The sequence below is a fragment of the Butyrivibrio sp. VCD2006 genome (assembly GCF_000423925.1).
In the GTDB taxonomy this organism is placed as follows: domain Bacteria; phylum Bacillota; class Clostridia; order Lachnospirales; family Lachnospiraceae; genus Butyrivibrio.
Genome location: NZ_AUIX01000035.1, coordinates 1 through 56,266, shown reverse-complemented (window position 1 = coordinate 56,266; position 56,266 = coordinate 1). Strand labels below are relative to the sequence as shown.

General features: G+C 39.4%; 67 protein-coding genes and 2 pseudogenes (1 of these 69 cut by a window edge). 23 read left to right on the top strand and 46 right to left on the bottom strand.

Annotated features, from left to right (window positions below):
* Nucleotides 1–399, top strand: the 3' portion of a protein-coding gene (locus G586_RS0112445; protein WP_026528019.1) for an SGNH/GDSL hydrolase family protein. It extends 255 nt beyond the left edge of the window; 399 of the gene's 654 nt are visible here — the last part of the coding sequence; its start codon lies off the left edge, out of view; it ends in the stop codon at nt 397–399.
* A 157-nt stretch (nt 400–556) separates the two neighbouring features.
* On the opposite strand, the gene G586_RS0112440 is transcribed toward G586_RS0112445, so the two are convergent.
* From G586_RS0112440 to G586_RS0112420, 5 genes are all read right to left on the bottom strand, one after another.
* A complete protein-coding gene (locus G586_RS0112440) occupies nt 557–1,153 on the bottom strand; it encodes a fibronectin type III domain-containing protein (protein WP_026528018.1) in 597 nt (198 codons plus the stop codon).
* Between the two features lie 512 nt (nt 1,154–1,665).
* Entirely contained in the window at nt 1,666–2,592 is a 927-nt protein-coding gene (locus G586_RS22945; protein WP_051204774.1) for a hypothetical protein, read from the bottom strand.
* Between the two features lie 42 nt (nt 2,593–2,634).
* Nucleotides 2,635–3,429 (bottom strand): hypothetical protein, encoded by a 795-nt coding sequence (locus G586_RS0112430; RefSeq protein WP_026528017.1) that lies wholly within the window; start codon nt 3,427–3,429, stop codon nt 2,635–2,637.
* Between the two features lie 77 nt (nt 3,430–3,506).
* Nucleotides 3,507–3,986 (bottom strand): hypothetical protein, encoded by a 480-nt coding sequence (locus tag G586_RS22940; protein WP_051204773.1) that lies wholly within the window; start codon nt 3,984–3,986, stop codon nt 3,507–3,509.
* The gene (locus G586_RS0112420) at nt 3,973–4,833 is read right to left on the bottom strand and encodes a DUF3990 domain-containing protein (RefSeq protein ID WP_026528016.1); all 861 of its coding nucleotides are present in this window, start codon (nt 4,831–4,833) and stop codon (nt 3,973–3,975) included. The genes G586_RS22940 and G586_RS0112420 overlap by 14 nt, the downstream gene beginning before the upstream one ends.
* 435 nt (nt 4,834–5,268) lie before the next feature.
* Between G586_RS0112420 and G586_RS0112415 the strand changes: the two genes are divergently transcribed.
* Nucleotides 5,269–5,739 (top strand): LytTR family DNA-binding domain-containing protein, encoded by a 471-nt coding sequence (locus G586_RS0112415; RefSeq protein WP_242832015.1) that lies wholly within the window; start codon nt 5,269–5,271, stop codon nt 5,737–5,739.
* A 12-nt stretch (nt 5,740–5,751) separates the two neighbouring features.
* Nucleotides 5,752–6,171, top strand: coding sequence for a DUF3021 domain-containing protein (locus G586_RS0112410; protein WP_029318880.1), 420 nt, complete (start codon nt 5,752–5,754; stop codon nt 6,169–6,171).
* A gap of 183 nt (nt 6,172–6,354) precedes the next feature.
* Here the strand turns inward: G586_RS0112410 and G586_RS26155 are convergent.
* Both G586_RS26155 and G586_RS25030 read right to left on the bottom strand, forming a co-directional pair.
* Nucleotides 6,355–6,480, bottom strand: a pseudogene (locus G586_RS26155) (transposase); the annotation flags it as partial.
* A 20-nt stretch (nt 6,481–6,500) separates the two neighbouring features.
* Entirely contained in the window at nt 6,501–7,079 is a 579-nt protein-coding gene (locus tag G586_RS25030) for a MarR family winged helix-turn-helix transcriptional regulator (RefSeq protein ID WP_051204772.1), read from the bottom strand.
* A gap of 269 nt (nt 7,080–7,348) precedes the next feature.
* Between G586_RS25030 and G586_RS0112395 the strand changes: the two genes are divergently transcribed.
* The 3 genes from G586_RS0112395 to G586_RS0112385 all read left to right on the top strand — a co-directional run bounded on the left by G586_RS0112395 (nt 7,349) and on the right by G586_RS0112385 (nt 10,385).
* Nucleotides 7,349–8,656 (top strand): ATP-binding protein, encoded by a 1,308-nt coding sequence (locus G586_RS0112395; RefSeq protein ID WP_026528013.1) that lies wholly within the window; start codon nt 7,349–7,351, stop codon nt 8,654–8,656.
* A 152-nt stretch (nt 8,657–8,808) separates the two neighbouring features.
* Nucleotides 8,809–9,207, top strand: a complete 399-nt coding sequence (locus G586_RS0112390; protein WP_026528012.1) for a helix-turn-helix domain-containing protein — start codon at nt 8,809–8,811, stop codon at nt 9,205–9,207.
* A gap of 11 nt (nt 9,208–9,218) precedes the next feature.
* Nucleotides 9,219–10,385 carry a HipA domain-containing protein gene (locus tag G586_RS0112385; protein ID WP_155834142.1) on the top strand — a complete coding sequence of 389 codons (1,167 nt, stop codon included), beginning with the start codon at nt 9,219–9,221 and terminating at the stop codon, nt 10,383–10,385.
* Nucleotides 10,386–10,516: 131 nt separating this feature from the next.
* Here the strand turns inward: G586_RS0112385 and G586_RS26610 are convergent, their stop codons facing one another.
* Nucleotides 10,517–10,741 (bottom strand): hypothetical protein, encoded by a 225-nt coding sequence (locus tag G586_RS26610; protein WP_196811599.1) that lies wholly within the window; start codon nt 10,739–10,741, stop codon nt 10,517–10,519.
* A 142-nt stretch (nt 10,742–10,883) separates the two neighbouring features.
* Complete coding sequence (locus tag G586_RS27230; RefSeq protein ID WP_255346256.1) at nt 10,884–11,018, bottom strand: hypothetical protein; 135 nt, start codon at nt 11,016–11,018, stop codon at nt 10,884–10,886.
* Between the two features lie 110 nt (nt 11,019–11,128).
* On the opposite strand from G586_RS27230, the gene G586_RS26150 reads away from it, so the two are divergent.
* Nucleotides 11,129–11,293 (top strand): antA/AntB antirepressor family protein, encoded by a 165-nt coding sequence (locus G586_RS26150; protein ID WP_155834141.1) that lies wholly within the window; start codon nt 11,129–11,131, stop codon nt 11,291–11,293.
* A 103-nt stretch (nt 11,294–11,396) separates the two neighbouring features.
* Here the strand turns inward: G586_RS26150 and G586_RS0112365 are convergent, their stop codons facing one another.
* The 4 genes from G586_RS0112365 to G586_RS0112350 form a co-directional block, all read right to left on the bottom strand.
* Nucleotides 11,397–12,110 carry an acetolactate decarboxylase gene (locus G586_RS0112365; protein ID WP_026528009.1) on the bottom strand — a complete coding sequence of 238 codons (714 nt, stop codon included), beginning with the start codon at nt 12,108–12,110 and terminating at the stop codon, nt 11,397–11,399.
* Nucleotides 12,111–12,182: 72 nt separating this feature from the next.
* Nucleotides 12,183–12,716: a DUF308 domain-containing protein gene (locus G586_RS0112360; RefSeq protein WP_026528008.1), complete on the bottom strand. Its 534-nt coding sequence runs from the start codon at nt 12,714–12,716 to the stop codon at nt 12,183–12,185.
* Entirely contained in the window at nt 12,709–13,881 is a 1,173-nt protein-coding gene (locus G586_RS0112355) for a DUF6765 family protein (RefSeq protein ID WP_026528007.1), read from the bottom strand. The genes G586_RS0112360 and G586_RS0112355 overlap by 8 nt, the downstream gene beginning before the upstream one ends.
* Nucleotides 13,871–14,434 carry a hypothetical protein gene (locus tag G586_RS0112350; protein WP_026528006.1) on the bottom strand — a complete coding sequence of 188 codons (564 nt, stop codon included), beginning with the start codon at nt 14,432–14,434 and terminating at the stop codon, nt 13,871–13,873. The genes G586_RS0112355 and G586_RS0112350 overlap by 11 nt, the downstream gene beginning before the upstream one ends.
* A gap of 253 nt (nt 14,435–14,687) precedes the next feature.
* Here G586_RS0112350 and G586_RS0112345 point away from each other — a divergent pair, with 253 nt between their 5' ends.
* From G586_RS0112345 to G586_RS0112330, 4 genes are read left to right on the top strand one after another with little or no spacing between them, the layout of a single operon-like run.
* The gene (locus G586_RS0112345) at nt 14,688–15,002 is read left to right on the top strand and encodes a hypothetical protein (protein ID WP_026528005.1); all 315 of its coding nucleotides are present in this window, start codon (nt 14,688–14,690) and stop codon (nt 15,000–15,002) included.
* On the top strand, nt 14,968–15,303 hold the full coding sequence (locus tag G586_RS0112340) for a hypothetical protein (RefSeq protein WP_155834137.1): 336 nt from the start codon (nt 14,968–14,970) through the stop codon (nt 15,301–15,303). Before G586_RS0112345 ends, G586_RS0112340 begins: the two co-directional genes overlap by 35 nt.
* Complete coding sequence (locus G586_RS0112335; RefSeq protein WP_026528003.1) at nt 15,263–15,556, top strand: hypothetical protein; 294 nt, start codon at nt 15,263–15,265, stop codon at nt 15,554–15,556. The genes G586_RS0112340 and G586_RS0112335 overlap by 41 nt, the downstream gene beginning before the upstream one ends.
* A 50-nt stretch (nt 15,557–15,606) precedes the next feature.
* Entirely contained in the window at nt 15,607–16,455 is an 849-nt protein-coding gene (locus G586_RS0112330) for a CPBP family intramembrane glutamic endopeptidase (RefSeq protein ID WP_026528002.1), read from the top strand.
* 46 nt (nt 16,456–16,501) lie between these two features.
* Here G586_RS0112330 and G586_RS26605 read toward each other — a convergent pair whose 3' ends face one another.
* Entirely contained in the window at nt 16,502–17,428 is a 927-nt protein-coding gene (locus tag G586_RS26605; protein WP_026528001.1) for a CPBP family intramembrane glutamic endopeptidase, read from the bottom strand.
* A gap of 131 nt (nt 17,429–17,559) precedes the next feature.
* Between G586_RS26605 and G586_RS22920 the strand changes: the two genes are divergently transcribed.
* A complete protein-coding gene (locus G586_RS22920) occupies nt 17,560–18,180 on the top strand; it encodes an ATP-binding protein (RefSeq protein WP_051204771.1) in 621 nt (206 codons plus the stop codon).
* A gap of 236 nt (nt 18,181–18,416) precedes the next feature.
* On the opposite strand, the gene G586_RS27645 is transcribed toward G586_RS22920, so the two are convergent.
* Complete coding sequence (locus G586_RS27645; protein ID WP_242832014.1) at nt 18,417–18,581, bottom strand: BspA family leucine-rich repeat surface protein; 165 nt, start codon at nt 18,579–18,581, stop codon at nt 18,417–18,419.
* A gap of 7 nt (nt 18,582–18,588) precedes the next feature.
* Between G586_RS27645 and G586_RS22915 the strand changes: the two genes are divergently transcribed.
* Nucleotides 18,589–19,131, top strand: a complete 543-nt coding sequence (locus tag G586_RS22915; RefSeq protein ID WP_081674349.1) for a tyrosine-type recombinase/integrase — start codon at nt 18,589–18,591, stop codon at nt 19,129–19,131.
* Nucleotides 19,132–19,200: 69 nt separating this feature from the next.
* Nucleotides 19,201–19,359: a hypothetical protein gene (locus G586_RS26600; protein ID WP_196811598.1), complete on the top strand. Its 159-nt coding sequence runs from the start codon at nt 19,201–19,203 to the stop codon at nt 19,357–19,359.
* 257 nt (nt 19,360–19,616) lie between these two features.
* Here the strand turns inward: G586_RS26600 and G586_RS0112300 are convergent, their stop codons facing one another.
* The 10 genes from G586_RS0112300 to G586_RS0112250 all read right to left on the bottom strand — a co-directional run bounded on the left by G586_RS0112300 (nt 19,617) and on the right by G586_RS0112250 (nt 32,165).
* On the bottom strand, nt 19,617–20,666 hold the full coding sequence (locus tag G586_RS0112300; RefSeq protein ID WP_026528000.1) for an endonuclease NucS domain-containing protein: 1,050 nt from the start codon (nt 20,664–20,666) through the stop codon (nt 19,617–19,619).
* Nucleotides 20,667–20,780: 114 nt separating this feature from the next.
* Nucleotides 20,781–21,767, bottom strand: coding sequence for a helix-turn-helix transcriptional regulator (locus G586_RS0112295; protein ID WP_026527999.1), 987 nt, complete (start codon nt 21,765–21,767; stop codon nt 20,781–20,783).
* 177 nt (nt 21,768–21,944) lie between these two features.
* Entirely contained in the window at nt 21,945–23,228 is a 1,284-nt protein-coding gene (locus G586_RS0112290) for an AAA family ATPase (protein WP_026527998.1), read from the bottom strand.
* Between the two features lie 429 nt (nt 23,229–23,657).
* A complete protein-coding gene (locus tag G586_RS0112285) occupies nt 23,658–24,152 on the bottom strand; it encodes a hypothetical protein (RefSeq protein WP_026527997.1) in 495 nt (164 codons plus the stop codon).
* A 637-nt stretch (nt 24,153–24,789) separates the two neighbouring features.
* Complete coding sequence (locus tag G586_RS0112280) at nt 24,790–25,116, bottom strand: hypothetical protein (RefSeq protein WP_242832012.1); 327 nt, start codon at nt 25,114–25,116, stop codon at nt 24,790–24,792.
* A gap of 72 nt (nt 25,117–25,188) precedes the next feature.
* The gene (locus G586_RS0112275; protein ID WP_026527995.1) at nt 25,189–25,869 is read right to left on the bottom strand and encodes a dihydrofolate reductase family protein; all 681 of its coding nucleotides are present in this window, start codon (nt 25,867–25,869) and stop codon (nt 25,189–25,191) included.
* A gap of 99 nt (nt 25,870–25,968) precedes the next feature.
* Entirely contained in the window at nt 25,969–27,624 is a 1,656-nt protein-coding gene (locus G586_RS0112270; RefSeq protein ID WP_026527994.1) for an ABC transporter substrate-binding protein, read from the bottom strand.
* Between the two features lie 24 nt (nt 27,625–27,648).
* Complete coding sequence (locus tag G586_RS25025) at nt 27,649–30,369, bottom strand: hybrid sensor histidine kinase/response regulator (protein ID WP_081674346.1); 2,721 nt, start codon at nt 30,367–30,369, stop codon at nt 27,649–27,651.
* A 363-nt stretch (nt 30,370–30,732) separates the two neighbouring features.
* Entirely contained in the window at nt 30,733–31,470 is a 738-nt protein-coding gene (locus tag G586_RS0112255; protein WP_026527993.1) for a CPBP family intramembrane glutamic endopeptidase, read from the bottom strand.
* A 158-nt stretch (nt 31,471–31,628) separates the two neighbouring features.
* Nucleotides 31,629–32,165: a hypothetical protein gene (locus tag G586_RS0112250; RefSeq protein WP_026527992.1), complete on the bottom strand. Its 537-nt coding sequence runs from the start codon at nt 32,163–32,165 to the stop codon at nt 31,629–31,631.
* 314 nt (nt 32,166–32,479) lie between these two features.
* On the opposite strand from G586_RS0112250, the gene G586_RS0112245 reads away from it, so the two are divergent.
* Together G586_RS0112245 and G586_RS0112240 are read left to right on the top strand one after the other, a co-directional pair.
* Complete coding sequence (locus G586_RS0112245) at nt 32,480–33,076, top strand: helix-turn-helix domain-containing protein (RefSeq protein ID WP_026527991.1); 597 nt, start codon at nt 32,480–32,482, stop codon at nt 33,074–33,076.
* Between the two features lie 46 nt (nt 33,077–33,122).
* The gene (locus G586_RS0112240) at nt 33,123–33,317 is read left to right on the top strand and encodes a hypothetical protein (RefSeq protein WP_026527990.1); all 195 of its coding nucleotides are present in this window, start codon (nt 33,123–33,125) and stop codon (nt 33,315–33,317) included.
* A 50-nt stretch (nt 33,318–33,367) separates the two neighbouring features.
* On the opposite strand, the gene G586_RS0112235 is transcribed toward G586_RS0112240, so the two are convergent.
* The 6 genes from G586_RS0112235 to G586_RS0112205 all read right to left on the bottom strand — a co-directional run bounded on the left by G586_RS0112235 (nt 33,368) and on the right by G586_RS0112205 (nt 40,397).
* Nucleotides 33,368–35,230: a vWA domain-containing protein gene (locus G586_RS0112235; RefSeq protein WP_026527989.1), complete on the bottom strand. Its 1,863-nt coding sequence runs from the start codon at nt 35,228–35,230 to the stop codon at nt 33,368–33,370.
* Nucleotides 35,214–36,299 carry an AAA family ATPase gene (locus G586_RS0112230; protein ID WP_026527988.1) on the bottom strand — a complete coding sequence of 362 codons (1,086 nt, stop codon included), beginning with the start codon at nt 36,297–36,299 and terminating at the stop codon, nt 35,214–35,216. Before G586_RS0112230 ends, G586_RS0112235 begins: the two co-directional genes overlap by 17 nt.
* Nucleotides 36,300–36,415: 116 nt before the next feature.
* The gene (locus tag G586_RS0112220) at nt 36,416–37,510 is read right to left on the bottom strand and encodes an RNA-splicing ligase RtcB (protein ID WP_035773221.1); all 1,095 of its coding nucleotides are present in this window, start codon (nt 37,508–37,510) and stop codon (nt 36,416–36,418) included.
* A 469-nt stretch (nt 37,511–37,979) separates the two neighbouring features.
* Nucleotides 37,980–38,120: a hypothetical protein gene (locus G586_RS26140; protein WP_155834133.1), complete on the bottom strand. Its 141-nt coding sequence runs from the start codon at nt 38,118–38,120 to the stop codon at nt 37,980–37,982.
* A gap of 205 nt (nt 38,121–38,325) precedes the next feature.
* Nucleotides 38,326–39,426, bottom strand: a complete 1,101-nt coding sequence (locus G586_RS0112210) for a hypothetical protein (RefSeq protein ID WP_026527986.1) — start codon at nt 39,424–39,426, stop codon at nt 38,326–38,328.
* 20 nt (nt 39,427–39,446) lie between these two features.
* Nucleotides 39,447–40,397 (bottom strand): hypothetical protein, encoded by a 951-nt coding sequence (locus tag G586_RS0112205; protein WP_155834131.1) that lies wholly within the window; start codon nt 40,395–40,397, stop codon nt 39,447–39,449.
* 24 nt (nt 40,398–40,421) lie between these two features.
* On the opposite strand from G586_RS0112205, the gene G586_RS27005 reads away from it, so the two are divergent.
* Together G586_RS27005 and G586_RS27000 are read left to right on the top strand one after the other, a co-directional pair.
* On the top strand, nt 40,422–40,676 hold the full coding sequence (locus tag G586_RS27005; protein ID WP_242832011.1) for a hypothetical protein: 255 nt from the start codon (nt 40,422–40,424) through the stop codon (nt 40,674–40,676).
* 32 nt (nt 40,677–40,708) lie between these two features.
* A complete protein-coding gene (locus G586_RS27000; protein ID WP_051204768.1) occupies nt 40,709–41,038 on the top strand; it encodes a dihydrofolate reductase family protein in 330 nt (109 codons plus the stop codon).
* A gap of 196 nt (nt 41,039–41,234) precedes the next feature.
* Here the strand turns inward: G586_RS27000 and G586_RS0112195 are convergent, their stop codons facing one another.
* The 3 genes and pseudogenes from G586_RS0112195 to G586_RS25645 all read right to left on the bottom strand — a co-directional run.
* The gene (locus G586_RS0112195; RefSeq protein ID WP_026527984.1) at nt 41,235–41,609 is read right to left on the bottom strand and encodes a hypothetical protein; all 375 of its coding nucleotides are present in this window, start codon (nt 41,607–41,609) and stop codon (nt 41,235–41,237) included.
* A 20-nt stretch (nt 41,610–41,629) separates the two neighbouring features.
* Complete coding sequence (locus G586_RS0112190; RefSeq protein WP_026527983.1) at nt 41,630–41,827, bottom strand: hypothetical protein; 198 nt, start codon at nt 41,825–41,827, stop codon at nt 41,630–41,632.
* A 375-nt stretch (nt 41,828–42,202) separates the two neighbouring features.
* Nucleotides 42,203–42,565, bottom strand: a pseudogene (locus tag G586_RS25645) (transposase); the annotation flags it as partial.
* 287 nt (nt 42,566–42,852) lie between these two features.
* Between G586_RS25645 and G586_RS0112175 the strand changes: the two are divergent.
* The gene (locus tag G586_RS0112175; protein WP_026527981.1) at nt 42,853–43,038 is read left to right on the top strand and encodes a hypothetical protein; all 186 of its coding nucleotides are present in this window, start codon (nt 42,853–42,855) and stop codon (nt 43,036–43,038) included.
* On the opposite strand, the gene G586_RS0112170 is transcribed toward G586_RS0112175, so the two are convergent.
* From G586_RS0112170 to G586_RS0112155, 4 genes are all read right to left on the bottom strand, one after another.
* Complete coding sequence (locus tag G586_RS0112170; protein ID WP_026527980.1) at nt 43,019–43,261, bottom strand: hypothetical protein; 243 nt, start codon at nt 43,259–43,261, stop codon at nt 43,019–43,021. The two genes, G586_RS0112175 and G586_RS0112170, sit on opposite strands and share 20 nt — an antisense overlap.
* A gap of 174 nt (nt 43,262–43,435) precedes the next feature.
* Nucleotides 43,436–43,882, bottom strand: coding sequence for an Hsp20/alpha crystallin family protein (locus G586_RS0112165; protein WP_022762324.1), 447 nt, complete (start codon nt 43,880–43,882; stop codon nt 43,436–43,438).
* 174 nt (nt 43,883–44,056) lie between these two features.
* A complete protein-coding gene (locus tag G586_RS0112160) occupies nt 44,057–44,293 on the bottom strand; it encodes a hypothetical protein (RefSeq protein WP_155834128.1) in 237 nt (78 codons plus the stop codon).
* A 171-nt stretch (nt 44,294–44,464) separates the two neighbouring features.
* Entirely contained in the window at nt 44,465–45,274 is an 810-nt protein-coding gene (locus G586_RS0112155; protein WP_026527978.1) for a hypothetical protein, read from the bottom strand.
* Between the two features lie 162 nt (nt 45,275–45,436).
* Between G586_RS0112155 and G586_RS0112150 the strand changes: the two genes are divergently transcribed.
* On the top strand, nt 45,437–46,366 hold the full coding sequence (locus G586_RS0112150; RefSeq protein ID WP_026527977.1) for a DMT family transporter: 930 nt from the start codon (nt 45,437–45,439) through the stop codon (nt 46,364–46,366).
* A 56-nt stretch (nt 46,367–46,422) separates the two neighbouring features.
* Here G586_RS0112150 and G586_RS0112145 read toward each other — a convergent pair whose 3' ends face one another.
* The 7 genes from G586_RS0112145 to trxA all read right to left on the bottom strand — a co-directional run bounded on the left by G586_RS0112145 (nt 46,423) and on the right by trxA (nt 51,718).
* Nucleotides 46,423–47,043, bottom strand: coding sequence for a flavodoxin family protein (locus G586_RS0112145; RefSeq protein ID WP_026527976.1), 621 nt, complete (start codon nt 47,041–47,043; stop codon nt 46,423–46,425).
* Nucleotides 47,044–47,064: 21 nt separating this feature from the next.
* Entirely contained in the window at nt 47,065–47,616 is a 552-nt protein-coding gene (locus G586_RS0112140) for a flavin reductase family protein (protein ID WP_026527975.1), read from the bottom strand.
* 26 nt (nt 47,617–47,642) lie between these two features.
* The gene (locus G586_RS0112135; protein WP_026527974.1) at nt 47,643–48,734 is read right to left on the bottom strand and encodes an aldo/keto reductase; all 1,092 of its coding nucleotides are present in this window, start codon (nt 48,732–48,734) and stop codon (nt 47,643–47,645) included.
* A 19-nt stretch (nt 48,735–48,753) separates the two neighbouring features.
* Nucleotides 48,754–49,896: an aldo/keto reductase gene (locus G586_RS0112130; RefSeq protein WP_026527973.1), complete on the bottom strand. Its 1,143-nt coding sequence runs from the start codon at nt 49,894–49,896 to the stop codon at nt 48,754–48,756.
* A gap of 43 nt (nt 49,897–49,939) precedes the next feature.
* On the bottom strand, nt 49,940–50,314 hold the full coding sequence (locus G586_RS0112125; RefSeq protein ID WP_026527972.1) for a MerR family transcriptional regulator: 375 nt from the start codon (nt 50,312–50,314) through the stop codon (nt 49,940–49,942).
* Between the two features lie 34 nt (nt 50,315–50,348).
* A complete protein-coding gene (locus G586_RS0112120; RefSeq protein WP_026527971.1) occupies nt 50,349–51,206 on the bottom strand; it encodes a DUF3737 family protein in 858 nt (285 codons plus the stop codon).
* A gap of 194 nt (nt 51,207–51,400) precedes the next feature.
* Entirely contained in the window at nt 51,401–51,718 is a 318-nt protein-coding gene (trxA, locus tag G586_RS0112115; protein WP_026527970.1) for a thioredoxin, read from the bottom strand.
* Nucleotides 51,719–51,903: 185 nt separating this feature from the next.
* Between trxA and G586_RS0112110 the strand changes: the two genes are divergently transcribed.
* Nucleotides 51,904–52,209, top strand: coding sequence for a winged helix-turn-helix transcriptional regulator (locus tag G586_RS0112110; protein WP_026527969.1), 306 nt, complete (start codon nt 51,904–51,906; stop codon nt 52,207–52,209).
* An 86-nt stretch (nt 52,210–52,295) separates the two neighbouring features.
* Here G586_RS0112110 and G586_RS0112105 read toward each other — a convergent pair whose 3' ends face one another.
* Nucleotides 52,296–53,555 carry a S41 family peptidase gene (locus tag G586_RS0112105; RefSeq protein WP_026527968.1) on the bottom strand — a complete coding sequence of 420 codons (1,260 nt, stop codon included), beginning with the start codon at nt 53,553–53,555 and terminating at the stop codon, nt 52,296–52,298.
* A 415-nt stretch (nt 53,556–53,970) separates the two neighbouring features.
* Between G586_RS0112105 and G586_RS22890 the strand changes: the two genes are divergently transcribed.
* Together G586_RS22890 and G586_RS0112095 are read left to right on the top strand one after the other, a co-directional pair.
* Entirely contained in the window at nt 53,971–54,840 is an 870-nt protein-coding gene (locus tag G586_RS22890) for a tyrosine-type recombinase/integrase (RefSeq protein WP_022757610.1), read from the top strand.
* 1 nt (nt 54,841) lies between these two features.
* Nucleotides 54,842–55,993, top strand: coding sequence for an IS91 family transposase (locus tag G586_RS0112095; RefSeq protein WP_022757609.1), 1,152 nt, complete (start codon nt 54,842–54,844; stop codon nt 55,991–55,993).
* The last annotated feature ends 273 nt before the right edge of the window (nt 55,994–56,266 follow it).

Below are 56,266 nucleotides of genomic sequence, written 5' to 3'. Positions count from 1 at the left end.
ATTATGCTCGGAAGTAACGATCTTAAGAGGAAGTTTTCCTACTGTTCCATGGACATAGCCGGGGAGATGCAGATATTCCTCGAAAAAGTCCAGGCTCATAACAGATTCCGCATGAATGATAAGATGAAGATCCTTCTTATAGCTCCCCCGCTTGTCGGAACCACAGGTAAGGGTTCATGGCTTGAGGACTGCTTTGACTTCATAAATGCAGCGAAGGTCTCAGCAGAACTTGCCACATGGTACAAGCAGCTTGCAGACATGTACGGGTGTGAGTTTCTCGATGCATCCAAAATTGTATCACCAAGTCCTGCAGACGGTGTCCACATTGATGCCACAGCCCATGGAAAACTTGGAAGAGCCATTTACGATAAGCTTCATGAATCCAATATCATTGATTAACTTAAGTTTATTTAGAAGGGAATAATCCTTAAAAGCACCATCTGGCAGTGACCAAGTGATCAATGTCAGGCGGTGCTTTTAAAATGATGAATAAACAGCTTTCCATTATGGGTAAGCTCGTCTATCTCAGTATTGTCGTTTTTAAATAAAATCTGAGTTACTTAACTTTGATATTCTTAGTCTTACTCCATTTTGAATAAATCTTATCAGCACCCTTTTTCTTAAATGTACGGATTCTGAAGTAGTATTTCCTACCGGCTTTCAGTTTTTTAATTGTCTTTGAAGTGTTTTTGGCTTTGCTGATGTTTACAGACTTTACATCCTTCTGGAAGTTCTTATCCGTGCAGTACTGAATCTCATAGCCATTTATGCCCTTTGATTGTTTTTTCCAGGAAATGGTTACTCGTTTCTTTCCTACTGTCAGTTTTACGAATTTGGTGCTTTTCTGAGCTGGATCAATATTCTCAATTTTTTCTGTATTTGCAGGTACTGCAGGAGCTGATTCGTTTACAGTAGGTAAAGCACCCTCCTGCTGTGTTGGATCAGCCGTATCATCTGGCACAGACGGGTCATCAGGTGTTGCTGGGGTGTCTGGCTCTGCCGGATCATCAGGCTCTGATGGCGCAGGAGTTCTATCCTTCCATATTGGTCTGATTATTATGTTTTTAGTTATTTTGATGGTGGTTCCAGGGGTTCCTTTGTCCCAACGGTCAAATTCTTTTCCTTCTGGAGGAATATATTTAAATTCACGCAAAACATGATCAGAACCAGTAGCGACGTAAACATAGGATATGATGTGACCATCGCTGCCTTCGCCAGGACTATAGTATATTGTGCATCGGGGATTAGCAAAAATGTACCTACTGCTCTTTGACGCTACTGGTAATTCTGTTATTGTGTTCGTATTATCTGGGAGCCCGTCTTCGTCATCATCAAGTGCATAAATGTATGAATCAGCACTAATACTTGCGGACTGGCTCTTCCCTTGCCCATTTGAGTTATCTGTGTGTTGAAATTCAAATAGGGACTTAGCTTATTTTTTTGTTATCATCAGATTTTTGCTGATGGTTTCTGGCATTGCGTTCAATGTGGGAGCAAATTAAGGGGTAATATTATCGGCATAAGCTTCCACATCACCATATCCTATAGCCTGATCACTAGCATCAAGCTGTCTGAGCCCCTACAAGGCCATCGACTACCTGATCAAATATTCCGTCAAAGTCAAATTCACCCATCACCAGCCTCAAGTAACTAACGTAAACTGTTCTATCGAACAGGCATTATATCATATACAAACACTTCATGTATTTCTTCGTTATAGCCATCATAGAATCCTTTAGGAATACCAAGGACTATCCTTGCGCCCCGGTTATACAGCAAAAGAAACTTGTTGTTGACTTTATCAAAGGTAAGCCCCTCTATCTCGCCTTGCCTTGTAACTTCTACAAAGGAATGCTCAGGACTCACTAAATATGTGCTGCCCGCCGTTCCCAGGTCTATTCGGTACATATTATCAGGTTCATCTTTGTCTGCATCACCATCGTCAGCTGTTATATAAAGGCTGCCATCAAAATATGCTACTCCTTGTATCCACTTGGGAGCTGCATTCATTTGAAGCCTGCCTTTATAGCCTCCGTTATCCAGGTCATACATATACAGATAACTACTTGATGGATCATCTACCCATGATGACATATATACTATTCTGTCATCCTCGTTTACTGCTATTCCGGAGCATTCAATCTGTCCGGTGTCAGACTTAAAAGGAAAGACCCTTTTAAGCTCAAGTGTGTCTCCGTCATAAACAGCCACATGAATATTGCGACCGACACCATCCATGAAATATTCGACGCCAAGATAAAGTTCACCCTGATACACGTCGATATCGCCGATATGGTTGACCTCGATATCATAACCCTTAAAAGGATCTGTGTTCTCAGCTATTACATTCCAGTCTTCGTCGTATTTTGTAAGCGACGTAGATCCGCTAACCCAGTAATATCCGCCCTCTGTACATACTCCCTGGCGGCCATTAACTTTATGGATTGACTCAAGCGTATATTGAAAAGAAGCCATAACATCATCTCTTGTTCCACATGCTGTCAGTATCAATATAGATATGATAGCCAATGAAAACACCTTTCTAAGCATTCTGATTTCTCCATTTGATGAAATTCCTCTGTTTAATGACATGTATATGACATGGCTGCAGAGTTTCGAACTTCGCCACCTGTTTTACGGCGAAGGAAAATGCGCATTGTCTGCAGGGATATGTTTGTGTACTTTGTAGGAGATACCATTTCTTTTAAGCTCATCAAGCAGACTCTGAATTATGATATCTTCCTCAAATCTTTGATGTACAGTTAGGAAAATCCTTCCTCCGACTGCTGCAACTTCAGTAAGCAAGGCATTGGCGCTTGGTACGTGAGTCCAGAATTCGGAGATATACTCTTCAACAGCTTTATACTTCCATTTTCCAACATAGCTTACCATATATGTGAAAAGCAAACGTCCTCCTGAGAGAGACCTTGCAAATACATCATATTTTTCAGCAAGAGTTGGAGCTGAATCAAGCATTAGACGGTTTCGGTTAGCAGAAAAAGTCATAGCTCCGGCTACCCGTTCAGAATCGCTCTGAATAAACGTCTTTCCACGGTAAACTGTGCATTGCCTGTCGAATGGCATGTTTCTTATTTTGTCGCTGTAATCAAGAAAAACCGTACTAACACAGTTGTGATGTGTGATTGAAGCTCCAAGCATAGGTCGTGCATTTATTATATATGAGCCCATGATTTTCTTATCCCGGTCCGGGTAAAGCGAATCTATCACTCTGGCATTTAAAAGGGCTATCATCGTTCCTGGGCTCGCATCGTTTGCGGATGTATACTTGAGAAAATCAGCTTCTGAGATCTCAATATCCATAAGGTTAAGATCTGCTGTATGAAACCCTGCATCTTTCTCCAGGGAGAATGCGGGCGTATATGAAGGTGTGGCAACATTTGACAGATCTATCTCGGGAAGGTAATCCATATATAAATCCCTTTTTTTAATTTTACAAGGGAAGATTTTTTATAAAACTTGTTTGTACATTTAATACATATAAGTTTCTAGTATGTGCCCTTTTCTTTTATTGCCTCTTTGAGGCGGAAATTGTTGTCAAAAATATTTTCATCTAACCCACTGATATCCAGCAAACTTGCAATACACCATTCAGGGTCTTGAGTATGAAATGTATAATAAACATCATTCATTTGTTTATATGCAAATAAATCCATGACAAATCTTGTTGAGACTTCTCTGGTATATGAAATATACCTGTATATATATCCCATCCAGAACAACGCGCTTTTAGAATATTTCTTTTTACCATAATCTGTATCACCAAATTGCTCAATAATACTCGAAATACCTTCATTTACATCCAATGACAAGAGTGCAGGATTGTTGCTATCTAAAGTATTCAGCAAATTTGAATGTATAAATCTTCTAATAAAAATCCCGGTAGAACATTTTAAATCATAAGATTTTTCAAACAATTTTCCTTGATATTCTGCAAGTAGAAGCCCATTATGGTCAAATTTTCTCATTGAAAATCTCCTCTATATACAGTCCTGTTTTAAATTCTCTTTTTGCGAGCTTTAATTTTGTGTCAATCTCAAATCCACGCTCAATGAGCAATTTTTTACATTCATCTCTTTCAGGTATGCATAAGTAATATTTTTCAATTGGAATCAATTTGCTTAAAGCTTTATCCGTTTTAAAAATATATTGAAAGCCAAGTTTTGATGCTGACAATGAGTGAAGAGCAACATCAACATTTATTTCACCCTCGGTGAACTGAGCCATTACATAAAACATTTTATTATCTGCAATAGGGGCAATGATTACATCAGCATTATTTATCTTTTCTATGATATTTTGTACTTGCTTATCATTCGAGAAAGTTCCAAGTGTACCACGATGATAACAAATAGCAAGCATCCATTCCATGGAACAGTCAAATCTGCAAATTTTCAAATTATCGAGGGAGTATCTGAAAGAATATACAGAAGATTTGTCGTTTTCACAGACAAATGACAAAGCCTGATTATAGGTTTCTCCTAAATAGAATCCATTCCCAAAATCACAATTGTTTCTGGAGCCATTGACAGTGATTGTAGACAGACCATTTTTTGACCCATGAAAAAGCACATCTTGATATTTTTCTTTTATCAATTCTTCTTTTACCGAATTTATTCTGTAATTACTATTGTATACATATGAATAAAACTTCTCATAAACGCTATCAGTAGTCATACCATTCTTAGAAATTTCATCAAGTGTCACTCTGGAAATTCCGGTCTTTTTTGATAATTCAAGTTTTGTCGTTTTCTCTGACTCGATGATAAACTCGATGTCTTCTTTGATTTTGTATTCACAATCAACGTTAATCATGTCAAGCTCCTTTAGATAGAAAATCTATTATTATTATAGCTCAACAAACATATATGTTCAATCTGTACAAACAAGTTGTACCCTATCTAAATCTCAGGCCTAAGACTATGGGTATATATCTGATGCTTACTACTTTCGTTTATCCCTTCAGTTATCATAAAATCCCTCCATTCAAAACAAAAACAGTAACAAAAAACCAGACCTGGCGGTTTTATCCATTACCGCCAATGCCTGGCAATCCTTTGCTATTTTGTTTATCGGAAAAAATCCATTAGAGCTTTACTCCAGATTCTTTGAATTAAGATGAATCTCTTCTCAAAATCCGTCACAGGGCAGAGTATATTTTGTCCATCTGTCATATCCTAATTCTTGCATTTCACCTTTAAAATTTCGCCACTTACCTAAGATGTAAGGACAGGTCCATGGGAATATTGTATGATTGCATCATCAAAGAAAGGAGCACACTTCATGAAGGTTAACGTAGATATATCTCCACAATACAAGGATCCATATGCTGTGATATACGCAGAAAGGGTAACCCCGGACATTCAGCGTATGATCGATATGCTCGGCTCATATGACAGCCCGATTACTGCTTTGCAAAGCAACGGAGACATAGTGATCCTGCAGCCTGCAGAAATCTATATGGTCAGGGTGGAAAACACAGAAACCATAATCTATACGGAAAGGAAGCAGTACAGGTCACGAAAAAGACTCTACGAGATCGGCGAACAGCTTGGTAACCAGTTCATGCAGATATCAAAATCCACCCTCATAAATCTCTCATGCATGGACAGCATAGAGCCCGGCTTTAGCGGAACGCTCCTATTAAAGCTAAAAAATGGCTGTAAAGATTATGTTTCAAGAAAGTATCTGTCAGAATTTAAAAAATATCTAGGACTATAAAGGAGAAAAATAATGAAAGAAGTTGTAAAAAGAGCAGTTCTTGGAATAGGTATCGCAATGTTATTCTTTTGTATCTCAGGAATTATTTTCGACATAAACGGCGGCGGAACATTTACGCTTACCAACTACCAGTTCACCAAAATGGTGCTTGGATGCATAATCGTAGGCATAGGATTTGGTGTCCCGACAATAGTTTATGATGCTGAAAACATCCCCATGCCCTTAAGGGTACTGATCCATATGGGCATTGGCTGCATAATCTATACCATAGTGGCATTCAATGTTGGCTGGGTAAACGCATCAACACCCGCCCAGGGCATAATTGTGATCGGAGCACAGCTCCTTGTTGCTTTTATCACCTGGTTCCTCTTCATGAGACATTACAGCGCTGAGGCAAAAAAGATGAATGACAGAATTCAGGCATTAAAATAATTTCTTAGAACAAACATTAAAAACACCTGTTATTATTCAAAAAACGTTTGGGAGGTTTCTGACTTCTCAAACGTTTTTTATGTTCCTTATGGCAGCTGTTTCAGACGGTAAACAAAGTGATTTTGAGAACACAGTTCTCAAAGCCATTTTCTATTTCAACAGGCTTTTTTTGTAATGAAGGAGCTTGATTTTCGCAAGCTTTTTAAGATTCATACACGCAAATGTAAATGCCGCTTTCATCTCCATCCGCGCTTTACCATACATCTGTGTATACCTGAATCCATAGTTTTCCTTGATTATTGAAAAAACACCATGATGCTTATTAGCACTCACTCACTAAGAAGTTTATCCATGATATCAGACAATACCTGCTTCTCCTCGTCACTAAGCTTAGAGAAGATGGCAGCAAAGAATTCCTTCCTCTCATCTTCTACTTCAAAGGCGCGTGCTGAGCCTTTTTCTGTAAGGAATAAAAGTGTAGCCCTCTTATCTGTAGGATCAATCTTTCTCTCCACATATCCGTCATCCTCAAGCTTGTTTATAAGCTCAGAAACTGAAGACTGTCCTATACCTGCCTTCTCCATAAGAGCCTTCTGTCTTATTCCTTCAGGACACTCACTAATAAGTACAAGAAGATGCTCCCTTGAAAGCGGAGGCTTCCTCATGGGGTGAGGACCTGGATGTCCCGGAGGTTGGCCAAACGGTGGCATTTCATCGTGAGGACCGGGCCCTTCAAAACCTGGCTTCGGCGGCCTTTCAAAATGAGGTTCTCCCATAGGCGGTATATTAGGAGGAAGCTTATCAAATCCTTCAGGAGGAAAATCATGCTTTCCAGGTCCCATGGGACGGTTTTTTCTGGTAAACTTCAGGATCTTTCTCATGAGTTCCATATCATCTATCTTATTCATATTTATTTGTCACCTCCCTTATGTCAGTTTGTATTACATCGGTACCGTTATAAAAATAATATATCGGCACCGATGTATTGTCAATATATAACGGTACCGATGTATTATAAAAAAAGAATAAACTCCTCTCCTGAAAGAATTAAAATATTGTTCGTCTGAGTTGCACATGCTAAAATATTCTTAAATGTTGATGCAATCAACAATTTTGTATTCCAAAATGTTGATTTGAATGCATTTTAAATATTCCAAAATGTTGATGAGGTGTCGCAATGCTAAAAAGAAAAGTCACAGAGCAGCTGAAAAACTGGATTTCCACCAAAGATAAGAAATGCCTTATCGTCAAAGGCGCTCGCCAGACTGGAAAAACATATATAATTGAGCAATTCGCCAGTGATAACTACGAAGAAACTGTTGAAATCAATTTTAAAGAGACTCCCTCGGCAGCTGAGGTTTTCTCAGGTGATCTGACCGTAGATAACATGGTCATGGCATTAAGATTCAGATTTCCGGAAAAGAAAATTGTTCCTGATAAAACGCTTATCTTTTTAGACGAGATCCAGGAATGTCCGGAAGCCATAACTTCACTTAAGTTCTGGGCTACAGATAACAGATATGACGTAATAGCTTCAGGCTCTCTTCTGGGTATAGATTACAAAAGATCATCATCCTACCCCGTAGGGTATGTTGATTACATCACAATGCATGGACTTGATTTCGAAGAATACCTCTGGGGACTTGGCATTTCTGATGACATGATAAGATCACTTCAATCCTTTTTTTCCGAGAAGAAGGCTGTTCCGGAAGGCATCCACAATCAGATGATGTCATATTACAGACAGTATATCGCGACCGGTGGTATGCCTGAAGCTGTTCAAAAATATATAGATACCAAAGATTACAGGGAAGTAGATAAGGTACAGCGGAGCCTCCTGCAGGGTTATTTGTATGATATAGCTCATTACGCAACTGCTGAAGAAAAGGTAAAGGCAGAAAAATGCTATCTTTCCCTTTCAAAGCAGCTCCTTGATAAGGAAAACCATAAATTTCAGTATAAAGAGATTGAACATGGCGGAAGGGCTCAGAAGTATTACTCAAGCATAGACTGGCTCCTAAGAGCTGATATCATCCAGCTCTGCCGGCTTGTTTCTGATATGCGCTATGATCTTGATGATTATGCAAGAGATGACTTTTTCCGGGCGTATACCACTGATCTATCTCTGCTTATTGCCATGAAAGATTTTTCACTAAAGCAACATATCGTTGAAAACACGCTTTCCGGAAGCACAAAAGGTGGATTGTTTGAGTGCGCCATTGCAGATGCTCTGATCAAAAAGGATTACCCTATTTTCTTCTACAAAAATGAAACAAATAAAAAGGAAATAGATTTTCTGATTCAAAAAGATGGAAAGGTCATTCCAATAGAAGTAAAGAGCGGTAATACGCGTGCTACATCGCTTAATTCTGTGATAAAAAATAAATCCGATATAGATTTTGGATATAAGTTCATAGATGGCAACATAGGCGTAGGAGACGCAGGAATAATCACCCTTCCGTTATACATGGCATTATTCATTTAAAAACATAAGCATAATCCCAGAGCTTAGCTTTATGATGTCCTGGGATTTACATTTCTTCTACAAAAAGCCCCAAAAGTGTACAATTAAGCTGTTGACGAGTTCTCGGTGTACCGATATTATTATATATATAACGCTGTACCGAGGTATCGCTCATGAACATAAAAAAATATATTAAGGAAAATGGAATAAAGCTCTCAGATATCTGTAAAGCAACTGGCATCCCCTACACTACAATAGGGGACATTGTGAATGGCAAAACCGATATAGACAATGCCGGAGTAAGGGTTTTCATGAAACTGGCAGAAGCCTTTTCACTATCCATGGATGAATTCTACAGGCTTGCAAAGGAAACAGCACCAACTCCGGAATTGCCTGATGGGTACAGCCTGAAGATAAAAAATGGGAAATACTATATCTCTGGTACAAATGGCACATCGTACTTATGTAAAAATAATGAGCTGAATGCTCAATATATTAAGGATATAGCTGAAACGTATATTAGTAACATAGCTAGGAAAGCGAGGATGGATGCATGGGAGACGATGCTTTAGGATATTTTATCATGCGTAAAGATTCCCCTATTACATATGCAGAATTTACCACGGAAGGGGATATGATAAGTTATTCAAGAAATATCAAGAATAAAGAGCTTGCTCCCATTCAGGACATGTATCAGGGGAACTGGCTTAAGCTTTGGTGGAATGAACGCTCAATTCCTGTTGATCAGGATAATATTGCACATTTCCTCTCTGAAAACGGCTATTCAATGCCAAGTGACTATCTGATAAAAAACCTGGGGCTAAGCCTTACAGACTATTACTGGTTAAAACCTGTCGATAGCGAACTCACCTGGAAAGACGTTAACCTTTTTGATAATGATTTTAAGAGTAATCTGCTGAACTGGGAAAGGGAACCGTCAGAGCGCGAGACAGACAGAAACACGCCTCATTACTCTCCCAATGGCTCTCTACAAGGAACTATTGAAAAAACATGGACAATCAACAACGGCGAGCGATATCTTATCAAAGGAAATCACTCATCCTTATCCACTGAGAGTATAAATGAGGTAATTGCGTCAGAAATCCATAAAAGGCAGGGTTTTGCCAACTATACTGACTATAATCTCATAGAAATAAAAGGGAAAGAATATGCTTACGGCTGCTATTCAAAACTTTTTACTTCCCAGAACAAAGAATTAGTATCAGCATGGGCTCTTTTTACCAATGAGAAAAAAAGCAACAATATTTCCAACTATGAACATCTGATGAATATGTGCAGGAAATATGGCATGGATGCGGACGCCATTGCAGAGGGACTTGATTATCAGATACTTGTTGATTTCATCATGTCCGGCTATGACCGGCACCTAAACAACATTGCTTTTATTAGAGATGCTGCAACTTTGCAATTTAAAGGACTTGCTCCGATCTTTGATAGTGGCGGATCAATGTTTGCCGGAAAAGCCATTCCCAAAAATGAAAAGGAACTTCTTGATATAGATACTCACAGTTTTACCAAGAAGGAATCAGATCTTATAAAGCTTGTAAGGAACAGAAATGCCATCGATCTGACAAAACTCCCTCCTTCATCATTTATAAGAGAAGTTTACGCTAAGGATCCCAAAATGCATGAAAAGGACATAAATAACATTGCCCATTGGTATGAAAAGAAAATAGATTTATGCCGTGACATACAGCTGGGTAAGGAAGTTTTTCACAAGTCATACTAATTGGAATATGTTCAATATTAGTTATAGATGATTACATATTGTAATCCCAGGACATATTGATATGATGCCCTGGGATTTCATTTTCTTTAGCCAAATCATAAGTCGGCCTGTCATTATACTAGAATGGTATCTCACAGGATGTTTGTGATGAAATACAGCAAGGTTATTATTCCCACGAAATAAAAGGGTAATTTCCTGAAGTTATAGATGAGCCAGACGATAACCTTCTCAGTTATCCATATTATTAGTCGTAAGAAAGAGGCTACCAGTTCAATAAATACAAGGAATTTTTGTATAAAAGGTTCTTTTGTTTCTCCAAGAGCAAACATTATTACATCATCTGCTCCGTTTTTCAAAAGAATGTCGCGACAGGCAATAAGTGAATTACCCGTTTGAATATTTCGGGCTGTGAGCCCACCTAGTTCGCAATTGAGCCCCACCTATTCACACAATAGCACCACTATAATTTCACAAAATTCAATTCACACTTCAGCACCACTATATATCGTCAAGTGGAACTATCTTTCCGGATATGGGTATCTGTCTGTTTTTTCCGGCATCTGTTTTAAGGCCTCTTACCATGTAGCGCTTGTCAAGGAACACACTGTTTGTTTTTAATATGTAATAATTCATGCAAATAGGACTCAAGGTTAGTCTCATAAGACAATCCTGAGTTTAAAATAATTGTGTAAGTATTATCAGGGTTGCTGATTAAAAAAACTTTATTTTTATAGGAAGGCATAATGAACGAATTATTAAAGATTGATTTTGACAAGCAAACAATATCAGCCAGAGAACTTCATAGAAAGTTGAATATTGCTACAAGGTTTAATGACTGGTTCCCGCGTATGTGTGATTCAACATGTCTTTTATGGATGCTTGTGAGTGAATATCCGGCGAAAAACTGACTAATAGAACCAGACGCGCTTTTGTTGTAGCTGATATCTCTACCTCTTCGCCGAGGTCGTTAGTTCCTTTTAAAACTCTGCCTGTATATCTGATGTTTTTACTTTACTCGACGGACTTTATCTCGCTTTCCAGATCCTCTTTAAGAGAATAGGTATCAAAAGACGCTTCTTTTGGAAGATTTATGTGGATACTGGTAATCTTATCTACTCTGGCTGCTCCTTTGATTATACTTGCATCAAAAACATGCCCGCCTTTCGTTCTGTCCTCGGAAAGAAAATGAAGATGCCATCCCGGCATATTTATTCCATCCATATAATCTGGAAAATATACACCCACCAGAGATCCCCGGATATTCTCAAAAAGAAACGATTGCTGCGTGTGGAGAAGAATCTCTTTCAGCCTGATATGGTGCGACCTGTAAGGCCCCTCCGATCTGGCATCGATTTTCCCAAACTCTCCGTCAATCCTGACAATATGCATACTGTTAAGCCCGAATACCTCTTCGATCTTCCTTGTCAGTTCTGTCTGAATTGAGGCAAAATTCGGCATGTCATTAAGCTGAAACTGCTGATTGCCATAGAGCCTGGCCACAGCAGCAAAGGGAATTCCCGTCGAAGGATCAACCTCTGTTACATTCCCGAACTGATCTGACCTGTAGCAGTGTCCATCCATGACGATCATCTCACCGTTCACATCCTCAAATGTTCCCAGCCCGGTATCACCATGCTGAATTATTTCGTCTACATTTATCACCGTCCGGCTGTACCCAAGAATTAGCGCCTGAAGTGTCGACACCTGATACATAGTATTTTCCATTTGGTATTTCTCCTTTTTATATGGACTTCCAGCCCCTTGATGCAGACTAAGTATGCTTTTGCGATTGCTTTATTACTGAATATACACGACAGCAGTTTTTCTAAATGCAGATATTATTCTGATGATAGAACTGTAAATAAGTCCAAAGCAGTATACATAAACTACAACAGAAGTGGACCTGACAAATATTATGCAAAAAAATGCCAGCGCAAGATTGAGAATACCATGGCTGATGGATAGTCTCCAGGAGGCGCTGTGCATTTTTTTGGCATCAAGCCCTCTTAAGATTGTTACAGCTGCGCTAAATCCATTGATGACGACAAGGTACAACACCAGATACAGTTTTGGAATGTCCGAGAGTGACAATGTGAAAAGACCAAAATCAAACACTATCAGGCCATAAAAAAGGATTCCTTTTCCGCCTACCATATGTCTCGCCATTGTAAAATAGTAGGTGAGGTATTTAAGTCCCATGGCGACAAGAGCAATACTGAGGATTAAAGCCATAGTAATCAGACCGTCATCCGGCTCAACTATCATATATATACTGGCAAGAATAGTTACGATAGCCACAAATATACTTCTAATCTTTTGCATTCTAGTCATGCTTTTCACCTCCGGAAGTAGCAACATCTACCAGCTTTTTGAAATCTTTTATACCCACAAAACCATTCTCTGCAAAATCTGCAGAAAAGCCAGCCAGCATGTTGCCTGATTTATAAATCTTATTGGTGACCATGCTCTTTTGTCTTAACGCAGCCACAAAAAATCTACCAAGAATAGTATTGTCTTTAGCTTCTTTTCTGGCTGCCAAGTACTCATCTTTATATCTGTAGACATCAAAATCATCAATTATATTGCCGGAAATTTTTTCACCTAAAGCTTTCCAGTCAGCGCAGGAGTCAATCTGCCGTTTATTTATGATTTCTTTTATTTGAGCTTCATAAGGACTAACAATTTCAAAGTCGTAAGTATCTTTGTCAAAAGAGCTGATATTCCCCCTTAAATACCTCATGGCATAAACCATCTGACAAAAGGCATGATAATAGTCAGATGGATTGTCTTTTACAATCTCCGTAAAATCCCCCCATGCAGGCAAATACTTATATTTGATAAAGCTATAATCCGGAAGATGCCCGGCTCTCCCGTGTCCCAGATTCATTATGGAATTCTCACTGGTCTGGAAAAGACTGTTAGTATATATGCTTCTGTTAAGATCATCCGGAGTTGACGTACTGTGCCGAAATGTTATTTTCTTTTCAAATTCTCCGGCATCACCGCTAAAAATCTCATAGAAATAATAGTCGGTATTATTGATGACAAGAGAAGGTGTCCCTGCAAAATTGCGGTGTGCCCAGGTATCAGCCAAAACGTGCATGGCTAGCCCTACTGACTCAAGAGACTTTCCTTTTGCAAGCTTTACAGTCTCCACCAACAGATCGCCATTTGGACCGCAGATAAGACGATATTTGTTTCTATATCCTCTAGTACACCATTTTTTTTCAGCATAAAGATCCTGAGGCAAAAAATGGAAGCTAGACCATATCCTAGTTATATCCTGAAGCCCCAGAAGGTCTGCACGAGCATTTATCAGCTCTACCTGTGACTGAGTTGTAGCTGCGGACAAAGGGGCTTTGATGCTTGTTAAGAAAGTTCTTGTACAACAATCAACAAATTGCGCAGAATACGCTATTTCACTGCTTTCTTCATGAGAATATCCTGCAATAATTGCTGCCAGGTAGGTAGCATAATAGTGAAAATCAATGTTCATGGGCTGCCTCCTGTTTACTGATCATATTGGAAAGAATTCGGGATCTGATTGCGGAAAAAAACAGTGCCAGCAATACTCCTGCAGATGACAAATCCAAAAGAAACTCTGCAATCTGATCAATAGAATTGTTAATGTCATCTGTTAAACTAGCCTCATTAAAAGTTAAATCTCTGATTGAAAGAATCCCCAAATAGCAGGAATATATATATAAGAAGCCTGCTAAAAGTGCGATTATCAAATAAAGATATCTTTTTTTCCCTTTTTTAGCCTCTGCATTTGCACATTTGCCAACGTATAGACTAACAGAAAAAACCAATACCAAAAAAGCTAAAATTATGAGGTACGTTATAAATGCTACTGCTTTAAGACTTACTTCTTCCTCTGAGACTCCTGAATTAGTATAGATATCGCTGATCATTTCTGCGATATAGTTCCTATTCGCGAAAAACGTCATTATGGCTTTTATAACTGACCATAACCCAAGGCCAATAGCGCCGGTCCCGCATAGAGAAAGACTATTTAAGCTACGTCTACGTTCTCTTTGTAAATCCATTTCAACTCTCCTGTATGTACATCTTTTAACGTTATTATATCAAACATTGCATTCAGGTATCCTATATCCCCGGCGCTTTTTTTTTAATTGTTGTCAGAGGACATATGATGCAATCTGAGTCCATAGATATGTTTCCCCAGATAGGTATACGTATTAAAAAAAAATAAATTTTCTCTATTAAATGTCAAAATATTACTTTTTTATCGGATAATTAATGTGTACGTATTATTTACAGCAATGGAGGAAAACATATGTGGTTAATAATTGCTTTATTCTCAAATATTCCCCTTCTACTGATAGGTTGGATACTCATGTCCATTGGGTACTTCCTGGTGCTCAAAAGGCAGGTTTAAAGAAATGGACAGCTGTGGTGCCATTTCTTGCAGAGCGGGAGCTTTCAACTGTTCTGTTTAAGAGAATGCGAACCTTCTACAGATCCTTTGCAATAGCGGCGATTCTTATGCTCGGAGCCATTTACTTAGGGCCTAAGGAGAGCAAGGGCTGGATGTTTACCAATATCGCAGCAATAGTTTATGAGTACTACACCGCCTTCTCTTTTGATTTATAAGCAACTAGATGAAATTAGCAGCGCCCTTAGTGGTATTGAAGGAAACTCAGATGTAATAAAAAGAGAGGATTACCTAGGTTATGCAAGGATTAAAGAGTTTGATCCAAGTAGAGAACATTTTTACACAGACTATTCAGACGCTCAAAATGTAGTGGTTCTTACTTATGTAATAGGATCCAACCTTGAGGACAAGGCGGGACTTGCTTCCCTTAATTTAAGGCAGATAAAAGAGGCAACAAAGCAGGGAGATGGAGTCACATTTGTCATGCAGGCAGGCGGCTGCGGCAGATGGAAAAACTGATACAAGGTCAACACTTTCATTAATAGATACATCCCTGGCAAAACCAGCATATGCTAAGCTTAGCGGCCTATTCGCTAAAACAGATGACGCAGTAAAGAACAGCAAAAAGGATTTTGCGGATGTAGCAGTAGCAGCTAGCGGCAGTCCGAAGGTTGAATTCAAAGCAATAGAGGATGGTGACTATATAATTGGCGGAGTTTTAACTGATGTATATCAGAGAAAGATAACTTCAAAGATAGTAAACGTGCAGTAAAAAGTTAGGATATTTAAAATATATAACAATGTGTAAGGAGAGTCTCAAGCATGGAAAGACAAAAGAAGATTATTAATCACAAAATTTTTAATGAACACTGGTTTATTGGATCCATATTGCTTATTATCTGGGGGTACCTTTTTACATACTTTATCTCAGTTATAGTGGCGGTAATTTTGGGAAATGTGATTCCGCTTCCGAAAGAAGAGATCATGTATATAGGGATGATACTTGGAGCATTATTGACTTTACTTGTTCATAAAAGGTGGTTTTATCCTGAGTATGAGGGTTCCCTAAAGACAAAAGATCTTAAAAGATGGCTAATTACAGGCTTAATTATCCTTGTTATCGCGCTGCTTCCTGATATTATTACTTCGCTTATTCTAAAAACTAATTTGGGAGCACCGACTCTTCACTCTGTACTAATGGCAGGTGTTGCAGGAACTGTTGAAGAGACCGTTTTCAGAGGACTTCCTGTGTCATATCTGATGAGGCAAAATAAAAAGAAGTCACATATAATATGGATAGCAATAGTGACTTCTTTGATATTTGGATCAGTTCATGGTTTCAATTTTTTTGCCGGTGCTACACTTCTGGCGGCGCTTTTACAGGTTATTTCAACCAGTGCGGCAGGGTTTTTGCTCTGTGCACTATTTATCAGGAGCGGAAGTTTACTTCCTTCAATGCTCATGCATGCAATAAATGATGTTTATGCTTTTATGAATTTGGATCTGGTTTCTGAAGCTGGAGTAATGGAAGGCACTTTAAAAACCTCTGATATAGTTCTCAATATGATTCTATCTGTTTTACAGATCATTATTGCGATATATCTTTTACATCCATCGGCATGGGATGAAATTATGGAAACCTGGAACCGGAAATGGGGTAAAGAGAATTAAATCGTGATAAATATAATGCGCCGAACGAAAGTTCGGCGCATTGCTTTTAATTCCAGATTTCAGTTGGCTTTTTATTATTTTTGCTTCCCCATAGATAAACTATTATACAACTTACTATTATAAGTGCTATAGCTAGTATTGTAGCTTCAACACCAAATCCTACGTCATATGCAAAACTATCCATGGCTGTAGATGCATCTAGTTTAAAGATTGAAACTGGCGATACGTTACCACTGTTTGGAAGTCCAAATATAATGTTCTGGGTGAAATTCCAGGCTGCGTGTGCTGCCATCGGCATCCATATTGAATCGCAATAATAAACCATAAGTGTATAGAGAAGTCCGGCAAAAAAGATACTAGGAAGAGCAAGTGGAGACAATCCCGGATTAGCTGCATGCACCAGTGAAAACAGCAGAGCATTTCCTACAACCGCTATAGCAGGATTTTTATATCCCCTTCTTAGTCTCTGATACAGAAAGCCCCTGCAAAGTAATTCTTCTGCGCTGGACTGAATAAATATAACTATAAAAAGTGGTATTACCTGCAATAGATTTAATGAATCAAAATAAATATGGATATCTTTATGCAGCAAAGCCACCATAATGCAAAATGCATTTTGAGCAAAACCAATTAAAAGACCTAAAAGCAGGTATTTCACTGTATTCCCTTTGCAAAAAGGTGTTAAAGCCTTAATTATTGGTCTGTTTTTTGGGGTAAAGTAGCAATAAAGTAAAGCTATAATCCAAACTCCCAGGAAGGTGAAATATTGTTGAAATATTGTTAGAAAATCGACATTGTTATCGTTGATAATCGGTTTCATTAATATATTAGAGATTACGAGAACTCCCGTCTGCCCGACAAGCATCATCACAAGTGTCACTATAAGCGGAATAAGAAAGAAATCATTCCATTTATACTGATCCGTGTGCAGGTTCTTAAAAAAGTTTTTCTGTTCGTTGTTGTTTTCTGCCATATTAAGGTCCTCTCTTCAAGTGAATCATTTCTACATATATAATTGTAGCACATAATACCGTTAAAAATTAAAAGGTTTTTCCGCCTAGATAAACGCGATTAAACTTTTAAGGTTACTGTTCAGAGGTTAGCTTGAGACTTGTCGATTATCTTTACCAGGAGAAGTATAATTGTAAGATACAGAGGCTTATAAAGACAGCCAAGTTCAGATTTCCTCAAGCTGACAGGCAGTCACTGTACTTTGATGGCAGAACACTTAATCATGAAGCTGTTACTGAGCTGATGACATGTCAGTACGTTCATTCCAAACATAGTATTGTACTTCAAGGCTATACTGGGTCAGGTAAGACATTTCTGGCATGTGCACTCGGAAAGGAAGCTTGCCGTCAACAGATAAAGACCAGATACATAAGACTTCCAGATCTATTGATGGAGTATGGTGATACTGTTCTTATTCCAGGACAAGAGAAACGTATTCTTAATAAGTATGCAAAAGTACCGCTCCTGATACTGGATGAGTGGCTTATGGCAGATATATCCAAAGAGGAACTCCACTTTCTCTTTGAGCTTATGGAAAGACGCTCAGATTCCTCATCCACCATCTTTTGTACGCAGTATTCTAAAAAAGACTGGATCAAAAAGCTGGGTGAAGGAGTCTATGCGGAGGCGATAGTAGACAGATTTGCTTATACAACAACCTGGGTAGAAACAGGAAAGACAAACATGCTCAGATACTGCAGTAAACGCGAATAATCTGCCAAGTGGGGCTGAATTGCGAACCGGTGGTTCGCAATAAAAAAACAATGGTGCTGAGCGATGCTCAGCACCGGTGCCCTTGGCACGAAATAATCACCGTTGTTGTAACATCATCAAGAAGGATTACAGTCATACCTTTGACGGATTCCTTTTCTGATGTCTTTATTGATTCATGATGAATGGATATTCGCCGGTCTCCACCGCTAGCGAGTTTTGGTATTTCTTTTGTTCTCTTAAGAAAATGAGTTCTGTCTATTCTGTTTAGATGTATCAAAGTTTCTAAGATTAAGAGATTTTAGCAAATAGCACCTATAGAACATCATTGAAAAATCATTGACATTAGATGTATTGAAACTGTGAAGATCCAAATCCTTAAGCTTTTCACATTCTTTAAACATTCCACGCATGGCCGGTTATCACGATCTGTATTGCAAGCGTGACTCCGCAATGATACTGCTCTTTCTTGATACCGGACTTCGTGTGTCTGAGCTTGTCAGCACCGACATGGATGATTTTGACCTCTCGGCAGGAAGCGTTGTTGTCACCAGGAAAGGCGGCGATACCCAGTCCGTTTACTTCTCAAATGAGTGTTCAGATTACCTTATGAATTATTTCAATGCTCAGAAGGCGAAATTCAATTTGAAGAAAACCAGGAATTTTCCCGCCTTCACTGCCCTCTCCGGCGAAAGGCTCGGTGTCCGCGCTGTTGAAAGACTCGTCAAAAAATACGTAAGAGCTGCCCTTCCGGACAGCTCCAATGTAGACAAAATCACGCCCCATAAGCTCAGATCCAGCTTCGCCATGAGCTTCTACGAGGCCACGGACCATGATATACTCAAATTACAGAAAAAGCTCAATCATACGAGCCTCAACACAACAAATATCTACGCAGAAGCCGCTAAGACTGACATGAAAGAAACCCGGAACGTGCTTGAAGGACTGAGGTAAGTAGTGAAATTAGTGTAGCTCTTTGTAGCAGCATAGACGCATTCTTACAAAAATAGCAGGTGATATTATATGAATAATATAGTGTTAAGAAGAATAATTATAGCTTTGACAATTCTATATGTTCTTTCACCTCTGGACCTGACTCCCGGCCCGCTGGATGATATCATCATTATTGTGCTTGGAGTGGCATTTAGTAGTGTGGTTGGGGATGAGGAAAATTGTGGGTGATGGAGATTTATAAGAGACACTATAGTCATTGATTTTTTACCTAATAGATATATCTTCATAAAACCTATCTTCAGTCTTTATCTATAATTATGTTTCTTAAATATCTTAAATTTAGTATAGAAAATGCTATGTGCAAAATAATGAGCATTACATATAGCTTATGGTAAAGCCTGGGCTACTGTTGATGTTTCAGATTGACAATTTTGTATAGTAAAGAAGCCCTTTCAAGAGTATTGATCCATTAATATTTTTTGTTGTTAACTCTCTATGTTCTTTACAAATTCTTTTTCATTGTCTATAAGTTTTATATACTGCTTAGTTGCTGCTCTCAAAACATCCTTCAACTCTTCACTGCTAGCAAATTCATGATTATAAATCCCCAAAGTCATATGCTGACCGCGACCTAATCGTGAAGGTTTAGAAAAATTGTAATTCCCCAGATTGTTTACAATATCTGAACGCAGAAGCTCTATTAAATCTTTTGCCGCATTATCACTTTGGTTCGCGAATTTCAAGCAAAGTCGGTATTCATATCCTGACTGCTCGGTATCTTGAACATACTGACATTCAAGCTGGAGATACAAAGCAACTTTAAGGTTTCCAACCTCTATATGATCATCATCAATTCCAAACCATAATCCATAAAATCCACCTGATCGATTAGCTACATAATCATATCCGCACCATAAGTCATCGTTGTGCAGCACAGACTGTGCTTCATCAAAAAATCCATAGATTTGTCTCCAATCCCATTTAGAACATGGTATATTTCTATATCCCTGGGTAATATCTTCGAAATTTTTCCAGTACTCATAATAGTTACAAAAAATATCATTAGATATTAAATCAGCATGTCGTTCTAATACTCTTAGCAAATCTCGCCTACCAAAAACTTTATATCCAGCCTGTTTAACAGCGGAATAATCACTTTGGAATCCCGTTTTGAAATATATACATACGACTTTGTCTACGCTTTTATCCTTGGATACATTTTCATAGTATCGAGTTAATTGATCATCGTGTTCTGATGCATGGACTTTATCTTCAATAATGATGCGTACATTTTTTTCATCACATTTTACGCTTAATAGTACATCAATATTGCCAATCTGCTTATCAATTCTCTCCAATACTATCTCATGACCATTTCCTATATCTCCCAAAAACTCAATAAGCATGTCCATAGCACAAGCTTTTAGACCATGATCTTCCTTATTGGTGTCTGGTAAAGCATAAGAAAAAAGCCAGCAAATAAATGCATCTTGTGATAACTCTTTTGTTGCGTAGTAAAAAAGATTATTAATCATTGTTTTCTCCTTAAAGATCATTTAGCAAGGCACTATCAATGCTATATCTACTATCTCCCTGAGGTATGAAGTCATAGTAAAATCAGAGTAAAAAATCATAATGATGCGCATACATCAAGAATTGTAAACAGAATACATTTTATTTACATCCGTGCGGATTTGTTCCCTCAAAGCTTCTGGTTTGAGAACTTCTACATATGGTCCATATTGTAGAGCCCAATATTCTAACGCTGAAAAATTACATAGAACTCTGATCACAAGACATTCCGGCGATTTTTTCACAATACTAAAGTCTGTTCCGAACCAATCAACCATTTCAGACATCATAGTCGGTGATATTTTTAACTCAGCATTTACGCTTGTACCACTGAACATATAAAGATGTTCTGCCATATGCTTGGGTAAATTTAAGCCTTTCTCAAATCCAGGAATCCGATTCAAAGGTTTTATCTTTTCTTCAAGTATTTTCACCTCTGTCATCTTATCTATACGGAAATGTGCAATATTGTCATATTTGTCATAGTTTGCAATAAGGTAGAATCTCCCATTATTTGCAACAATCTGGTATGGATTCACCTTATATGGCGCTTCCCTTTTAGGATGAAGTTTAAAATCTGTTCCGACTTCGTTATAAATGAATTCAATCTTTCTTTTTTCGACGATTGCATCATTTATTGCACCCACTGAGTACATCGCCTGCTTGTTCAATGTCCTACTCAATTCAGGGAGATTACAAACATGTGATACTTTGATGTTAAAATAATTACTCCCCATTCCGCGGATTTTTTCAATTAGATACCTTGCTTGTTTTTTGGAAATAGCTTTAGAAAACAGAATACTATCTATCAGAATACGCAGTTCTGAATCGTCAAAGTCTCTTGATAACAACCGGTAACCTTTATCTGTTGAAATATCATAGCCCATTTCCTTCAACGACAAAATATTATTCTTTACCGATCGTCGGTCACACTCCATTCCATAATTCCGATTAAGTTGTTTTATGATCTCTTGTTGGGTCAGGGAGTGATCCTCATCAGAATACTTCTTCAATATTTCAAGGATGAGCATATTTAACATTTTTTTATTACCCGTTGCATACATAAGACAATTCTCCTTTTTTAAGCACCTATTCTTATAATAGACTCCCATTCAGAATTTCTTCATAGAAGAAGTCTCTTTTATCGTTATCAATTTTATATACCAAATAATTCATGCTCATTCTACTATCTGAAATATCCATTCCACAGAAGCTATTTGATATACCATGGCCAAATTATATTATGTTTCAAGATTCCATTGCCCATATTTATGATTATTTAAGAGTAATTTTATATCCCTATATGTCAGAGTTTTCTTTTCCAATAGCTCTTTTGTAATAACGTCTAAAAGACCTCTATTCTCAACAATTATTTCCTTTGCTTGCTGATAATACCTAGCCATTTCCTGAGAGATTCTCCAATCCCTCTTTGCTTGCAGATATTCTGATGGCCTATTTATTTCAGTAGAATCAAACCCAAAAGCACATAAACCATCCACAAATTCTGAAACAAGATCACCTGCTTTATACAAATCGTTTTTACATCCCATATCAACTGTGCCAAAGACCATCTCAGTAGCAGCCTTTCCTCCCAGTTTTCTTATTACTTCATGCTCCTGTGCTTTTTTAGATATCTTATAGTCCTCCGGTCTGCGGATCACTGTCACTCCCTCACTATCACCAGAATAGTGACAAACTGACACCAGGCTAACCGATCCCGGATCTAATACCTCAGAAATAACAGCGTGCCCTGCTTCATGAACTGCAATGTGCCTTAAATACTTTGTATCGATCATATCCACCGCTTCGGGTGCATCAAATATCATTCTCATGCAAGCTTTTATAATATCCTTCTGTTCTACTTTGTCCCTCCTATCAAATCCGGCATAAATACCCGCCTCGTTTATTACAGCCTCTAACTCCGCACAGGAATGTCCTTCCATAAGTCTTGATATCTCTTCTAAATCGACATCTCCAATAATCTGCTTCTTACTAAGGAAATAGCTTATTATTTTCTTTGCATCTTCACCCTCTGGGCATTTCATCTCAATAACTTTGTCGAAGCGTCCTGCGCGAGTAAGAGAATCAGGCATGCAATATCTGTCATTTGCTGTTGCAAGAACAAAAACACCAGATCCTTTACATTCATCGATGCATGCTTGTACAGCTACATATTCTTCTGCATCTCTATGAAATTCATCTTCATTAGCGAATTTATCCATATCATCCAAGAAGACTATTGCTTGCGGTTCTTTTTTTGCTTTATCAAATGTATTACGGATTTCATTCACAAAATCCCCATCAGGTTTATCCTTCCTTACAGTAAATGATTTATATCCACTCTCCTCAATAAAACTCTTTGCTATCATAGTCTTTCCTATACCAGGATCTCCATATAAAAGAATTCCTCTTGGCAAGGTTACCCCCAATTTTTTGTATTTATCCATGTTTCTAAGAACATCACAAAACCTAATAAGTTCAACCTTAATATCTGTAAAACCAATAACATTATCAAATGCGCTCATACTTTATGTCCTTCCTTTGATCATCTAGGCCTCTATTGATCATACTTTATCATGTGGTATGTACATTTTTTTGCGCATGAAAAAGCTTTCTATTAAAACATAGAAAATTTAGACAAATAATCTGAATCAAAAAGTGTAGCAGGATACTTTATAGAGATTTTAGAGATTCAGATATGAGACCATGCTACTATTTACATATAGGTTTAATTTGCTATATCTCTTATAAGTGATTGTTAATTCTTTGCATATGTATCATTTCACTACAAGGTGTGTAATTTTTGCGGAATTAATTCTGAGGTGGCATGACCGTAAATATAGATGGCGCAAGGATTTCCATAAATTAAGATCAAAATCAGATAAACTATTTTGAAAACAAAAAACGACACCATAGCATATTGCTATGATGTCGTTATAATTTCCAATTTTAAATTACAACCATTCTGTACCCATTCCCTTTTCAGGCTTTTCAATTGTTATAAGCGGTTCGTATTTGATTTTCACTTCATAATTGGCTACTTCTAAAGTTATCTCCGTCCTATCTGTTCTATACTTTGTATAATGCATGCTGCCAAAATCCCCGGAATCTACAGCATCACCATATTTTTCTGAGAGAAGTGCGGCATAATCAGAATATGCATCATCCGGAAACTTTTGAAGATGCTTAACAAGATATGATCCCTTAATCAATTGGTAGTCTTCATCAAATTCATATGTAGCTGTACACTCATCACCATCGATGAGAACATCTTTCACCGATATGCTATCAGGGCCTTGTCCACAGATCTCAGCCTGCTCTTTGCTTAATATGTCAGCATACATATCACCCCAGGCAGCAATCCTGAAGTCAGTCTGTTTTTCTTTCTTTCCACATCCTACAACAAGTATCATTAGAATCATGGCTAAAAGCAGAACAATTCTTTTCATTACAATAAAAACCTTTCATAATATAAAAATTTGGAAATATTAGTATACACCAAATCTGCTAACTTATCCCCAAAGAAGATTAAACTTTATTATCTCTCCAAACTGGATAATTCCTTTTCTCTCCTACTCTGCTAACATATAATCATAAACAGGAGGAACTCAAAAATGAATACTAATGAAAACCTATAAGGTACCGTCACTGTGGCAGGATCCCGGTGGCGGTACTTTAGTTTATTGGTTAATCAGTGAGAGTGTTCCAAGAATTTCTAACAATTTGATCTCATTCTAAGATTTTGTGAAGTACTAAATTTCTATGAATTCTCATCTTTGCAAAGTAATAGTTTTCGAATTCACATAAAAAACATATAAACTTCACTTTTAATTACGATTTTTAATATAAGATAACATTCATAGAACAAAAAACACTAAAACCCCCTCAAAAAACACTTTCTTCATAAAAACTACAAAGCTCCGGATTCTACGCGACTAGAATCCGGAGCTTCCTCATTAATCTATATTTATGTTCCATCTGTTATGATTCATATACTTCCTTTGCAAGTCTGAATGCTGCTCAGGCTTTAGGACATCCTGAATAGAATGCGGCATGGTTTAACACTGCTGCGACTTGAAAATGTTGTTATGAAAAGCACATGTTTTTTAAATAACCTGGCAAACCAGTCTGCTTTTGAAGATTCTCTGTGTATTCACGAAATATACGACCAGGATAAATACCGTCATAACTGTACATCAGAGACATTGCGCCACCTGTTGCCATCATTTCGCTTATCATTACTCTGTCAGGCAGATCATGTCTCAGATTCGGCATGAATTCCTTATAATTGACGATCACATATGTACCACTTATGATTCCTGAAACAATCTGTGAAATTATAGTTGCAAGTGCAGCTCCTTCAACTCCCATGCCAATGATTTTTATCAGAAAAATATCAAGTGCTATGTTCATGAAACAGCAGAATACAAGGATATACAGCATTATTGTGTTTTTATCTTTTTCATAGGGTAAAATTTACAAAGCCTATTTAACCACTTCATATTTTAACCTTAGATATGAATCTTCAAGCTTTTCACAGCTAACAAGCCTAAGTACACCGAGTTTGCTTAATTCCTCTTTTATTGTAATTGAGTCTCCATCGATCAATGTAGAGGTATCTTTTCCTCCAATAAGGACCGGTGCAACAACAATATCCACGTAATCAAAGAGCTTGCTTCTAAGAAATATCCCGTTCATAGTACCGCCGCTTTGGATCGTAAGTCTCTCGCATCCATACTTTTCTTTTAAGTCCACAAGAGCCTGTTCAAGGGAAAAGTTTTCTTGAAAGATGATTTCCAGATTATCTGCTTTCACTTTAAAAGCAGGGTGATCTCGATTTGTTGTTATCAGTACGAACCTTTTTGATAGCTCACAAAAGTATTTGATTCCATGCTCAGTAAGATGAGAATTATCAACAAGCACAAAAGAGACCGGTGTTTTAACCGGCATAGGCTTCTCATTGACGCCCATTTTTTCCTGTACACGCCCGGTGTTAAATGACCACAGATCTGTTGTCTGCTCTATCTCATAATATTGATGAAGACCTTCTTTTAATCCTTCAATTTCAGGGAAATCCCTGTCTACATCCATGTTATCAGTTGATCCTGTGCTGATTTTTCCGTCTACTGACATGAGCATAAATAATGTTGTAATTGGTCTTTTCATATATCCATACCTCATTCTGATATTTGTATTATCAGTTTAATACGATGGTATGAATGTTACCCGACATTTCTTGCGCTGATTTGTCGGAGAATCAGAATATCATTTATCCTCCAACTTTATCGTCATATTGCGATAGTTATTCTTAACCGATCCGTTCCAGGAGGCCTTAATTCCATCAAGTCTCTCTCCCTTCACATAGAAGCGGATTCGTGAAAACAGCGGGATCCAGGCAGCATCATCCTGAATGATGGTCTGCTCTAAGTCTCTGTATTCCTTGATACGCTCATCCTTATCTTTGATGGCGCGGGCATCGGTAACCCGCTTCATGATATCCTCTTTTGGATAGCAGAGGCTCCTGTTGACAGTATTATCTTTGTTGCCAAAAAATGTGTAGATGAAATTATCCGGATCATTAAAATCAGCTGTCCACGTTGCCTCGTAGCAAGCAATCTCTCCGCTCTTCCTCATCTTCATCCATTCGGATTCATCGATAACCTCAACCTTTGCAGTAACTCCGATCTTCTCCCACATGGATGCCACCTCTTCCATCATAGACTTCTCCCATGATGAAACAGTAGATTTGACACTTATCGTCATCTCAAACCCATCTTCGTATCCGGCTTCAGAAAGAAGAGCAACGGCTCCATCCGGATCATAGGGGATTTCAGGCAGATTCTCATTATATCCGCTAAGACCATGCGGAAAAATACCCTGTTCAAGCTCTCCTCTGCCGTTCAGACTGCTATCCAAAAGGGCCTGTCTGTCCAGAGCCATCTGGAGAGCCTTGCGCACGGATACATCGTCTAAAGGCTCAATCGATTCATTAAGCGCAATATAGGTAATCCCTACAGGGTGCGCACGGAACAAACGGTCCTTATAAGAATCATCACTTAAATATTTATCTGCCACACTTCCAAGGCCATCCAGATCCAGAATATCCAGCCCGCCCTTTTCGAAAAGTGCCTCAATCTCACCGGCATCAGACATGAACCTCAGATCCACGCCTTCACACTTAGGTGCTCCGTTCCAGCATGACTTGTTGGCCTTAAGCAGCATACCCTCGTCATTCCATTTCCACAAAATAAAGGACCCTGTTCCTACAGTCCATTCCGGAGTCTTACCAAAACGATCCCCGGCTTCAATGGTTGTCTCCTCATCCATAATAGAAGCTCCGGGCATCGACAGGCACGGCAGAAAAGCTGCAAACGGTTGATCCAGGGTGATAGAAAAATCAAGATCTCCCAAAACCTCAAAGCCTTCCAGTTTATCTGTCTCTCCGGCCTCAATCTTACTTGCACCTGCAATTACATCAACAATATCCTGGTTACAGGAATCCGGATGAGTCAAAAGCCTTGTAAACGTATAAAGCACATCCGAAGCCGTGAGCGGTGATCCATTACTAAAGGTCACTCCCTCGCGAAGGTGGAAGGTATAGGTCATACCATCATCTGATATTTCCCATTCCTTAGCTAAAGAAGGCAGGACAACAGCGCTTCCGTGGGCATTGTTTTCCATTTCCACAAGACGGTCAAAAACATTCTGTGCAACCGTGTAGTGAATGGATGTGCATTGAAAATCCACTGTATCAGGTTCTTCCTCAACGGCAACCAGAAACTTTGATACATCGGGCTCTGAGCTTGCAGGTGCATCTGTTTTTCCGGAATCACCAGGCGCGGAATTGCATCCGGATAACAGAGATGCAATAAGAAAAATCGCTGTCAGTAGGTACACGGGGGTATTTGTTTTACGTCTCATCATTTCCCCACCTTTCTGCAAAAATCACTCATTCGCTGCTTTTGCCAGTATCGCTTCCAAATCATCCCTGATCTTACGATAGGACTTAAGGAAATCAGGCGTATCGCGTTTAATTGTTTCTATATCATTACTTTTACCCGCAAGTTCAAGCTTTTTTGCTCTTGCGGAAAAATCTTTTAACCCAACGGATAAGGATGTACTCTTTAATGAATGAACCTTGGTCGTGTACAGCTCAATATCCCCTTCTTCCACACACTTCTCGATTAACTCGGCATTTCTCTCTGTAACATTTGCAAAAAACTCCAGAGCCTCCATAAACAGAGGCCCGCTTCCGCAATATTCAACGGCTTCCTTAGGATCAAGCCACGAGAGCTCAAATGCCTCCTGTGGAATTCCCTCGTAAGGATCCTCTTCCTCCGCATCATTACCATCTGTCAGTTCAACCGCATTTTCCGGCAGATATTTGACCAGCACGGCGTCCATATCAGATATATTCACAGGCTTGGTCAGATAATCGGTAAAACCGGCTTCTATCATGCGCTCACGCTCTCCCTGAATAGCATTCGCAGTCAGCGAGATAATAGGCGTTGCAGCTGCCTTCTCAGGCTCTTTCTCCTTTAATGCCTTCAGCGTCTCCACGCCATTCATCTGCGGCATTCTGTAATCCAGGAATACAAGATCATAGGAATTTGCACTGAAAAGTTCTATACATTCCTGGCCGCTGCTCGCCACATCGACCTGCAGCTGAGTTGGCTTCAAAAGTCCCTTGATTACCTCCAGATTCATAACTGTATCATCCACCAGCAGAATATGGCTGTTTGGAGCGATAAATGAAAATCTATCCAACCGCGTGTGCTCCATGGCATTCATGGATTGTACATCAACCAAGCCGATTTCTGCAGGATTCGAAATCTCCTGCTCAAGATTGAAGGAAAATGTGGATCCCACATTGTAAGCACTTTTTACGTCAATATCAGTCCCCATCATCACAAGAAGCTTTTTGGTGATGGCAAGTCCAAGGCCTGTTCCTTCAATCGTATAGGTTCTTCGTGTATCCAGCCTGTCAAACTTCTCGAAAAGCTTGGGCATCTCCTCTTCTTTGATACCGATACCGGTATCGGAAACAGCTATATATATTGTCGCTTTCTTATCATCTTTGTTTTTAAGAGATGCAGTGAGGGTAACCGTGCCCTTCTCTGTATACTTGATAGCATTGGTAAGCAGATTGGTAACCACCTGCTTGATACGAAGCGCATCCCCGACAAGCTCTGTAGGAAGATGAGGATCGATTTCAAGCTTCAAACTCAGCCCCTTATCACTGGCTCTGATCTGTACCATGTTATACAGATCACCGAAAAGCTCCTTTACAGAATATGGTGCAGGAATGAGTTCCATCTTTCCGGACTCAATCTTCGAAAAATCAAGAATATCATTTATGATACCCAGTAGATTGTTTCCCGCTACACGGATATTGTTGCAGTATCCGAGAATATTATCATCCGTGGTTTCTCTACTGATAATCTCATTCATTCCAAGAACAGTCGTAATCGGAGTCCTGATCTCATGGCTCATATTGGAAAGGAATGACGATTTAGCCTTATTAGCCAGCTCCGACTCGGCAAGGGCATGGATCTCATTCTGAAGATTGTTTACCAGATTGGTAAAGGTCTTCGTCAAAATTCCTACCTCATCATCCTTATCATAGCTGAGCTTAATATTGTAATCTCCTCTGTTTACCTGCTCAGTAGCTTTTGTCAGCTCATTGAGTGGCTTAGTAAGACGCAATGCATACCGGCTAATAATTACACTGAGAACAAGCAGCAGAAGAACTGAAGTAACCAGGATATTACCTACCATCTTCTTCCATGTTTCGTTGACCTCCGAAGTTGGTACCGATACATGAAGCCGCATACCGTTGTCTAAAGGGAGCCATACTCCCATCTTTTCCTGTCCATCTGCGATATAACGATAATGGCTGTTTTCGGTCATCACTTCAGGTGGAACATCAGGTCTGCTCATATCCGTCAGTATTGTTGCATCGATATAAGGATGATATATAAGGTTACCATCGTTATCCGTAATAAAAGCGTAACCATTATCATACAGGGTAATATGTTTAACCTCTGTAGACATTAGTGAGTAGTCAATCTCAGCACCGATTACCCCGATAAACTCATCGTTCCAATAAATCGGAACATTATAGGAAATCACGCGAACGTCAATACTCTCAGTAATATATGGAGAAATCCATACAGGATTCCCGGTGGCCTTCGGGATGGTAAGCCACTGCAATTCACTGGTATCATTGGTGTCATAGAGCGTAATGTCCGTCACTTCATTTTCTCTGAACCCCTCGCCGTCAAGGTTGGTGTACCAGAATCCTTTTATTTTCTTTGAAACCGCAGGATCAATTCTGTAGTAATACGTTAAAACAGCGTTTGATCGATACATAATCTTGTCAAACGCGCTGCGCATGCGCTCCACATGCTCAGCAAGCTCCTCAGAGCCGGTTTTTTTCAGGTCATCTTCCGTAACCTTGGAAAGCTTCGTCACCGACTCTTCCGCACTGTCAAAATAGGTATTAAGATTCTTTTGTCCGGTCTCGCATAGCAAATACAGCATTTCATCCGCACTGTTGTTTCCAAGTCTGTCGATGGAAACAACGGCGATTACCGTAACTATACTGACTGCAATGACAATGGCACACATCGTCAAGAGCATGATTTTCGTTCGTATTGACCTCATGCAGCTTTAATCCTTCCTGAAATAAAGGAAACGGAATTTCAAAATAATGCCTTCTTAAAAAAGTACGCAAAATACCGCAAACATACTCAACTAGCTTAATTGTATAGTTGTACATATATAGCGTCAATTTTCGGCATATTAACTTTTTATAAACATTTCAACAAATTATATGACCTAAAAATGTACTATCATAAGCTTTTCGTAATGCAAAAACATCCCGGGGATGCTGATCCTCGGGATGCCTTTCTTGCACTGATTTATTAAATTGATATCCACCATCGCTCACGAGTGATTTCTGCGCCAAAAGCTTTACAGTATGTTCCTGCAGCTTCAAAACTATTTTTTACATATTTATTGGTTCCATCATCTTTCCTCCGATTTATCAGTATCGTTTTCCTTCATCCTAACCAGCAAATACATGCAATACAAAAGAAGCACTACAAACTGAATTGTTCCTACCATTATGTTCAGTTTCATATCACCTTCATTTGTGATAAAACCGCAAAAATCATGAAGTGCATGTAACAAAATACATGGCCGGATACTTTTAGTCCTGAGGATCACAAATGCCATAACAATTCCATAAGTAAATGCAAACGCTATCTGCAAAAGTGTTTCAGCAAGACCTGCACCACCCATAACGTTCAACAGATGACTCAGCCCAAAAAGAGCTGATGAAATAAGAATCGCAGCCTTCTCCTTTTCTTTCCACATATTGCAAATGATACCCCTGAAATAGAGCTCTTCTGTCAGGCCTATACCGAGTGTAAATATCAGATTCGGAATAAAAAATCTACCGTTATCGAATTTGATACCACCTGTAAAAGCAGCCAGTGCAACAATTATTAGCGGAGCGTAATACAGAAACTTTACAGCCATGCCTCTCACAGGCTTCCGGAACCCCAACTCCTTAAGGCTGTGGTCCTTTATAAGAAAAAATGCGATAGCTACTAATGCACCGCTCCATATAATAGCTGCCTGTATCGTAATAGCCTTAAGTCCCTCCAGCTGTCCCATTACTACAGCAGCCCCCTGTGCAAAGTAGAACAGAAGAACCGTGATCGTCGCTAAAACTGTATTTCTTACTAAATGTTTTGACATAATCCCCTCCTGAAATATCTGGTTTATCCCTATAAATAAGCCTATCACACAATAAAACAGGTCGTTTCCATTCACGGATAATGACCTGTTTTTCACTGATATTAAATTACTAAATCGGCTGCTGAATTCGAGTCAACCGGCCCTTAAAAAATATGTTATCAGGCTCCAAGAGTCTTTCTAACGTAGTCTCTTGCGCCTTCTTCATCAAGCTCAATGGCTTCATGAACGTTGCCATCTGTATCGATGATGATTCCGCTTACAAGATCCTCGTTGAAGTAGTAGCCATATTTTCCAATGCTGCCATCTATCTCTGCGTATTCCTCACCATCAGCTGTCGTAGCATACTCTGTTGTATAAATGCCGTAATCAAGAGTATCATCTTGCTCATATATATAAACGATTTCGCCATCCTCATTTCTGAACATTGCTACATCGATCTCATTAAAATCATCATCTGTGGTCTTAAGACCGCCCATAAAGATCAAAGATTCCTGAACTGCATTGATCTCTTCTTCAAGATTCATCATCTCTTCTTCACTGTACTCAGCCTGCTCCTCATCACTGCTGTCGTCCCATGAAGCTTCAACCACCAGGTTAGAAGATACTTCCCTTGTCATTCCGCATGCTGTAAGAGATCCGATCATCATAACTGCAACTACGCCTGTAACAATACCTTTAATAACATTTGCTTTCATTTTTTTATCCCCCTTGGACTTGTTTAATTATTCCCGCTCATTGCGGCTTGTTTGTTTTTGTTTCTTTCGATGATGCAATCTTATCAAGTCATTTATCACAGTTTTATCACACGATATAAGAGATATTATTTAAGGCATTTTAGTGCACGTATGAATTTCAGAAATATCTGTATAATATAAGAAGTCGCTGTGTTATAGTAATATCTGGCATGTAAAAACATTTTGACATGCCCAAAATGGCTAATGTAAAAGCCTTTTGATGGCATCAAATTCAATATCTCGATATTCTGAGGTGGAAAGAGAGACAGACACATATGGAACTTGGAAACAGACTTAAGGAATTACGGAAAAGTCTTAATATCAATCAGGACGAATTGGCGGAGAAGCTTTTCGTGACAAGACAGACCATATCGAACTGGGAAAATGATAAAAGCTATCCGGATATTCAAAGCGTTCTTCTAATAAGTGACATATTCGACGTCTCGATAGACCAACTATTAAAAGGAGATGTTAAAAAGATGGAAAAAATCGTATCTGAACAAAGTGAAGCAGACATCAAAAAGATGAACACCTACGCAAAAGGAATGCTGCTCACAATGATAGCAGTCCTGATTTCCACGCCGATTCTGGCCTTTAAGATTGGATTTTGGTTTTTCATACCATTTGGTATGTTATTCGCAATCCTAATGTTCTTTTCTTATAAGATAGAGAGCATTAAAAAAGAGTACAATGTCCAGACTTATAAGGAAATCATTGCCTTTACCAAAGGCGAAGAGCTCAGCTCTACAGATAAAATAAAAGAAGAAGCAAAGAGACCTTACCAGAAAATCCTGTTCGCAATTGCTTCAGGCCTTATAGCAGCTGCAATATGCGGTGGTATCGACATTCTCTTAATATGCTTTTTCAAATAAATAACACTAGATATAAAAAGCATAATAACGTTGGAGGATGAAAAAAATGGAAAACACAAAAAATTACGGATTTCTTACTATTGAAATGATAGGTATCTTACTCATAGGTGCTGCAGGTGCACTTTTTAAAGGATATTTCCTTGGACTGTTCCAGGGTATTGGCTTCTGCTTCCTTATCTATGGTATTTGCAAGGGTATTAAGGATAGAATGGATGCATATAAGGCAACCAAAAGCGAGTAACTGCTGTTCAAAAAAGGACTTCTGGGCATATAGCCCGAAGTCCTTTTCTTTTACATATTAAATACTTCTCCCCTTGCCCTGAAAGGTAACCTGCACCCGCCTGGCAGAATAAATGCGTGTTCTCTTTTTAAATCAAGGTGCTTGTCAATCTCTCCATCAGTAATGATCAGTATCGGGCCATCCTTTGGAAAATCCTTTGCCTCCTGTAACATATCAACTGCAGGCTGAAGCCTTGTTCCGCCTCTTCCGATTACCTTTACTCTGCCCGCGATTTCATCCGGCGTCATGTATCCTGCATCATAAGCATTTGCATCACAGAAGATCACTCTTGCCGCAAAAACATCTCTTGAAGCAGCATAGCTGGCCACAGCGCCAAGGGCTTTTCCTATCTCTGAGGTTGTCATGGAGCCCGATGTATCGATTATTACTCCGAAGGTCCTTGATGTGTCGCCTGATTCCGTAACAACATATCTTGCTCTTGGAATATCGGGTGTGCAGCTCTGTCTTCTGCTGGGATGAGCGTAACTTCTGTGTTTTTCAAGAGGTCTTATATGTGCATTGAACCACTCGGAAAGCCTGACATCCCAGGGTATCGGAGGCATAGCCAAAGCTCTAATCTCTTCAACGAGACCTGCGGGAATAAAGCCTCTTCCCCTCATTGATATCTCATATTCAAACCCCTGCGTTAGCGCATTTCTGTAGAATTCATCAAGGGATACTCCTCTTTCTCCTGTTCCAAATGTTCCCGGAGTTCTTCTTCCCATGATATCTCCCTGACCGTTACCTCTGAATGTATTCAGTCTCATATAGGTTCTAATATCCTGGTAGATGATATCGTATATTTCTTCCGCGGACTTATTTCGAAGTGCCGGATCATAGAGTACGCCTTCCGGCATGACGCCTATCTGCATCTCAAAGAGCCAGCCGTTGATCACATAATCAGTGGCGATATTCCATAGATACGGATCTCTTCCCGCCGCTCTTCTGTGATGGAGAAGCGCTGCATGAAGAAACTCATGTGCCATAACAAATCGCCATTCATTGTCAGATAGATTTTTAGAGGTATTCATGAAAATAACCCCTTCAAAAGCATCCACAGCCGCTATGCTTATGTCGTACTTTCTGCAGGCCTCTATGTCATCTACGATCTTGAAAGATGAAGCAATTGCGCCAAGAAGCGGGAATGTGTTGATAAACCATCCCGCAATCTCTCTTCCGCGAGAGCACTCTATTTCCCTGTCAGCAGCTTTATATACCGCATTTGATACGGAATTTGCCAGATGATAAGCAAAACTGCTTGCATATTCATTTTTTTCCTGCTCACCCCATCTGTTTATCTTGTATTCTAGGGGCTTTTCCAGACCGACCATGTCCATACTATCGATTGAGCCCACTCCATAGATATGGTTGTCCTCATTCCAGTTTTCCCGCATCAGATAGTCATATATCTTAAGCTCATCCTCCATGATGCTAAAGGGGATGCTCCCTACCGGTGACTGGTTAAGTGGTTCTCCAAGCCTGATATCATTAAGGAACCTGTCCACGTATATATCACATGCGATATTCCAAAGCTTTTTGTTAAAAGCGGCTTTTTTCGTTTTTTCTCCTGATGAATCTGTCTCTGTATAGCCCGGAACCTTATCAAGATCATAGTGTCCAAAGCAGTTGTGCAGAATGCAGTGGGCTATTGCGTAGGCCCACTGCTTGGGTGCAAGCGCCATATCCTTATTTACCAGGATTGTCCCATCCGCTTTTGAGCATGCTGCCGTTTTCTTTCCAAGCTCTTTTCTTCCTACAATCTGAAGATTCCATGATATAAGATGTCTGAAAACATCATGGTTATCAATAATACTGATCCCATTTTTGAGCTGGACCAGATTTGGATCTTCTTTTTCCTTATGCTGTTTTCCCATCCTTCTTTTTCTCCTGTGCTACGAGCCTGGGGAGATCCCTTACTATCTCGATCATGAACCACTCAGGAAGGATATTTCCGTCATCTGCTGATACCACCATCTGAGCAAGCTCGTAGTTAATCTGCGCAAGTTCCTTCAAAAGTGCCTTTGCTCTGTGGGCAAAAAACTGTGTTTTCTTGTCAATCTCAGACTTCTGAGAAGGAAGATCATGAAGGATTCTTGCCCTGAATGACTGTGCGAGGAAGTAGAGAACATCTCTGTCCTCAGCCTTGTCCGGCCATCTCGCCTCTCCCTTGATGATATCTTCAAGGAGATATTTGTTATCAAGCTGCTTAACGAACGCAGCAAACATTCCTGCATGACTCGCTGAAATGCTTCCATACGCAAGCATTCTTATAGTGTCGATAGGGATCTCTTTTTCCCCGGCTCCGAATTCCTTAAGTGCATCGCTCAGCATGTGCCATGATCTGGGTGTTGAAAAAGGCTCCTCTGTCTTGGGCGGCTCAGAGAAAAGGTGATCCGGTCTCTGGCTGATGTAATCTGTTACCCAGCTGTGGATTCCGTTTCCATACGCCCATGAAAGCCAACTCTTTACGTCAGGCTTAAGCTGAACATGAAACATTCTGTTTATAAGTGCACTGGACATTGTCTTAACAATAGCTGCGTCCTGAGTTCTGTTGCCCGCCCCGATGACAATGCTGCCCTCGGGAAGGTGGTATTCCCCGATTCTTCTCTCATAGATGAGGCTGTAGAATGCCTTTTGTACCTCCTGTGAGCAGGCGTTTAGCTCATCAAGGAAAAGCACATAGGGCTCTTTTCTTGCGATCATTTTGGGAGGGAGAAATTCTGATGTCTCTCCCCTTATCTGCGGGATACCAATGATATCCTCAGGAGCCAGCTGACTTCCAAGGAGTGATACGCACTCAAGTCCAACCTCCATTGCAAACTCTTCTACAAGAGCTGATTTTCCGATACCGGGTGCTCCCCAGATGAAAACCGGGCGCGCCGGCGCTATGTTAAGAAGAATATCCAGTAATTCTTCCTGATTTACTGTTATTGGTAAATTCATAAATCTTCGTTCTCCTCTTTTTCCAATGCTCTGTATATTCCGCCCACGGCAACCCTGCACTCAACAGGTCCCATCCCGGAGCTTATCTGTAGTATCATTATCCGATTACCTCTTTCTTATGCGTTACCACCTTTGTAGTTATAAACAGGCTTAAGGATCTTTGTGATCTCTACGGTATCCTCAACAGCTTTTTTAATGTAATCAATGTCTCTGTAGGCAAAAGGTGCTTCATCAAGTGTGTCCTTGCTGATGCAGCTTGAGTAGATGCCCTTCATAGATGCCTTGAATTCGGATACTGTATGTGAATTCAAAGCCTGTTCCCTTGAAGTCAGTCTCCCTGCACCGTGCGGTGCAGAGCAGTTCCACTCTTCATTTCCCTTTCCTTTACCAAGAATCACGCCATCCCTCATGTTGATTGGGATGATTACATCCTCATCTTTTTTGGCAGAGATAGCACCTTTTCTAAGTACTGCGTAGTCGTCTGTATCATCGATACAGTTGTGGATGCAGCTTTTCTGCTCTTTTATCTTCCACTTCATGCCTTTGCAGATTTCCTTAATCATGATCTGACGGTTCAAGGCTGCGTATTCCTGAACAAGCTCAATATCGTGCAGATAATCCGCTAAAAGCTCATCTGTGAGGAAAGTCATTTCATAAGGGACTTCTATTCCCTGCTTTTTAAGGGATTTGTGGCCCTTTTCCATGTAGTATTCAGCCACTTCCTTCCCAAGATGGCGGCTTCCGCTGTGGATGATAAGATAACCCTCTCCATCTGCATCCGTATCTATCTCAATGAAGTGATTTCCTCCACCTAGTGTTCCCAGGCTAAGCATTGCCTTGTCCTGCCTTATGTGCTTTGCACACCGTAGCCAGCCGGGATCAAATTCCGATGCATCCCTATGCACTGTGCTTCTGCTCGTAAATCCAACCGGAACGTTGTCCCTGATTATGGTATCAAGCTTCTGAAAATCTTTTCTTACTTTTCCTATAGCAGCCATGCTCATTCCGCATCCGATATCTATTCCGATAAGTGCCGGAAGCACGGTATCTTTTACGGTCATGGATAGACCTATGGGGCCAACTTTTCCCGGATGGACATCAGGCATAACGCAAATTTTACTTCCTGATGCAGCTTCAAGGTCAGTTATCATCTGAATCTGCGCAATCGCATACTGATCAACATTCCCGTCAGCCACATCTCCCATGCACATGATCCTTGCGTCTGCGTATTTTCCTGTTATTTGTATCAAAATAAAACCTCCATATCGGTGTCTTTGAAAAATGGGTACAAAAAAGACACCTCTCATCTTCAGAGGCTTACTTAATAACTGTCCTGTCTAAAAATGGGTAAACTGATAGAACTATCAGCCAAAAAGACGGCGGACAATCATGCCTCTGTCATTTCTAGTTTCAGTTGTAAATGTAGTCGTCATGTGTTTCATGATCGTCCTCCTTTCTGCTCGGTACGAGCACTTTGAATTTCTATGTTACTGACGTAAGTATATCACATCAGGTGGACAAATAAAGTCCCGTTATAAAATTTATTTATTCTTTTTCGAGAGAGTTATTTTATAGCCGAGATCATCCAGCCCACAAAATTCGCAATTGGAATACGCCGGCTTTTGCCAAGGCTTTCTCCTACCTATAATTTACTCTTTTCTAATTATTTGGCACTCCTAATTAATTGGCGAGACCAGACAATGCCGAGAATAACCTCTCAGCACTGCCCTTAAGGATTTCCTTGTATTCCTCAACGAGATCCCATGTATCTCTCCTGCCATATAGGCAGATTTTCTCTAAAAAGTTTCCAGTCTTTCTCATTAATTTCCATTTGTTTGATCCTTGCAAGAAACATCAATAAAGTCAGGAATATAGCCTTTTATATCCAAGAATCCTATTATTCCCACCAAAACACACTATTATTCTAATGTTTTGCTGAAATGATTACAAGAAAGCACCTGTATCAAAAAGAACAGGACAACGAATTCAATTTATGAATCCATGCCTGCTCTTTAAAATATACATATTATTCCTGTGTACTGCCCGCGCTGTCTAATGTATCACCTTTCATGAAATTCGTAACATGGGCGATCATTGGATAATCATCAATGGTCTTATCAGATGTTCCATCATTTAAAGCATTCAATATCTCATAATCAAGGTCACTCGATGTATCGGTATAGAGTAAATCTGTGCAATCAGGTTCATCCCATGGAACAAGGAAGAAATTTACATTGAAATCCCAATTTGTATAATATTCCTTCCAGAACGAAGCTGTAGTTAAAAGCTGTGCTTTTATTGCTTCATCAGAAAAATCACCATATTCATTAAAGCCATCTGAACCTTCATATTCCGCATCCGCAATCTTGCTAAATTCAGTACCATCATATTTGTAAACCACAAGCATTGCGCTGCATCCGTCATAATAATAGAATCCACCACCATACTGTGAAGTGCATATCTCATCTCCGGAGGATGTATGTTTTATAAAAACTCTTCCTTCAAACATTTCAGCCCCTGAAGATTCAAGGAGACCCGTTCCCATAGAAACAATATCAGAACCATTAACTTTAAATGCCTCGAAGCTGGTTTCCCATATGATACTATCACGGTCACGAAAGTCTTTTATTGTTCCCTTTGTTCTAGTTAGCACAATAAGCTCGCTGTCATCCCCGTCGCCGTCCAGATCAGCGAATGCCCAGCCAAGAATACCTTCCTGTCCTTCGAAACCTTCGATGTCATAGCCGGATATAGAATCATCCATATTGTAGATATTATCTTCAAAATAGAACTTAGCAGTAAGATCCGGATCAGTGATTTCACCATGCTCTGGTATCAATATATCATTTACATAGGCTAAAAGCTGATCTTTTTCTGTCATTTCCACTGTTTCAGTTTCAGGTTTTGCTTCATCCTCTGAAGATATGTTATCTGTTTCAGATTCTGATTTAGGATCCAGTTCCTGTTCCTCAGAAGTAGTTTTGTCTGAAGTTTCAGTCAGTTCCTCTTCCACGGATGCCTCAGTTGTAACGTCTGTCTCTGTTGCTTCTGTCTTCTGAGCATTTGAGCATGAACATCCAAACATTACAGTAAAAGCTACCATTATTGCTAATATTTTTTTATTCATTTTGTCCTCCACTACATTTATTATTCTGAAATGACATCATAGAATGATCCAAAACTGATGACCGTTCCTTCAAGGCCTTCAGCATATGTTCCGATGTCAACAATTCTGATATCATTTCCTTTGTCATTATCAAGCTTTTCCTTAAGTTTTTTTACTTCTGACTCATACATGCATCTATCGTCTACAGTATAGCAGTACTCACCATCAATAGCGGGATCAAAACTTACCCAGCTGCCATCCTCTCCTGATAATCCTGCCCTAGGTTCACCAGTTATTCCTTTTCTCATAAGGAGACATCCATTACGGACAGCATAATAACTCTCATCATCAAATCTGAGGTAAGATATCTTGCTATATATATACCCCTTTTCTATATCAAAGCTTAGACGTGTAGCCATATCCGCCTGATACACCCGTGTAGCCAGTCCATCCTTATATATGGCTATCCCAACTTCCTCAAGGATGTCCTCATTATTTCGTCCGATAAGCGCAACATCACCATCCGGTCCAAGTTCAACAATCGCAAACTGCTTATAATTCTCTCCCATGGAGTCCAAAAACTCACCGCTCTCATACATCTTTATAAATGCATCAGCGTAACTCTCTTGCACAAAATCACCAAGATATTCCTGAATCTGGTAAAAATCATGTCCTTGTATCAGAGATAACGCCCTTTCAGATGGAAACAGTTTATCTATCGAAGGATAATAATCATTTGAGGTCACTCTTTCTCCATCCAGTTCACACTCTGCATCTTCTGCAAGTGTCCAGATTTCTTCATCTTTCACGTAACTTTCATGCAAAAGCTCCCACTTTCCTTCAGGACTGATCTCATAGATAGCTTCTTTTCTTATTCTTTCTGAATCCGTATCTTCACGCCAAACAGCCTTTACGAGATTTTCTTTTTCGAGAAAATAAAAGCCCAATGATTTTGAGGTAATCTCAGATATTTCTCCATTTTTGTATGTCAAAAAGCTTGATTCTGTACCTTCACCATGCCTTACGACAATAAGTTCTGGAATTTCATCTTCATTGATATTAAAAAGTCCATACTCATCGTTGTAATCTTTGCTGACAGTATCGAAAACATACTGGCTGTATGCTTTCTTCCATCCTTCCTCATCATCATTATTGGTCTCTGCTTCTTCAACTATTACATCGCTCTCTTTCTTTTGCGATTTTTGACAATGCTCATCTCACTGAGCATGGAATCAAATACTTTTGTGAATTATCAAAACGGTTCGTGTTGATAACAACAAACCGGGAACACCCTGCTTTTAAAGTGAAAGCAGATAATCTTGAGATCATTTTTCAAGAAAACTTTTCGTTGGAACAGGCTCTTGTGGATTTAAAGGAAAAGTATGGATGCGAAAGGCTTACTGTTCAAAGCGGTGGTGCCATGAATGGGATATTTCTTAGAAATGGGCTCTTTGACTTCGTGGATATCATTGTTGCTCTGGTTCTGGTTGGAGGAAAGAATACTTCTACTCTGATTGACGGAGACTCGATAACAACGAAAGAGGAATTAAGTAAACTCGGTGTACTTAGGCTCACTAGCTGTGAAAAGCTTGAAGATTCATATTTAAGGTTAAAATATGAGGTTGTGAAATAGCCTTTGCTACGTACAGATGATTATAATATCAGATGAATGAGGAAATCCGGATTCTTGTCACTAGAATCCGGATTTTTTTTTTGTGTATGAAGAAAGTGTTCTTATGAGGGGGTTATTTCTTTTCTTTATGCTATGATGTTATCTTATCTTAGAAATCGTAACTAACAGTGAAGAGAATGTGTTAAATCTGTGAAAACTATCCTATATGAATCGGATACTTTGCGATACAGTACTTGGAGTACTCTACTATGAGCTTTACCACAAAGCTGCTTTTAATAAGTAGCCCTCGTTTTCTCATGTTTAGAATCTCATAGTAGGAAGCTATATTGGTAAGGAGCTTCCGTTTCCTGAAGGTCATGGGATAAACTTCAATCTGCTGGTTCTTGCAGTATGAAAGCAAATCTTCCAGGGATACACGGTCCCTTTTCTTCTGTTTAAGGTAGGGCAAAAGCATTGGCATCCTCTCGGAATAGAGCCAGTAAAGGGTTCTGTCATAGATAAGATTAAAGGTATGATCCTCGATATATATAATCTGTTCTTTGGAGATATTGTAAGTAATTGGTTTTTTCATAAATCTCAGAAATCACTTGTTCAGATCCAGAATAACTGCGCACAGATGAAAGCAGCGGAAGCGATAATGATGATGCCTGCTGCTATAATTCTTGTTCTAATTGTAGAAATATCTGTATATCTCCCGTTATATTCAACGGCTTCTATTATCGTTGTTCTTTTTTTATCAAAAGAGTGGATCTTTCCCATAACTACATCCTCACCAGCGAAATTTGTCAACGTAGTTCTCAGTAAAACTTGATTTATTGATAGTTACTATATTTCATCTGACCTAGGCTAACCCAGGTCAGTAATGAACGTTGTTTATGATACCTGTTGTACAGTTGCATCATTTGCAGATTCAATCTTATCAGGATTAAGAAATACTTTATCGATGTTGTCCCAGTTGCGGATTTTACGACCATTCCACCGTTCAGGATGTGCTGCTTTAGCAGCTTCATAAACTTCCTTGCGATGATTAAGTATCTCTTTACTTTTGCCAGCGTGACGCTCGGCTGGAGCTAAAAATTTAATTCCACTGTGATGATGTTCAAAGCGATACCAATGGACAAAAAGCTTGTACCAAGTACGCGCATCCTCTAGTGATTCAAAGCCTTATGGCTGATAGTTAGGCCTGTATTTCAGCGTCTTGAATAAAGATTCTGAATAAGGATTGTCATTGCTGACACGAGGCCTACTGTTTGAAGGTGTTATACCAAGCTTATACAGAGTCTCAAGCATTGTTGCGCCCTTCATAGGTGTTCCATTATCAGAATGCAAAACTAGAGGCTCATAAGATAAATGGTGCTGTGCCAAGCATGTGCGTTTAATCAGCTTGCTAGCTAATTCGGCGGTCTGTTCTTCATAGACTTCCCAGCCTACAACATCGCGGCTGAATAAGTCTAAGATTAAATACAAATAATAAATGCAGCCTTTATAATGGCCATTGAGATATGTGATAACCCAAGTCCAAACTTGATTAGGCGCGGTAGTACAATACGAAGTAGGCTTTGCATAACATTTTTGGTGTTAGAAAATTTCAAAATCACTATAAAATTATGTAATTTTGTTCGTTTATTGACAGCTAAACGATTCTTTGCTAGATTGTTTCACTGTGTGCAAATTTAGAGAATACGATTCTCTGCACAAAAATCATATATAATGCATTATTGTGGGACTGCCTATAGTTATGCGCTTACATCGCATTTCAGAAAATGTTTAGCGTGTGGCAAGGAAGTCCTTGTTTTTGATAAAGGAAAAGTATCATGAAGAAAAGATTGGTTCAGTTAGCAGGAATTCTTATCAGCACCACATTTTTTGTGGCAGGATGTGGAACACCTACTGCTAGCACTTCATCTAATGAGGTTGAAAGTGCAGCGTCTAATAATGAAAGAGAGTACATTGAAGCAGATGTTACCAACGAAGGGGCAGTTAGTGAACCGGTGTCTTAACGGGCATAGGTTTCTCATTGACTCCCATCTTTTCCTGTACACGCCCGGTATTAAATGACCACAGATCTGTAGTCTGTTCAATCTCATAATATTGATGAAGTCCTTCTTTTAGTCCTTCCATTTCAGGAAAATCCCTGTCTACATCCATGTTATCAGTTGATCCGGTGCTGATTTTTCCGTCTACAGACATTAGCATAAATAATGTTGTAATTGGTCTATTCATATATCCTTACCTCTTCCTGATATTTATAGTATCAGTTTAATCCGATGGTGTTAGTATTACCCGACATTTCTTGCTCTGATTTGTCGTGAAAATCATAATACAAAAAACATCCCGAGGTGATTGGTCTCGGGATGCCTTTTAGGAGTTTTCTTATTATGTGGAGCCTATTGGCTCTTAAGCTATCATGATATGTTTCTTTTCAGGAAGCTTTTCCTGTTCTTTCTTAGGAATGGTAAGTGTCAGAACTCCGTGATGGAAGGCTGCCTTTACGTCCTCTTCTGTGATCTGGTCGCCTACATAGAAGCTTCTCTGCATCGAGCCACTGTATCGCTCCTGCCTGATCAGACGTCCTTTCTTATCATTCTTGTCATTGTTCATGTTCTTTGAAGCACTGATTGTAAGATACCCATCATTCAGTTCAAGGTTAATATCCTCTTTGGCAAAACCAGGAAGATCAACACTAACTTCATACTGGTTATCCTCTTCCTTAACATCAGTCTTCATCAGCCTGTCGGCGTGACGTCCGTAGAGCTTCCGCTCCATGTTGTTCAGTTCTCTGAAATCCGGAAAATTGAACAGATTGTCAAAAAGATTTTCTTCAAAAATACTAGGTGCTAACATAGTTTTTTCCTCCTTTGCATCAAAAACATTTATTTTTGAGCATTGGGACGGAGGGTTCAGATCTAGGGAACCTAAGTCCTTATGGTCTTCTCTGTTCCTTTGTTCTATATATGGTATAACACCAAATTAGCACTCTGTCAAGTAGAGTGCTAATTTTCTTATAGGATTTTTATATCATTTCCAATAAATATCAAAAAACTGCTGAGGTCCTTTAAATAGAGTAACTATGCTCCCATCATTAAGGTCTACAACCTTAAAATAGATATCCTCATCATCTGTCGGAGCACCTGCTCCCCAGGGATGCATCTCCTCATAAAGAATACGATCTTCATCATGAGACAGAACGTACTGGTCGATATAGTAATCATTGCCTACTAGGCTGCCACCCAAAATGTGCTTAAATATACTCAAACACATCGAGAAATCGAAGTCCTCACGGTTACTTCTTACTGCTTCATCGTGTATGCTTTGGCGATTGCAAGCAATACGCTACTCACAAGTTCTTGTACACTCCACAGTCGTTAATTCCCGAAATAGCCTTCGGTACATACTTACGTTTGCTTGATTATGCAACTTCGTAAGTTACAGCATTTCGAAAAAGGATGCCAGATATATTTCTTCCCACAGGAAGGAAATAAAGGATGCCATAGAAGCAAAGCTTATCTTAAGTGAGTTTAGTGGAAATATGGATGATACCCCTAATGTATTTGCCAAAACAAAAGTGATGGGTAAAAATGTCATCCTTCTTTCCAAAAAGGAAAATGACAGGCAAAAAGCTCTATTAAGTATGGTGCTCTGAAATAATGTCCCCTGTCCTGCAACTACTGACTGGATAGCTGCCGCTGCAAGCAAAAGAAGAATTAAGGATGCTATCAAACAGAAAATAACAACAAAAGCTGCTATTGCCGCCTTATAAAAAAGCTTATATACCTTTCCTACTGTTTTCTTTACTGCCCTTTTAAAGCCTGTAGATAACTGCTTTGCGTTAAATGTCTTATCACCTTTGTCGAAGAAGATATATTCATCAATATCAAGATCAGATGCATCAATCCTCTCATTCTTATCGACCTTATCCTTTTCTGTTGTTCCATCCTCATACTCGATGGTGTAGATTGGATAAGCCATTACAAGCTTTTCATCTATATGTGAATATCTCTCAGCAGTTGAATTTCTGTAGGAAACATCAATGCCGGTCTGGGTCTTTTTCTTTATCTTCTTTACAGTAGATGTAGTACCCGCGTTAACTGCGCTGCCCCCGTTTGCATCAAGATGCTGCGCCTGAACATTCACCTGGGTTTTCTGAACTCCCATATCCGAAGGGTTTATACAGAATACAAGTGTCCCCGAAAGTGCTCCTGCGCATATCCTTGCAAATATCTTCTTAAAAAACATCTTTTATAATCTCCTTTTGAATCACTGATTATCTTTCTCAAATATGAAATACCAACTTTTTTTGTTTTTTTAAAAAATAAAGTGATTTTTTTATTCTGAAGATAAATTGAAAAGGAATTCCGATTGTGTTATATATGTTTTCTGTTAAGGAGCAGTATCACAATGAAAAGAAATCTAAAAGGAATAATATATACGCTACTTGGAGCATCTTGCTGGGGATTGTCCGGATCAATGGGCCAGTACCTTTTTACCGTACAGCAGATGGATAGCAGGTGGCTCGTGCCTATAAGACTTGGTCTTTCAGGAATACTTATCCTTTTTTATTGCCTGATAAGACATAAAGATACCGTGTTCAAGCCATGGAAATCTGTAGAAATGGCAAAATGGATGATTATATATGGAGTTGCCGGTGTAAGTATCTGTCAGTTCCTATATTTTCTAACAATTGAACTTTCAAATGCAGCCATGGGAACAATACTTCAGGATCTATCACCAATATTTATACTTATCTTTACATGCATGACCTCAAAGAGATTACCCAGATCTTTTGAAATCATATCCATACTTTTAGCAATAACCGGTGTTTTCCTGTTAACAACACATGGTGATTTAAAGCACATCTCATTACCACTTCCTGCACTTATTGCCGGTATCGGCAGTGCTTTCTGCGTAATGATATACAACGTACTTGCACCGAAGATTACAAATATCATTCCTGTCATCGTGGCTCAGGGATGGTCATTTTTACTTGGCGGTGCACTCTTGGGAATAGCTTTTAGAACCTGGAAAATATATTACATTCCAAACCTTATGGGAATATTGGGAATACTCTTTGTTGTCGTTATCGGTAATATTTGCGCATTTACCCTATACATAAGCGGAGTATCAAAAATCGGTCCACAAAAAGCAATTCTTTACAGTTTTGCTGAACCAATAACAGCTGCACTTATCTCAACATTTGTTTTAAAGAGTAGATTCACCATCTACGATGCTATAGGTTTTGGTCTCATCTTTATGATGTTATTCTTCATTACCTTTGGTTCAAAAGAAAATACCGCTACATCAAAAGAGACTGCGAAGAATGCTGTATAAGCATTTTTCACAGTCTTTTCCTAACTTTGATTAGCATCGACAAAAAGAGTATTAAATCATTCACTGATAAAATGTGTCCACAAGTGTTCTTCCGATTTTGGCATGCCATATTTTTCTTTTCCTAGAGCTATGCTCTTCATTAGGAAGGACATGTTTCTGGCAAGAACTCTCATTGTCTGAAGGCCTTCAAGGTCTTTTTCAGCCTGTCCCTTTTCCCTTCCATGAACACTATTCCAATACTGGCTGGATGCGATAGGCATATTACAGATGGTGAAGTACTTGTTTAATTCATCGAAAGTAGCTGACGCGCCGCCTCTTCGGCATACTACCACACTTGCGCCAACCTTCATGCTTTTGTCAAAATGCGTACTATAGAAAAGTCTGTCCAAGCATGCTATAAGTGTTGCATTGGCAGATGCGTAATAAACAGGTGAAGCAACTACTAGTCCATCTGCCTCCTCAAACTTAGGTGCAAGCTCGTTTACTACATCATCAAATACACATTTTCCCTTCTCCATGCAGCTTCCACAGGCGATACATCCGCGGATATCTTTGTTACCGACCTGAACAATTTCCGCTTCAATACCTTCCTCAGTAAATGTTTTAGCCATTTCGTCCACTGCTATTGAAGTATTACCACCCACTCTGGGACTTCCATTGATTATCAATACCTTCATTACAAGAATTCTCCTTCCGTCTTATTTAAGTGACATTCCATCCTTAAAAGCATTACCCACAACATCACCAAGGGCAACATACGTATTGTTACACGGATCAAAGGTAATTGGCTTAAGCTTCTTTGGATCTACATTTCCGTTCGTAACTACGCTTTCATCAGCGGATACGTTTACAATCTCACCGATCAGAATACCATCCTCAAAGCTTTTTACTCTGCACTCTAAAGCCATTGGAAGTTCATCTATAAGCGGGGCATCCACAAATTCACTCTTTGTTGCGTGAAAACCAGCCTTAGCAAATTTGTCGGGAACTTTTCTGCCTGATTCTATGCCAACATAATCGCAAGCGACAACAAAATCTTCTGTGGCCATGCTGACAGTAAAGGCTTTCTTTACCTTTAGATTATCTGTTGTTTTATGGTCTGAAAGACTGATAGTGATCTCCTTAAAGTCAGTTGTTATGCCCCATGCAGCATTCATGGCATTAGGCACCCCGTTCTCATCATAGGTACCGATAATAAGTACCGGCTGTGGTAACATAAGTGGTTTTGCACCAAAATTTACTCTGCCCATTTTTAATCCTCCTCTTTTTCTTCTTGTTATTCCATGAACGATTTAATCTCTGCCATTCTCTTACTTTGCTTTACGCTAAATGGACATCTGCTATCACAGTGACCACAGAAAATGCAATCTGATGCCTTCTTTTCCAAGGTACTATAGTGCTCTTTTGCAAGTGTATCTCCCACTATTGCCAGATCATAATATTTGTTCACAAGCCCTATATCTATGCCCACGGGGCATGGTTTGCAATGATTACAGTACACACACTTACCATTTGCCTGCGGTGGCGCAAAGGAACCTATTACTGAGTAATCAAGCTCTTCATCTGTCTTGTCGTAGTAAGACAATAGTTCGTCAACCTCTGCTACACTCTGCGCTCCCGGGAGCACTGTGAGTACTCCGGGCTTATCAAGCGCATATTTTATGCATTGAAAAGGTGTGAGTGCCTGACCGAAAGGCGACCTCTTTGCATCAAGGAGCTGACCGCCTGAGAATGGCTTCATTACTGAAATTCCAACGCCTTCCTTCTCACATCTCTTGTATATTTCAGATCTCTCGTCAACGCCGCCATGGGCATAATCGCCCTGACCATAGTCATACCCCGGATTAACAGAAAACATGAGCATATCAATCTGGGCTTCATCCATTATCCTTTGGATTACTGAAGGCGTATGGGATGAAAGACCTGTATGCTTTACCACTCCCTCTTCCTTCATTTTCATTAGATAATCGTATACACCGTTCCGCTGATAAGTTTCCCAATCGGAATCTTCGTCCTGGCAGTGAATAAATCCATAATCAATATAGTCAGTCCTAAGGTCGTGAAGCTGCTTATCCAGTGATCTCTTAACCGTGTCCAGATCAAGTGACCACCCGTAAGTGCCTCTTGAATAGTCTGCACCAAAATGGATCTGGTAAAAGATATTATTCCTCACATCAGGCAAAGCCTCTCCGTACATGGGAAATGCTCTTCCATCTCCTGAGGCCATATCGAAGTAGTTTATACCACCATCATAGGCTCGTCTGATTGCTTCAACCGCAGCTTTGGTTCCCGCTTCATAAATATATGCAGAGCCAAATCCTATCTCACTGACCTTATCTCCGGTTCTATTATTTACCCTGTATCTCATAAAAAATCTCCAGTACTATTTATCCAATCTTTTCAACAAAATCAGACATCATATCTGAAATCTTTATCTGCTGTGGGCATACCTTCTCGCAGCTATGACAGTGCAGACAGGATACCGGCTTCTTGGATTCATCCATTGCTGCAAGCGCCATGGGGGCTATGAACGTCATTCCTCCGGCAGCTGCTGTATAGAGATGTTCGTTGTATAAAGAGATAAGATAGGGTATATCTAGTCCCTGAGGACAGTGACTTACGCAGTAATGGCATGCTGTGCATGGAACAGACTTTGTGGACATCATTCTGTCCACAACCTTCATCAACCCTTCCATCTCTTTATCATTGAGGGGCTTATCCTCAGAATACGTCTTAAGGTTAGCATCAAGCTGCTCCATTGATGACATCCCTGAAAGTACCATCGTTACGCCTTTTACTGACTGCAAAAATCTGAAAGCCCATGCCGGGATTTCCTCGTCAGGCCTGAGAGCTTTTAATTCTTCTTCTGACAGTGGATCAAGCTTTGCAAGTTTGCCGCCCCGAAGTGGCTCCATTACCCAAACTGGTATATTCATATCATTAAGGAGTTTAACCTTTTCCTCAGCCTTCTGGAACTTCCAGTCAAGGTAATTGAGCTGAAGCTGGCAGAATTCCATATGCTCACCGTATGCATCCAGGAATCTCTTAAGGACTTCATACTCTCCATGGCATGAAAATCCAAGATGCTTTATCCTGCCATTTTTCTTCTGCTCCATAAGATAATCAAAGATCCCGTACTTCGGATCAAGATACTGATTGATGTTCATCTCACACACATTATGGAAAAGATAGAAATCAAAATACTCCATCCCCGTCTTTTTGAGCTGTTCTTCAAATATTTCTTTAACCTTTGGCATATTTGAAAGGTCATATCCCGGGAATTTGGTAGCAATGTAATAGCTGTCCCGGGAATACTTTGAAAGAGCTTCCCCCATTACTATCTCAGAGTTACCGTCATGATATCCGAATGCTGTATCGTAATAGTTGATTCCGGCTGCCATTGCTCTATCAACCATCTTTTTGGCCTCATCACGATTTATCTCCGCATCGTTACCGTTTACAACCGGAAGCCTCATAGCCCCGAATCCAAGCCCTGAAAGACTGATACCCTGAAAATCTCTGTAAACCATTGCCATAAGTCATAACCCTCCTACATTTCTGATAATTACTCATTTACTCCCACGTGAACTTACCTGTTTTCTGTGCCACTTCATATCTACCAATCTTATAATCCAGCTTCTCCAGGGCAACATCATATTTCTTCTTAGCCTCAAGGATCTGCTCCCTAGCTTCCTTCAGCAGATTTGTCCTGGCATCAATGGTGGAATCGCCTTCCCGAAAAAGTTTCACATATTCGATCAGCATTTCGACAGGAACTCCGGCGTCACGCATACACACAGCATTTTCAACCCATCCGATATCTTCTTCCTGATAATCTCTTATGCCTCCGGCTGTTCTTGTTACCTCAGGGATGACGCCTACGCGCTCATAATAACGCAGCGTATCCGGGGTCAGATTGTACATCTCACAAACTTCCTTGATTGTCATGGTCTTTATCTCCTATAATTGTGATTCCTATTTATCAGGCACATTTTTCCATACCATTAACAATTATCTTTCCTGAAGCACTTGCATCATCCATGATGATCTCTGAAACTTCCGGAACTGAAATAGAACCTGAATGAGGATTTTTTATGCTGACAACAGGAGAGATAATCGTTGCCTCCACTTCAGATTTCTCAAAAGCAAGGTCTGCATCAACCATTTTGCAGTTAATCAGTTTTAATCCCTTACAGTAGCAAAGAGGCTGGGTACCAATGATTGTGCAGTTCTCAAACGTAACATTCTCACAATACCACGCAAGATATTCACCCTTTATAACACTGTTTCTTACTACCACATTTTTTGCATGCCAGAAGGCATCTTTTGTATCAAAGTTGCAGTTCTCAAAAACAGAATCTGTAATATACTGGAAAGAGTATTTACCCTTAAGCGTCACATTCTCAAAATGAAGTCGGTCTGATCTCATCATGAAATATTCACCCTGGACAGTAGTATCTTTCATCTCAATGTCTTTTACCGACCATCCAAACTCAGGAGAAATAATGTCACTGCTTTCGATTTTAATATTTGAACACTCCCGCAATGCTTTAATCCCGTGCATTTTGGAATTACTGATTGTTGCATCATTTGTATACCAGAGGGCTGCCCTGCAGTTTTCAGTCATTTCGATGTTATCAAGAACCAGCTTATCATCATGCCAGAATGGATATCTGAGATTAAAAAAGCTGTTCTTCACAGTAACGTTCCTGCTCTCTTTAAAAGCACTTTCTCCGTCTGCAGGACCATCAAACTTGCAGTCCGTCGCTGTAATATCTCTGCTCCCATAAAGGGCTCTCTCTTCATCAAAAGTTTTGTTCTTTATAATCATATCGTTCATCAGATTACCTCTTCTCTCTATAAAAAAATCATCTGTAGTTTCATCTTTTTCTCGGGCTCGATATGGTCATCCTACACCCTGGAGTTAACTCTAAGTCAATAGGCCTGGAGCAGGAAATTTATTAAAAAATTATAAACTTCTATAGATACAAATAATCCCATGATTTCGTTACAAAATCATGGGATGCCATTGTCTTATACCATTTCTTCGATTTTCTTTACTAGTCTTTCCTTTGGAACTGCGCCCATCTCATCATCATAGAGATTGCCCTTTTTGATAAAAGCAAAGTATGGTATGCTCATTACCCCATACTTCTGTGCGAGCTGTGGCTCATGATCAACATTGACCTTACCTATCTTGATCTTACCGTCATATTCGCTGGCAAGTTCCTCAACTACAGGGCCCATCATCTTGCAAGGACCGCACCAGTCTGCGTAAAAATCAATAAGAACCGGAATATCACTGTTCATTACTTCTGATTCGAAATTATCCTTTGTAAATTTGTATTCCATATAATCACCCATACGCCTATACAACAGCGCCTTTCATATAATTCGTGAATAACTACTTGTTTTTCTCAGCTGATACTTTTATTATATGTGGTATAGTTTTTATATCAGGTACGCAGTTTTTATTTATCTGGTAAGGAAAAGTATACTATGAGAAAAAAGGGACAAAAGAGCCCTTATGCGAAGATATCGCAGGAAAAGATTGTGGATTAAAAAGAGTCATCGATACCGTTGGCGGCAAGTGGAAAATCATGATTCTGTGCGTCATCGATAAAAATGAAGTTGTAAGATACGGAGAATTAAACCGTTCAATTCACGGAATTACCAACACAATGCTGGCCAATTCCCTGAAAGAACTTGAGGCAGACGACCTTGTAGAAAGAAAACAGTATGATGAGATGCCTGTAAGAGTTGAATACAGCCTTACTGAAAAAACAAAAAGCCTCATCCCCATTCTTCTTGAACTAAAAAAATGGGGAGAGGACAATTTGTGATTCTAGCAATATATTCGAATATAATCGACGAAAAGCCTTTTTGATTTGCCTAAAATATCACTTGTTTTCATCAAAAAAGCGAATATTTATTCAACTCTTTGTTTTTTTATCTGTTCAAGAACATATTCAAGATCCACATCTTTTTCCAAATGCATTGGAGTCCAAGGAATATAGTGGTCTACCGGGACTCCTTTGTGTCCCAGTGCCTTTCCCACATCGATATTTCCGCTTCTTGATGTGGGATATAGCATGCGGAACTGGTCAAACATTTCCACGGTACAATTTGAGTAATCCAATATTCCAAGAGTTGGTCTTCCTACTACTGTAACCTTTGGTGAATATGACATATCCTGCACAAAAGCATCTCCGGAAGAAGCACAGTTCTGATCTGTTATTATCCATACCTTCTTTGGAAGTTCTTTTCCAATAAAGGTAAAACCTTCATCCTCACTACTACTGCCCTGTACGACCATGCCCTTCCCCATATTTTGGGCTATATCAGCTTTCATTTGTTCTACCATTGGGCGAATATCTTCAGGTATACCATCTTTGAAAAACTCAGAAAGAATCTTAAGTCTACTTTCGCAGTTACGTTGTGAATAATTGATAGACATAGGTTGCTGTTTAGGAATATAGTCATCTACTTTCTTACCTGCAGGATAACAGTACTCAAGTAATGGAAAAAATGCTGTATCAGATCCACCTCCATTATTTCTGACATCGACAATCAGATTTTCACAAGTTTCAAGCTGCTCACTGCAGTCCTGATACACTTTTCTTATTGCATTCTCGTCGCTAAAATCAAGAAGTTTTATAAGCAAAGTCTTATTGCCCAAATCCTTAAAGTTATACTTATCTTTTTGTTCATAATCTGCAACTAGTTTCAGCGGTACTTCCTGACAAATTCCTTCTCTTTCCACTGTTAACACATTAGCAAATAAGAGGATCTGCTCCCATAAATAGCCTTGTCTTTCATTTATTTCACCCATTAAAAACTCCTGACTATGGGCAGCACAAACCTCTATAGTTTCGCCATCAATTTTGACAATCTTATCCTTAACTTTCAGGAGCGAGTCATTTGCGGCGTCTGTCACATACAATGCGTTCTCATATCGCATCACCTGAAAATCAAGCTCGCCCACTTTAGTATCCTTAAAGGAAAGATGCCCTTCCTGCCCAAATGAAGCAATATACTTCTTTACAACCAGAGTAAATTCTGCGGCTGACATATCATCTTTAATCTGATCCTTATATTTTTGGTAATCACCTGCCCCAAAATCGTTGCAAGTTGATGAATCCACCTTCATAATACTGACTACTTCATCAAATATTTCTGAGTATTTCATAGCTCCTCCATGTATGTTTTATTTAACCTTTAATGCTCTCCCAGTAGTTCTTTGCCACTTCCATCTTCTTTATCACTTTTTCTGGAGTAGGCTTATGCATCATCTCGTCTATAAGGTTACCTATAGCACAGTACTACTTGAGAAGGATAACATCATTTTCCGATAGAACTAAGTCGCTGCGCGACGGCCTGCCAAGGCTGTGGCGCAGCGTTTCTTTTACTCAAAAAGCAGTAGATAGTGAAACTATGATGATGTATGTTTAAGTTACCACACAAAAACCGAACATTACCAGGACCACTACTACTGCCATGAAAAGCGTATCATTTATCATTACTTCATACAAGCACTTTCATTGGGAACGTCCGCCTCCATGGTTAGGGTAACTTTCAGATTACTACTTACTATGGAGGTTTTTATGTACGAAGAAATTCTAACAAAAATTGAAAAGGAATGCGAAATAAGAAACCTTTCGCCAAGAACGTGTTTTATCTATAAGTTTCATACTACCAAGTTCCTGGATTGGGTTGGAGATAAGCCTATTTCAGAGCTCTCTCTTTATGATGTCCGGAATTACATTCTGGAACGCAAGGATGACGGTGCAACACCCGGTTACTGCAATTCTATGTCTTCTGCGCTCTCATTCTTTTATAAACATCTGCTGCATATCCCGTGGGATCTTGATATCGTTCCCAGAATGAAGATTGATTGGACATTACCACAAACTCTTTCTTTGGAAGAAATTGAAAAACTAATAGACACTGCTGAAAACATCAGGAACAAAGCCATAATAGCTCTTGTCTATTCTTCAGGACTACGTGCAGGTGAAGTTGTCAGGCTTGCACCTGGCGATATTTACATGAGCACTATGCAGGTTCACGTACGCAACAGCAAAAATCGAGGAGATCATTGGACTATTCTTTCAGAAAGAACCTTAGATCTCTTGAAACAGTATTGGCGCTCCTATCCTGTACCGAGGGATTATCTTTTTGTTACGCTGAAGAATCCTCATAATCCGCTTCATGTCGGCGGTGTAGAGATCATGATGAAAAGAATAGGTAAAGAAGCTGGTATCAAGCTGCATCCCCACATGCTACGCCATTCCTTCGCCACCCATCTGATTGAGAATCATACTGACAGAGAGTATGTTCAGGCTATGCTCGGGCATAGATCTCCGAATTCTACTCAGGTTTATATCCATGTTTCAAACAAAGCCATCATGGGTGTTAAAAGTCCTTTAGATACTCCCAAGAAAAAGAAGCGCAAGAGAAAGAAAAAGGAAGACTGACATGGATAAAATAACTATTCAGGATGTTTTTGAACAGTTTCTTCCTACGATTGCTGACAGATCATTTTCTGATGAGCAGTTCAGGGCAATTCAGTGCATAAGGTCCTGTCGTACAGCAGCAATGGGTGCCCATGTGAGTGAATGCGAATCCTGTCATTCTAAATTTATTCACTATAATTCATGCAAGAACAGGCATTGTCCTATGTGCCAGGCAATGGAAGTCGATGAGTGGATAGACTTAAGACGTGAAGATGTGCTTGATGCGCCATATTTCCATACTGTATTTACTGTACCTGGACTTTTGTATCCATTAATCTATGCTAATCAGAAGCTTCTTTATGATGCCCTTTACCATGCAACTAATAAAACGCTGTCAGAACTTTCCAAGGATACCAAACACTTTGGAGCAAAGATAGGATATATCTGCATCCTTCATACATGGGGTTCCAAGCTTAATTACCATCCACATATTCATACGATAGTTTTGGGAGGAGGGCTTGATGATAAGAACCATTGGAAAGACAAAGGAAATAAATTCTTTCTACCGGTAAAAGTCATGTCTGCTGTTTTTAAAAAGTACTATCTGGAAGAGCTGAAATCCCTTCATGAATCCGATAAACTATCCTACACAGGAAATGCAGAAGCACTGAGGAATCAGTACGAATTCAAGAGTCTTCTTGATAAGCTTTACGCTATGGATTGGGTTGTCTATTCCAAGCAGACATTTAAAGGAGCCCAGGAAGTTTTTAAGTACCTTGGAAAATATACTCACAGGATTGCCATTAGTAACAGGCGTATTCTGAGCATGGATTCTGATAATGTAACCTTCAGCGCAAAGGACTATCGCACAGATGGTAAATACAGGCCAATGACAATCTCAGGAGAAAAGTTCATATCGCGATTTCTACTCCACATACTTCCTAAGGGATTTGTAAGGATACGCTACTATGGTCTCCTTGCCTGTAGGTGCAAATCTCAGAAAATGACTCTCTGCAGAAATCTTCTCGGATGTGAACAGTATTTATCTAAGCTCAGAGGAAAAACAACTGCTGAAAAGATCAAGATTCTTTACAACCATGACATTTGCAAATGTTCCAAATGTGGTGAGCCTCTCATCACTTTTCGTATAGATGGCAGATATATGCTTTGTTGAATAAGTGGATCTCATATCGATGGACAAGCCTTTTAACGAAGGCTTATTTTGCGTGGAATTAAGACTGTATTTGAGAATAACTGGTGTCTTAAAACAAGAAATAATGATAAGATTTGTTTAAATGGTGGCAGATTGAAATTCCACAGCCACCCGGACGCGACTTAGTTCACTCAGATGAAAATCGGTCTGAAGCCCAAACAAAAGGACAGATTTTGAATATATGAAGTCTGTTTTTTTGTTTGGTCTTACACCGATTGTTCACGTTCCGATATA

Excerpts from the sequence above, each read along its gene's own strand:
- G586_RS0112130 (WP_026527973.1), bottom strand. The coding sequence starts at position 49,896 with ATGGTTTACAGAGATTTTCAGGGTATCAGTCTTTCAGGGCTTGGATTC.
- G586_RS0112210 (WP_026527986.1), bottom strand. The coding sequence starts at position 39,426 with ATGAATAAAAAAATATTAGCAATAATGGTAGCTTTTACTGTAATGTTT.
- G586_RS25025 (WP_081674346.1), bottom strand. The coding sequence starts at position 30,369 with ATGAGGTCAATACGAACGAAAATCATGCTCTTGACGATGTGTGCCATT.
- G586_RS26140 (WP_155834133.1), bottom strand. The coding sequence starts at position 38,120 with ATGAGAAAGACTGGAAACTTTTTAGAGAAAATCTGCCTATATGGCAGG.
- G586_RS26600 (WP_196811598.1), top strand. The coding sequence starts at position 19,201 with ATGAATAATATAGTGTTAAGAAGAATAATTATAGCTTTGACAATTCTA.
- G586_RS26605 (WP_026528001.1), bottom strand. The coding sequence starts at position 17,428 with ATGGCAGAAAACAACAACGAACAGAAAAACTTTTTTAAGAACCTGCAC.
- G586_RS22940 (WP_051204773.1), bottom strand. The coding sequence starts at position 3,986 with ATGAGAAAATTTGACCATAATGGGCTTCTACTTGCAGAATATCAAGGA.
- G586_RS0112255 (WP_026527993.1), bottom strand. The coding sequence starts at position 31,470 with ATGTCAAAACATTTAGTAAGAAATACAGTTTTAGCGACGATCACGGTT.
- G586_RS0112095 (WP_022757609.1), top strand. The coding sequence starts at position 54,842 with ATGGATAAAATAACTATTCAGGATGTTTTTGAACAGTTTCTTCCTACG.
- G586_RS27230 (WP_255346256.1), bottom strand. The coding sequence starts at position 11,018 with ATGAATTATTACATATTAAAAACAAACAGTGTGTTCCTTGACAAGCGC.
- G586_RS0112150 (WP_026527977.1), top strand. The coding sequence starts at position 45,437 with ATGAAAAGAAATCTAAAAGGAATAATATATACGCTACTTGGAGCATCT.
- G586_RS0112385 (WP_155834142.1), top strand. The coding sequence starts at position 9,219 with ATGCGTAAAGATTCCCCTATTACATATGCAGAATTTACCACGGAAGGG.
- G586_RS0112285 (WP_026527997.1), bottom strand. The coding sequence starts at position 24,152 with ATGAAAAGAATTGTTCTGCTTTTAGCCATGATTCTAATGATACTTGTT.
- G586_RS0112360 (WP_026528008.1), bottom strand. The coding sequence starts at position 12,716 with ATGACTAGAATGCAAAAGATTAGAAGTATATTTGTGGCTATCGTAACT.
- G586_RS0112270 (WP_026527994.1), bottom strand. The coding sequence starts at position 27,624 with ATGAGACGTAAAACAAATACCCCCGTGTACCTACTGACAGCGATTTTT.
- G586_RS0112300 (WP_026528000.1), bottom strand. The coding sequence starts at position 20,666 with ATGATTAATAATCTTTTTTACTACGCAACAAAAGAGTTATCACAAGAT.
- G586_RS0112420 (WP_026528016.1), bottom strand. The coding sequence starts at position 4,833 with ATGATTAACGTTGATTGTGAATACAAAATCAAAGAAGACATCGAGTTT.
- G586_RS27645 (WP_242832014.1), bottom strand. The coding sequence starts at position 18,581 with ATGTTTAAAGAATGTGAAAAGCTTAAGGATTTGGATCTTCACAGTTTC.
- G586_RS0112220 (WP_035773221.1), bottom strand. The coding sequence starts at position 37,510 with ATGTGCATGGGAGATGTGGCTGACGGGAATGTTGATCAGTATGCGATT.
- G586_RS22890 (WP_022757610.1), top strand. The coding sequence starts at position 53,971 with ATGTACGAAGAAATTCTAACAAAAATTGAAAAGGAATGCGAAATAAGA.
- G586_RS25030 (WP_051204772.1), bottom strand. The coding sequence starts at position 7,079 with ATGAATAAGATAGATGATATGGAACTCATGAGAAAGATCCTGAAGTTT.
- G586_RS0112140 (WP_026527975.1), bottom strand. The coding sequence starts at position 47,616 with ATGGGCAGAGTAAATTTTGGTGCAAAACCACTTATGTTACCACAGCCG.
- G586_RS0112275 (WP_026527995.1), bottom strand. The coding sequence starts at position 25,869 with ATGAAAAGACCAATTACAACATTATTTATGCTCATGTCAGTAGACGGA.
- G586_RS0112250 (WP_026527992.1), bottom strand. The coding sequence starts at position 32,165 with ATGAAAGCAAATGTTATTAAAGGTATTGTTACAGGCGTAGTTGCAGTT.
- G586_RS0112245 (WP_026527991.1), top strand. The coding sequence starts at position 32,480 with ATGGAACTTGGAAACAGACTTAAGGAATTACGGAAAAGTCTTAATATC.
- G586_RS0112135 (WP_026527974.1), bottom strand. The coding sequence starts at position 48,734 with ATGAGATACAGGGTAAATAATAGAACCGGAGATAAGGTCAGTGAGATA.
- G586_RS0112235 (WP_026527989.1), bottom strand. The coding sequence starts at position 35,230 with ATGGGAAAACAGCATAAGGAAAAAGAAGATCCAAATCTGGTCCAGCTC.
- G586_RS0112350 (WP_026528006.1), bottom strand. The coding sequence starts at position 14,434 with ATGGATTTACAAAGAGAACGTAGACGTAGCTTAAATAGTCTTTCTCTA.
- G586_RS0112295 (WP_026527999.1), bottom strand. The coding sequence starts at position 21,767 with ATGTATGCAACGGGTAATAAAAAAATGTTAAATATGCTCATCCTTGAA.
- G586_RS0112365 (WP_026528009.1), bottom strand. The coding sequence starts at position 12,110 with ATGGAAAATACTATGTATCAGGTGTCGACACTTCAGGCGCTAATTCTT.
- G586_RS26150 (WP_155834141.1), top strand. The coding sequence starts at position 11,129 with ATGAACGAATTATTAAAGATTGATTTTGACAAGCAAACAATATCAGCC.
- G586_RS0112240 (WP_026527990.1), top strand. The coding sequence starts at position 33,123 with ATGGAAAACACAAAAAATTACGGATTTCTTACTATTGAAATGATAGGT.
- G586_RS0112125 (WP_026527972.1), bottom strand. The coding sequence starts at position 50,314 with ATGACAATCAAGGAAGTTTGTGAGATGTACAATCTGACCCCGGATACG.
- G586_RS0112415 (WP_242832015.1), top strand. The coding sequence starts at position 5,269 with ATGATTGCATCATCAAAGAAAGGAGCACACTTCATGAAGGTTAACGTA.
- G586_RS0112170 (WP_026527980.1), bottom strand. The coding sequence starts at position 43,261 with ATGAATAGACCAATTACAACATTATTTATGCTAATGTCTGTAGACGGA.
- G586_RS27005 (WP_242832011.1), top strand. The coding sequence starts at position 40,422 with ATGCCTTACGACAATAAGTTCTGGAATTTCATCTTCATTGATATTAAA.
- G586_RS0112290 (WP_026527998.1), bottom strand. The coding sequence starts at position 23,228 with ATGAGCGCATTTGATAATGTTATTGGTTTTACAGATATTAAGGTTGAA.
- G586_RS0112330 (WP_026528002.1), top strand. The coding sequence starts at position 15,607 with ATGGAAAGACAAAAGAAGATTATTAATCACAAAATTTTTAATGAACAC.
- G586_RS0112280 (WP_242832012.1), bottom strand. The coding sequence starts at position 25,116 with ATGAACATAGCACTTGATATTTTTCTGATAAAAATCATTGGCATGGGA.
- trxA (WP_026527970.1), bottom strand. The coding sequence starts at position 51,718 with ATGGAATACAAATTTACAAAGGATAATTTCGAATCAGAAGTAATGAAC.
- G586_RS0112145 (WP_026527976.1), bottom strand. The coding sequence starts at position 47,043 with ATGAAGGTATTGATAATCAATGGAAGTCCCAGAGTGGGTGGTAATACT.
- G586_RS22945 (WP_051204774.1), bottom strand. The coding sequence starts at position 2,592 with ATGTCATTAAACAGAGGAATTTCATCAAATGGAGAAATCAGAATGCTT.
- G586_RS22915 (WP_081674349.1), top strand. The coding sequence starts at position 18,589 with ATGGCCGGTTATCACGATCTGTATTGCAAGCGTGACTCCGCAATGATA.
- G586_RS0112355 (WP_026528007.1), bottom strand. The coding sequence starts at position 13,881 with ATGAACATTGATTTTCACTATTATGCTACCTACCTGGCAGCAATTATT.
- G586_RS0112230 (WP_026527988.1), bottom strand. The coding sequence starts at position 36,299 with ATGAATTTACCAATAACAGTAAATCAGGAAGAATTACTGGATATTCTT.
- G586_RS0112165 (WP_022762324.1), bottom strand. The coding sequence starts at position 43,882 with ATGTTAGCACCTAGTATTTTTGAAGAAAATCTTTTTGACAATCTGTTC.
- G586_RS0112430 (WP_026528017.1), bottom strand. The coding sequence starts at position 3,429 with ATGGATTACCTTCCCGAGATAGATCTGTCAAATGTTGCCACACCTTCA.
- G586_RS0112105 (WP_026527968.1), bottom strand. The coding sequence starts at position 53,555 with ATGAAATACTCAGAAATATTTGATGAAGTAGTCAGTATTATGAAGGTG.
- G586_RS0112390 (WP_026528012.1), top strand. The coding sequence starts at position 8,809 with ATGAACATAAAAAAATATATTAAGGAAAATGGAATAAAGCTCTCAGAT.
- G586_RS0112340 (WP_155834137.1), top strand. The coding sequence starts at position 14,968 with ATGAGTACTACACCGCCTTCTCTTTTGATTTATAAGCAACTAGATGAA.
- G586_RS0112120 (WP_026527971.1), bottom strand. The coding sequence starts at position 51,206 with ATGAACGATATGATTATAAAGAACAAAACTTTTGATGAAGAGAGAGCC.
- G586_RS0112195 (WP_026527984.1), bottom strand. The coding sequence starts at position 41,609 with ATGAAAAAACCAATTACTTACAATATCTCCAAAGAACAGATTATATAT.
- G586_RS0112395 (WP_026528013.1), top strand. The coding sequence starts at position 7,349 with ATGCTAAAAAGAAAAGTCACAGAGCAGCTGAAAAACTGGATTTCCACC.
- G586_RS0112155 (WP_026527978.1), bottom strand. The coding sequence starts at position 45,274 with ATGTTTTTTAAGAAGATATTTGCAAGGATATGCGCAGGAGCACTTTCG.
- G586_RS0112410 (WP_029318880.1), top strand. The coding sequence starts at position 5,752 with ATGAAAGAAGTTGTAAAAAGAGCAGTTCTTGGAATAGGTATCGCAATG.
- G586_RS0112175 (WP_026527981.1), top strand. The coding sequence starts at position 42,853 with ATGAAGAAAAGATTGGTTCAGTTAGCAGGAATTCTTATCAGCACCACA.